The organism is Limosilactobacillus albertensis, assembly GCF_014145555.1.
GTDB lineage: Bacteria > Bacillota > Bacilli > Lactobacillales > Lactobacillaceae > Limosilactobacillus > Limosilactobacillus albertensis.
In genome coordinates this window covers 115,343-169,662 of the sequence record NZ_JACIVD010000066.1, presented here as the reverse complement: position 1 = coordinate 169,662, position 54,320 = coordinate 115,343, and the positions used below count along the sequence as shown (strand labels likewise).

Here is a 54,320-nt window from a genome sequence, read left to right as displayed (position 1 = left end):
CCCGAAATGTCAATTTAAATTAGAAAAATGTTGAAAGCTGTTCATCTGTGACGTGACTTAGGAATACTTCAAGTGGTGTGCGGTAGTGAAGTGACTTCCGTGGAATAGTATTTCGTTTGTGCATCAGCTGGGTGATTAGTTCATCTGGTAAATTACGGAAGTCTAATCGTTTACTGAGACCGTCACGACGTAAGATACCATTATTGTTTTCATTCAGGCCGCGTTGATTGGGCGCTCCAACCTCCGCAAAATAAGTATGAAGATCATGTTTATTGGCAATCTCACGCCAGCCCGCGAATTCCTTACCATTATCAAAGGTAATCGACTTAACGAAATGACGAGGTATTTTAGAAAGCCATTTATCCAAGTGATAGTTAACTGCTTCATCAGTTTTACGATGAACGTTAAGCACAATCATCACCTTAGATTGACGTTCCACCAAGGTCATGACCGCACCACGATGAGCTTTTCCTTGAACAGTATCAGCTTCAAAGTGACCAAACTCGTGTTGGTAGTGAGGAAAATCATGGTATCGCTGGTAAATACTCCGACCGAGATGCCCCGCCTTACCACGTCGTTCGACATAGCCATTGGGGTGTCGCTTGCCTTTCATCGGTAATTGCTGGACGGCAAAATTGTACTGTCCACGAGCAAACATCCGATAAAGTGTCCGCATACTACAGCTAATTGTCCGTTCTGCTCGACCAATGATCGTATCAGGTGTCCAGCCCGCTTTAACCTGCTCATTGATGTAGCTGATCTCATCCTTGGCTAGCTGAGCCTGCTTACGACCACAACGCTGCTTATTCCGTTGGTAAGCCTTAAGATACTGTGCAATGGTCTTACCGCTATCAAGAAATCGATAGACTCGGTAAATAGTTTCTTGGCTTCGTTTAAGCAGTTTAGCAGCTTGATAAGCCTTCGTACCTTGGTGCCAAAAATTAGCTATGAGGGTTAGTTCACGTGTGGTAAGATGTTTATAAGTCATTTGTGATGTTCCTTTACTTTTGTTTGTGGTTATTCAAAAGTCTATCACAAATGGCTTTTTTATTTTTCTAACTTAATTTTACAAACGGCGAAGAAAGTTTATGGAATAACGCCATTAAGGTTTATTGATAAGGAAAAGTATCGAAAAGCACAAAGACTCCTTGAATATTCAGGAAACTCAATTGAGGAGATTGCATATATGACTGGAGCTGCAAATATTTCGATTTTTAGTAAACAGTTTAAAAAATGGTCGGGATATTCACCAAGTGAGTATAGAAAACAAGTTTTGCACAAACGTACAGTTTATTCAAAAAATCAGACAGGGTATTTTGAATAGAATTTAATAAATGTTCATTATAGATGAGATCATAAATTGACAAATAATTGTCAGTTTATGATCTTTTTGCTTTTTGTGAAAACGGATACAATAAAAATGCGGATGAAGATTGACTAAGCTTTATCAGTTTAAACAACTAACTTTAAAGATTATTACTTAATAACTATAAAAGGGGTGGACTAATTGGATAGTGCATGGCTTAACAATAATAGAATACGTGAGCAATTAAAAAACGATGTATTTACACTATTGCCTAACCGAATAGCAGGAAATGATGTAGTAAAAAAGCAACTTTATACCGAAATTGTTGAGTGGCTAAAGTTACCTGTAACATTTGATAAAGAAAATGCAAGTATTGTTCTGATAGAGGAGAATAATAAATATGATAATGATGAATCGTTTGATGTGCAGGAAAAGAATGGACAAATAATTATTATTGGAAATAACAGTAAAGCTCTTTTGTATGGCTTTTACTCTTTGATTCGAATGAAGTTAACTGGGAAATTAAAAACTGGAATTCATACACCTTCTCAAAGCTTAAGAATGATCAATCATTGGGACCAGACAGACGGTAGTATTGAACGTGGATATTCAGGAGCTTCAATTTTCTTTGGAAATTTTAACAAGCTAGATAATCCAGACAAAGGCAATTTTAATGTAAAACTTATAAATGGTGATATCTTCAGACATGATACTAAGAGATTAGTATATTACGCACGTATGTTAGCTTCAGTTGGGATTAATTCAATTTCAATAAATAATGTAAATGTTAGAGGACAGGGGATTGAATTAATAACAAATAAATATCTAAATGGTGTTCAAGAAATCGCTGATATTTTTCGGAAATTTGGTATTAAGCTTTTCTTATCAATAAATTGGGCAGCCCCTAAGTTAATTGGCGGATTAGAGACTTCAAATCCGCTTGATGATAAAGTCAAAAAATTTTGGCGGGATATTTGTAAGAATATCTATTCGTATATTCCTGATTTTGGGGGCTTTGTTGTTAAAGCAGATAGTGAAGGAGAACCAGGACCGTATCAATATGGCTGTGATCATGCACAAGGAGCTAATATGTTGGCGGATGCTATAAAGCCTTTTGACGGATTAATTATTTGGCGGGCATTCGTTTATAATTCGCACCAAGATTGGCGTAATAGGAAAAACGATCGGGCAAAAGCAGCATTTGAAAATTTCGCGTCATTGGATGGAAAATTTTCAAGTAATGTTATTTTGCAGATGAAATTTGGGCCTATTGATTTTCAAACTGCTGAACCTTTACAACCATTATTTGGAAAACTGAGAAATACAAATCAAATGATGGAATTTGAAATAACAGCAGAATATTTAGGGCATCAAATTGATATTAATTATGTTCTTCCACAATGGTGCAAGATGATTAATTTTAATACTGAGTATGAAGATCTGCCTGATCCAAAAGCGGGAGCAATACTAAGAGAAACAGCAGTAGATTCAAATAATGTTGGAATTGCAGCTGTAGGGAATGTTGGAATGAGTGAACATTGGACTGGAAATCCATTAGCCCAATCTAATTTATATGGATATGGCCGGCTTTGCTGGGATAATCAACTATCTGCTGAAGAAATTCTTAAAGAATGGATAATACAAATGTTTCCGTCGATAAAGAAGGAGTCAAAAGATAAGATTTATTCAATAATGATTACATCTAATAAAACATATGCAGATTATTGTGCTCCATTAGGTGTGGGATTTATGGTAGTTCCTCATTACCACTATGGACCATCTGTTAATGGCTATGAGTATGATCGATGGGGAACCTATCATTTTGCAGATCGTAATGGTGTTGGTGTAGATCGGACGATAAAAACTGGTTCAGGTTTTGTAAGTATGTATTCTAAGAAGTTAGCAAATAAATTTGAAAATCCAGATACAACGCCGATGGATGTAATGCTATTTTTCCATCATTTAAACTACGATTTTATTCTCCCTAATAATAAGACTTTAATTCAAACGATTTATGACCTGCACTTTAGAGGCTATGAGAATGTGAAAAAGTATGTAAAACAATGGAATTGCTTAAAGCATGATATTGAAGAATCTATTTATGATACCGTACAAGTCTGTTTAAATGAACAGCTTAAAAACGCATTGGAGTGGCGCGATCAAGTTAATACTTATTTCTATCGAATGTCGGGAGTAAAAGATAGTTTGGGAAGAAAGATATATTCTTAAAAGTATTTAGTTAGAAAGAAGAAACAAAAAATGGAGGAGAGTCCAAGGTTAAAACTTTCATCATTACTTAGTGATGGGGCTATATTACAAAGAAACAAAATCAATACATTGTGGGGAAACTTTAAGAGGAACGCATTAGTGACTATAAAATTTGAAGATAAAGTATTATCTACAATATGTGATGCTAACGGAAAATTTAAATTAGACTTACCGGCTCATGAAGCAGGAGGCCCTTTTGAACTAATTATTACATCGTTAAATGAAAAGGTCGTTATTAAAAAAGTATATTTTGGAGATGTATGGCTACTGGCAGGACAGTCTAACATGCAATTAATGTTTAATCGTTTGTTGGAAAAGTATCCAAAAGAACTCAGTAAAGCTAAAGACAAGTTAATTCATTACTTCAAAGTTCCAGAACATTATCAATTTAATGAACCAATGACTGACATTTATGAAGGAAAGTGGTTTGACGCAATAAAAAATAATTTATTAAATGTATCAGGTATTGGATATTTTTTTGCAAAATATTTGCGAAAGTATTCCAATGTACCAATTGGAATTGTTCAAACAGCAGTAGGAGGAACATCAATTAGATCTTGGGTAAGTGAGGAAGTACTCAAGACTATAGGTGAAATGCCACATGATTATGATACGCTAAAAAATCAAGATTTAGTTAATCATTTTGTTAAGGAAAGTAATACTTACCAAGATCAATATGAAGATGATAGAAATATGTTTGATTATGGACTGAAAGGTAGTTGGGCTAAAAATTCGATAGATTCTACTTGGCAAAGTATTGATATTAATAAGGATTTTCCTGAGAAATTTAAAACTTCAGGTGTTGTATGGCTAAAAACAACTATTGAGGTTCCTGAAAATATGGTTAATCAAGATGCTATCTTACATTTAGGAACTTTGATTGATGCTGATGAAACTTTTGTTAATGGAAAAAAGATAGGAGAAGTTAGTTATCAGTATCCACCTCGCCATTATAAAATTGGAAAAATTAAACGAAAAGTTGAAATAACCATTCGTTTAAAAATAGATCAAAAAATAGGTGGATTTAGAAAAGGAAAGAATCGTTATATTCAAATTAATAATAATATTCTAGATTTGAATAAATGTAATTGGTTTGCAAAGAGAGGATGTTCAATGCCTAGTCGCAAACAATGTTTTTTTCCGCAATACCTACCTTCAGGACTTTTTAATGGCATGATTTATCCGCTAAGAAATTTTTCATTTAATGGAATTATATGGTACCAAGGAGAAAGTGATACTCATGAGCCTGTAAATTATGGGAAAGTATTTATCAAGCTGATTCAAGAATGGAGAAAAATATTTAGCAATGTCAACCTACCCTTTTTATTTGTTCAGTTACCAAACTGTGGCATTGAACCAAACCATAATTGGGGAAGATTAAGAAGCGAACAGGAAAAGGCATTGATTTTGGATAATACAGGAATGGCAGTAACTATTGGTGATGGTGAAGATAACGACTTACATCCCTTAAATAAGAAAGTAGTTGCAAAAAAACTTTTTGAATTAAGTGAGAGAATCAAAAAGTGGACGCATGGATGTGCATCAGGACCAATAGCTGATCAAGCATATTTAAATAACGATGGAGTAGTTATTAAATTCAATACATTTGGTAGGAAATTAGTAATAGATGAAAGATTAATATTTAAATTATCACAATGTGGAACTCTGTATACTTTAAACAAGTTTCAAGTTAATGATGAAAATATAGTAGTAAAAATTCCTGAAGATATAAAGATTAAAGATGATGCAGTTATTAGTTATGCACAAGAAAATACTGCTCATCCCAACTTATTTGATACTGATAGGAATTGTGCCGCACCGTTTAAACTAAAAATTAATAATTACTATCATATTCCAAGTGTTCTGACACACGTTTTAGAAGAAATGTAAGCGCTTTTATAAGGACGGAGTGAAAAAATAATGAATGAGATAAAAAACGGACAGTCTAGTGGACGAAAAGTTGGTATGGGAACGTCAATTGCTTTTGGGTGTACTGATATGATGGGTGGCGGATATGGTGCTCTAGTTGGTGCATATTTAATGTTCTTCTTTACGACATTTTGTAATTTATCAGCATTAGAAGCTGGATCGATTATAGGACTAGCTAAGGCCGTAGATTCAATTACATCTATTATTATGGGAAGATTATCAGATACATTTTGGAGAACGAAGCTCGGTGCTAAATTTGGTCGGCGTCACTTTTTTATCTTAATAGGTTCTCCACTAATTTTAATTACCTATACCCTACTTTGGATACCTGGTGGTGGATATTGGTATTATTTAATTGTTTATTGTTTAGTAGAGGTAGTAGTTACCATGGTCTTGATTCCTTATGAAACATTACCCTCTGAAATGACTACAGACTTCAATTCGCGTTCAAAAATGTCAACAACTCGAATGTTTTTCTCTGGTGCAATCACATCAGTTGTTACTTTAGTTGGTGGATTCTATATTCAATTATTAGGGCAGCATAATCCATATGCTTATACAGCGACAGGTGTTACATTTGCTGTGCTTTTCTCAATTGCTTGTTTAATTACTTGGAAATTTACATGGGAGCGGCCTTTAAATGAGATTAAGGCAACTGCAGATCCGAGTGAGGCTCATCAAAATTTAGCGCAATTTTTCTGGACTGCTTTGAAGTCATATTTATCAACTCTCAAGGTAAAGGCATTTCGGCAACATATGTATTTATACTTATTGGGAGTTACTGCGCAAGATTTATTCTCAGGAGCTTTTATTTACTTTATTGTGTTTGGTTATGGGTTATCAACTTCAACAGCATCTTATCTACTTTCCTTAGGTATTATTGGACTACCTTTAACGCCAGTAAACTATTGGTTATTTACACGATTAGGTGCTAAAAAATGCTATGTACTTTATTTTGGATTAGTAATTGCTGGCTTAGCAGCATACTACATTATGTATCTTATGAACTTAACTCATAATACATTAATCATTGCGTTAATTATTGTTTCTACAATTTACTTATTCTTTAAGGGTGGTGCCTATTCAATTCCTTGGAATGTCTTTCCATTTATTCCTGATGTTGATGAAATTATGACTGGAAAACGTCGGGAAGGTGAATTTGCAGCAATGATGTCATTTATCCGTAAATTAACTTCAGGATTAGCAGCAGTATTTTTAGGCTGGGTACTTTCTGCAAATGGATTTAAGAGTGGTGCGGCAGTGCAATCGCTACAGGCAACTCATGCAGTTGTATATACTTTGATTTTTGGTACAGGAATTTTAACACTTCTTGCAATGGCTATTGCGGTAACATTTAATCTTGACGCTAAGACTCATAAAGTGTTGATTGATGAAATAGAGCGATTAAAAGCTGGTGGAAAGAAAGCAAATGTTTCACCGAAAGCCAAGGCAGTATGTGAGAACCTTACTGGTGAAAAGTATTCCGATTTATGGCCAGTTTCAAACAATAAGGTAGAAAAGAAGGAAACAAGCAATGAAAATTAAAAACCCTGTTTTACGAGGCTTCAATCCCGATCCTAGTATACTTCGTGTAGGTGACATGTATTATATTGCGAACTCAACATTTGAATGGTTTCCAGGAGTTAGATTACATTCATCTAAAGATCTGGTTCACTGGAAGATGTTACCTCCGATTTTAAATAGTAAAAAATTAATCGATATGACTGGTGATCCTTCATCTGGAGGAGTATGGGCGCCTGATTTATCATATGCTGATGGGAAATTTTGGCTAGTATTTTCTGACGTAAAAACTGTGAATGGTCCTTTTAAAGACTGTATTAACTATTTAACAACAGCAAATAATATTGAAGGGCCATGGTCAAAGCCAATAAAATTAGATGCAACAGGATTTGACGCCTCTTTATTTCATGATACTGATGGGAAAAAGTACTTGGTTCAACAGACATGGGATCAACGTGAATATAAGAATACATTCAATGGAATAACATTGACGGAGTTCGACCCCTTATCTCAACGATTGTTGCCACAAACAAGAAAAGTTATATATAGGGGAACTGATGTAAAAGTTCTTGAAGGCCCGCATGTGTATAAAATAAATGGCTATTATTACTTATTTGCAGCGCAGGGAGGAACTAGCTGGTCTCATCAAGAAATTGTAGCTCGATCCAAAAGTTTAGTATTAGGTACGTTTATAACGGAACCAGATGGGCCTTTTATTACGAACTTCGATACGCCCGACTTTGAGCTTCAAAAGCAGGGGCATGGTTCACTAGTAAATACACTTGATGGTGAATGGTATTATGCGTCACTCTGTAGTCGTCCATGGCACCATAAAAATGAGTCTGCTTGGGACCCTCGGGGATGGTGTACTTTAGGAAGAGAAACTTCTATTCAGAAAGTAGAGTGGGATTCAGATGGATGGCCTAGAGTTGTTGGGGGACATGGGGGACTTATTAGTGTTCCAGGTCCACAAGCTGACAAAAAATCTTTAACTAGTAAGCCAAATAATTCAAGACACGATGAATTTTTATCGTCAAAATTAGACAGTGATTGGCAAACTTTACGTCAGCCATTTACTAAAAAATTAGGATATATAAAAAATAAAAAACTAGTGCTAAAAGGAAATCAATCACTTTCGTCGCTGTTCGATGTTTCATTGTTAGCATCTAGATGGCAAGCATTTAATTTTGATGCAACCACAAAGATTAAATATGAGCCATACAGTTATCAGCAGATGGCAGGATTAGTCAATTTCTATAATGATAAACATTATTCATGGGTATTTATTACCTATAATGAAGTAACTAAACATAAGGTTATTGAAGTGGCGCAAAATAACAATAATATATACACTTCATTCTTAAAGGATAATGCTGTTGAAATTCCTAATGAGATTAAAGAAGTATGGTTAAAGACATGTATTAGAAAGGATTATTACTACTACATGTATTCGTTTGATGGAAAAGATTGGAATAGGATATCTATTGATTTAGATGCAGCCATTTTGTCGGATGACTATGTTATGCAAACGTCGGGCGGATTTTTTACAGGAGCAATGGTAGGGTTAGCATCTGTTGATTGCACTGGCTTTGAACTTCCAGCAGAATTTGATTATTTTGATTATAAAGAATTAGATGAAAATTTGCTGTAGAGTGTGATTAAAAATACACCTTATCCAGTATGGGTAGGGTGTATTTTATACAAGGGGATGAATTTTATGAGCGAGTTTATAAATAATGCGTTTCGATGCATTGGTACAGGCAGACTAAGCCTTGCTTTAAGAAGAGAATATATTAATGAATTAAGGTATATTCAACGAACCATTGGCTTTGAGTATATAAGAGGACATGGCTTGTTTTCAGACGATATCGGAATTTATCAAGAAAGAGAAGAAAATGGTAAGTATATTATTGAATATAATTTTAATTACTTAGATCAAATAATGGATTCTTTTAAAACATTAAACATAAAACCCTTTCTTGAACTAGATTTCATGCCAAAAAAGTTAGCTTCAGGTAAAGAAACCGTATTTTATTGGAAGGGAAACATAACACCACCAAAGAATAACAACGAATGGGTTAAATTGGTTCAAAATACATTGAAGCATTTGTTGAAAAGGTATGGTAATGATGTATTAGAATGGCCGATAGAAATATGGAATGAACCCAATTTGACTAACTTCTGGAAAAATGCAGACAAACAAGCGTACTTTAATTTTTTTGAAGAAACCTTTAATGCGATAAAAAAGGTAAATAAGTACCTTAAGGTCGGAGGACCTGCAATATGTGGGGTTAAAGATGAAGAATGGCTACAAGATTTCATTAGCTTTTGTGAGAGTGAAAAACTTGACATCGACTTTGTAACTCGTCACTTTTATACAGTAAATGTAGTACCAACAGAAGGACACTATCGATATCCTAATCTAAGGAAATTGAAAGATTCACTAAAAGAGTTAGAAAAATCACGTAAGATAATTGATAGATCTAAGTATAAAAATTTACCAATGTATATTACTGAATTTAATACATCTTATAGTCCTGATGCACCACTTCATGATACAGTTCATAATGCCGCTTATACTGCTGATATGCTATCTAAATTAGGTGATACTTCTGAATTATATTCATATTGGACTTTTGGCGATGTTTTTGAAGAAAAAGGAATACCATTTACTAATTTTTATGGTGGCTTTGGTTTACTGGCTGAGCATAGTATTTGCAAACCCACATATTGGACATTCTATTTCTATAATCAACTATATCAATATCTTGTTGAAAAAACTGATAATTGGATTATTACTAAAAACGGAGACGGTGAGTATACCGGAATCATTTGGAATTATAAAAATGAAGAAGGCTATGGTCAAGATATTAATGTTTCCATTCCACAAGTTAATGGTAAATACAGTTTAGTACTGGAAAAAGTTGATGAAAAGCATGGTAATCCACTATTAATATGGCATGGGTTAGGAGAGCCTGCGTCATTGACAAAAGAAGAAGTAAAAGTATTAAAGGATTCTGCAGTTCCTGAAATAACAGCGAAAATGGTATCTAATTTGAAAAATGCAAAAATCAAAGTATGTCCAGATTCGGTTGAATACTTTAAGATGAAAAAGATATGTGGAAGCCAGGACACTGGTTATAGTTATTCAAAATTAATTTAACAGGGAATAAAAATTGTATCTATAGTAGTGACAAAATACCATGTAGCACTTGAATTTAAGTGCCACATGGTATTTTTATATTATGCTTAATCTTTTAAATACTTTTTAATCTCAGTGTCGGTTAACCTATATTGTGTTTGTATTTCTTTAGCAATAGTTACTGAATCAATGTTTAAATGTTGAAGAGAATTAATTAAATTTTTAATTCCCTTTTCACGTTCAGTATTAATAGACTCTTTGATTTGCTGTTCTGTCTTTTCAACTTCTTCAGCTATTTTCGTAATGTTTTCAGCTTTTTTCTTAAGCTTAATACTTTGCCTCTTAATCTCGGCATCTCGTTTCTTAATCTCAGTAGTCTGTTTCTTAATTTCAGCAGTTTGTTTCTTAAGCTCCGACTCTTGTTTCCTAAGTTCTTCAGCCTTTTTCTTTATCTCTTCTTCGTGCCGTTTTTGATCCATTTCGTACAATGAGAGTCGCATATACTCCGCCCTCCATTTCCGATTGTGCTTAACGTACTTCATTCTTTTCTTTAATTTTACGACAAGCTCATCAGTGGATTCAACATTACGTTGGGCAATCATGTCCAAGAAATTTTGCATCTTTGGACTCACATCGTGCCGCTTAGATCGAATGTCAAATAAAATATCGGTCTCACCATCATCAATAACTTTGTCAGTCATTCCGGTAATCTGTTTTTTTAATATATACTGCTGGCGATTAAACCCAAACGGATCAAAATTGCAGAAGAAAATGACATAGGAATCATCAACATTATCATAAGGTTCACCTTTATTGTAGGATTCCATCGTGCTAGCGGTCTGATAGTAGCGAATCCGCTTCGCCAAGTTGTCCGCCCTGGCGACCTGCATTTCAATATCATAGTGATTGTTATTTTCGTCTGTTGTGTAAATATCAAAACGAATTGAATGAGCATCCGGGGCAAAAGAAATCTCCTGCTGGGCATTTGGAAATTCAATCCCCTTAATCTCCAGCTGTGGTAAGATTCGTCGCAGCACTTCTAAACAAATATCATGATCAATCATCACCTTGCTAAAGATATAATCGTCTGTTAAATCGGCATCTTCCCACTTTTTACGCAATATAATTTTGTCCATTATTTCACGGCTCCTCATTAATTTTTAGAAGACTCTTTTCCAGCCCCACTAACTTATATATACGTAAAAAATCATCTTTTACACTTTTTGATTTAATTGTTTACTTAGTATACTAACTACAAAAAACTTAATAGTAATTCTAAACAATGTGTCCTATATAAATTGATCTTTTTATATAAAATTTAAGAAAGGGTTTACAAAACAATTCAAAGGGTATATATTAAGAATTGTAAGTTAGTTGTTTATACAAACTAAATGAATGGGAGGCCGTAAACATGGCTGATTTATGGAAAGATATTAATAAGATTGAATACGAGGGACCACATAAGGATATTAAGTCTGGATTGTTCTACCAGTACTATAATCCAGAAGAAGTTATTTTAGGAAAGAAAATGCAAGATTGGCTCCGTTTTGCTGTTGCATATTGGCACACGTTTGATCAGCGCTTAGTTGACCCGTTTGGTGATGGAACCGCCCAACGGCCATATGACAAGTACAGTGACCCAATGGATTGCGCTTTAGCTAAGGTTGACTATGCTTTTGAATTCTACAACAAGTTAGGTGTTAACTTCCTTTGTTTCCATGACCGGGATCTTGCTCCAGAAGGTGATACGCTTCGTGAAACTAACAAGAATCTGGATAAGGTTGTTGATAAGATTGTTGAATATCAAAAAGCAACTGGTATGAAGGTTCTATGGAACACATCAAACCTCTTTACAAATCCACGTTTCTTAGAAGGTGCGGGTACTGCTCCATCAGCTGAAATTTATGCTTATGCGGCTGCTCAATTAAAGCACAGTCTTGAAATCGGTAAGCGGGTAGGTTCTGAAAATTATGTATTCTGGGGCGGTCGTGAAGGTTACGAATCACTTTGGAACACTGATATGAAGCGTGAGCAATCACACATTGCTAAGTTCTTCCACATGGCTAAGGACTACGCTAATGAAATCGGCTTTGATGCTCAGATGCTTCTTGAACCAAAGCCAAAGGAACCAACTACTCACCAATATGACTTTGATGCTGCAACAACAATCAACTTTATGCGTGAGTACGGCCTTGATAAAGACTTCAAACTTAACCTTGAAGGAAACCATGCTAACTTAGCTGGTCACACTTACCAACACGAAATTCGGGTTGCTCGTGAAGCTGGATTATTAGGTTCACTTGATGCTAACCAGGGTGATAAGTTAATTGGTTGGGATATTGATGAATACCCATCAAACTTATATGAAACTACAGCAGCTATGTGGGAAGTTGTTGAAAATGGCAGTATCGGACCTCGTGGTGGGTTGAACTTCGATGCCAAACCACGGCGGACTTCATTTACACCAAAGGATCTCTTCTATGGTCATATTGTTGGGATGGATAGCTTTGCTGCGGGTCTCCGCGTTGCTGCTGCAATGAAGGAAGACGGTTTCTTAGATGATATTATTAAGGAACGTTACGCTACATGGGATGAAGGCCTAGGTAAGAGCATTGAAGATGGCAACGAAAACTTTGCTAGTCTTGAAGAAAAGGTTATTGATACGCCACAAAGCGAATTAATTGCTGCTACTCACTCTGACCACCTTGAAGAAATCAAAGATACAATTAACCATTACATTATTGAAACGCTTGCTAAATAATTAACATTACCTATCAATCCACACATGACAAGCGCTCACTCAATACGGTAAAAAGTTATAATAAAAGGGCCGAGGCAATCAACTTTGCCCCGACCCTTTTACTAACGGAAGGGAATGAAAGAAATGAATGAGTATGTAATCGGCGTCGATCTGGGAACAAGCGCTGTAAAAGTTTCGGCAATGGACCATGATGGAAAAATTATTGCCCAGCAAAGTTATGGCTATGATCTTCATCAGCCACACCCCGGTTATAGTGAACAAGATCCTCGTGATTGGTTATACGGGACAACAATTGCGATTGACCGTCTAATTTTAAGAGATGGGATTAAGGCTGAAGAAATCAAGGGAATATCTTTCTCTGGACAAATGCACGGGTTAGTTTTATTGGATGCGGACGGACAAGTATTACGCCCAGCAATGTTATGGAACGATACTCGTACCACTAAGCAGTGTGAAGAAATAAAGGAAAAAATGGGCGATAGATTCATCGAGATTACTGGTAATCGCGCTTTGGAAGGATTTACATTGCCTAAGCTATTATGGGTAAAAGAAAATGAACCTGAAATCTGGGCGAAGGCAAAGAACTTTCTTTTGCCTAAAGACTATGTTCGCTATGTAATGACTGGTAAACAAGCAATTGATTACTCGGATGCAACGGGGACGGTTTTATTTGATATTAAACAGAATGCGTGGAGTAAGGAAATTTGTGATACGTTTGATATTCCAGAATCAATGTGCCCGCCTTTAATTCGGTCAATCGACGAGGCAGGGACGATTACGGATTCGTATGCAATGTTTTCAGGACTTAAGACAACTACTAAGGCCTTTGGCGGTGGTGGTGACAATGCTTGCGGAGCCGTGGGAGCAGGGATCCTGAAACCTAATATGGTGATGAGCAGTATTGGAACATCAGGGGTAATTTTGAAGTACGAACCGGATGCTAATGTTGACTATCATGGTGCATTACAGTATGAATGTCATGCTATTCCTAATACTTATTATTCTATGGGAGTCACACTTGCTGCAGGCCATTCTCTGAATTGGTTTAAACATACTTTTGCTAAGAATGAAGACTTTACGGAAATGGTAAATAGGGCCGCTAAACGACCGCTTGGGACAAATGGATTAATCTTTACACCGTATATAGTTGGCGAACGGACGCCATATGCCGATGCGGATATTCGTGGGAGCTTTATTGGCGTTGACAGTATGCAGAATAAGTATGATTTTGTTCGTGCTGTAATTGAAGGAATAACCTTTAGCTTCTGTGATATTTTGAATATCTATGATCAGCATGGTCAGGACTTTGATACGGTTGTTGCTATCGGGGGAGGAGCTAAGAGTGACTTCTGGCTGCAACTACAAGCAGACATCTTTAATAAAAAAGTAGTATCCCTGACTAATGAACAAGGTCCTGGCTTAGGTGCTGCTATGCTTGCTGCTGTTGGTCTTGGCTGGTTTAATTCATTACAGGATTGTGCAAAGAAGTTTGTCCATTTTGGCAAGGAATATGAACCGCAACCTGAAACAGTAAAGAAGTATGATGAATTGTACAAAATTTATCATCAAATTTATGACCAAACAAAAGACCTTAGTCATCAGATAATGAAACTGCGAAATAGTTGGGATTAGGGAAAATTTGACTATTATATAAGTTGACCTCTAAAGTCCGGTAAAGCCGAACTCTAGAGGTCTATTTTTGTTTCCTAATATTGATATAAAATGGGTCCATCCGTAGTCTGAATCTTTTTACAGTTAACCTTAAAGTGCTCCTCAATACGTTTGGGGGTTAATACTTCTTCGGGCTTGCCCTCTGCAATGATTTTTCCATGATTAAAGAATAGGCAGTAGTCGCTGTATTGAAGCGCTTGGTTAAGATCATGAATAATCATAATAATTGTTAAATGTTCATCGGCGTTTAGTTGGTGAAGGAGTTTGAGAAATTCGATCTGATAATGTAAATCAAGATAAGTAGTAGGCTCATCAAGAAAAAGGTAAGCTGGCTGCTGATTGAGGGCAAGAGCAAGCCAAACTCGTTGTTGCTGTCCTCCTGAAAGGCTACGAACATAACTATCCTTTAAGCTCGTAAGACCAAACCGATTAAGCAATAGTTCAGTATTATGATTTTCTTCCGGTAAGTCGCTTAGAAGAGATTGGTAAGGCAAATGCCCAAACTGGACTAGGTCTGCGACAGTTAAATCATCGTATAAATCATGGTGTTGGTGCACAACTGCAATTTGTTTGGCAACTTCTTTTCCTGTTAGCTGCCAAATGTCATGATTATTTAGTAAAACTTTCCCTGTCATAGGTTGAATAGCACGTGTAAGGAGTTTAAACAGTGTTGACTTACCGGAACCGTTAGGACCAACGATCGATGTAATTTGGTGGTCGGGAATGGTTAAAGAAAGTTTCGTGATTAAAGGTGCAGAGGCTGAATACTGGTAGCTTAAATCTTTAGCTTGTAGCATGAGTTGAATCTCCTTGTGGCTGTTTGGATAAGATGAAAATTAAGAATGGGCCGCCAATAATTATTAAAATGGTAGCCGCTGGGATTTCGCTTGGCTGAACAATTAGTCGACCAAGGGTGTCTGCAAAGAGGAGCATCCACCCGCCAGCCAGAATTGAGAAGGGGATTAAGTGCCGGTAATCATGGCCGAGTAGCCAGCGACCGATGTGCGGGATAATAATCCCAATAAAAAGGATTACGCCCGCGCTAACCGTAACGGTGGTCGCAAGAAAAACAGCAACGGCTAGGAGACCGCCTCGTAAGTGAGAAGCAGATATTCCAAGTGAACCTAATTGTGCATCGTTGACTTTAAGGTAATTACACCATGGCGTAATAATAATGGCAGCCATTAAACCGATAATTCCCAGAATAACGAGCCAAAATGTGCTTGTCCACGTTATAGTGCTTAATGAAATATTGCTTCTTCCCTGACTAACGGGAAATACTTCTTGGATTCCCGTAAAAGTGGCATTAAGGGCAACCCCAATCAAGATAAGGCGGTAAGGATTCATTCGCGGCTGAAAATGGACCAGAATAAAAAGCGATAAAAAACCGCCAATAAAGGCCATGAGAAATTGACCAGTTAGAAAGCTTGGCAATATTAAAGCACCAATGAATTGAAATAGGGAGGCACCGGCAGAAATACCCATAAATCCCGGATCAGCAATCGGATTACGGAGTGCCCCTTGAAAAAAAGCCCCGCTAACGGATAGCGCGGCTCCAGCGATAAAGGCTGCTATTATTCTCGGTAACCGGATATTAAAGATAGTATTTAATTGTGTTGCGTTCATTTTGAAAATACTAAAGTGGCTTGCACCATTTGTTAATGCCACCCAGAAAGTAATAAAGATAAGAGTTACTAAGGTCACGTAGGTAATAATATTTCGTTTTTTCATGGTTATTTAGTTGGGTAAAGCCATTTGCTTACTTGGCGAATAGCTTGTGGTTCGTTCATGTTAGCAGAGGCGTTGAAGGTCGGCTGTTGTAAGTCATATACCCGCTTGTCCTTAACGGCCGGCATAGTTTTCCATACTGGATTTTGAGTGAATTCTTTTTCAAATTGTGGTTTAGTAACATTCGGCAAGGCATGTTCTAAACGGAGAATGACATCTGGATGTTTAGTAGCAAGCGAGTCGTTACTAGGGTGGATATATGCTTGTCCCTTGGCAGGATATACATTTTTTCCACCGGCAATTTTTACAAGGTCACCGACATATGAGTGGTCAGTCGCAATCATATAACCAGCGCCCGGCATCCCCATCAATATTAAAACCCGTGGCTTTCGCCCATGAATTCGTTCTTTAACATCGGCAGTTGCCTGGTCGATTTTTTTAATTTCAGCATTTGCCTGGCGTGTCCGATAGTATTGTTTACCTAGTGATTGGAGAGTACCTTTAAGCTGACTAACAGTATCTAATTTAAGATATACAACGTGGATGCTTTGCTCTTTAAATGATTGGTTGTACTGATCTTTCAGCGTTGATACCGCATAGACAGTAGTAGGGTTAAGAGAGGCAATTTTTTCAACGCTTGGTGACATTGGGCTGCCGATTTTTGGAACGTTTTTATATCTGGCGGGCAGTTTTGCCTGGGTTGTTGGAACACCAACTAGCGGAAGGTCTAGCTTGGCAAATATTTCAGTGGTTGCGGCACTGGTAGTAACAATTCGCTGACTTTTAACTGCTTGTCGGTCAAGAAAATATTTTGTTCCTACTCCAATCCCGACAGCAAGAATTAAAAATAAGCCTAAAGTAATTAAAATTAATTTTTTTGAACGGTTCATATAATCCTCCCTAATGACGTGGAATATGTTTTGATGCACTGCGAACAAAGTAAATTGCAGCAGCAAGAATAATTATGATCCCAATAATTCCACCGACAATAACAAAGTAGAATAAACGCTGGTTACGAGCATTGGTTGCTTGGACTTCCGCATTTTGCCTAAGCGTTTGTCGAGCAAGCTGACTTTCTTTCTTTTTTGCTTGGGAAGATTGAGCAGCTGCTTGAGCATTGAGTTTATTTAATTTGCTTTTAAGGTTTGGATCGTTCACGCCGCTTGCAATGTTATTAGTATTGCTTGGCGAGGTGGCAGTATTAGTACCGCTTGCTTTTGTTTCGTTACCGGCTGCGTCCTGTTTTCCATTAAGCGCTGGCAACCCGCTAGTATCAAATTTGAAGCTAATATTGTGATTAGCTTTATATACTCCAGGCACATCAATTGCAATTGAGCTGCTAATTGTTCGGTTAAGGTTCTTAGTCGTAAAGGAGTAGGTGTAGTCATAACCGTTCCCGTGCGATTTTGATACGTTTTGCGGTGATTGTCCATCGATGGTTAGGACCGTTACTGGCCATGCACCAAGATCTTCACCAGTATGGATAGTCATGGTTACAACGTATTGATTTCCGCTGACATTTACTTGTGCAGGGCGGGCGTAGTAACCATCTGCCATTGAGGTTTGGCTAGTGCCGTATTTAAATGTCTGATAGTTAATATTTTGTGCTTTTGCGGTCGCTCCTCCGCTAAATAGGCCGATTAGCGTAATTACCGTGATTAATAATAATTGCTTACTTATCTTCATGATAGTTTCCCCTTACTTTTTTAATGAGCTGGTGGTGCCAAATACTTGCTCCGCCGATAATAATAAATGCTGTTCCTATAAAACCAAGAAGTGCTACTAAAATTGGGTAATCGACTTGGCTATTGTGGACTAGGTGTTTAAGGGTGGGGTTAACTTGGTATTTGGCAAGTTGCTTTTTGGCTGCTTTTAGGTCGAAGGGATGATTAGTGGGCGGAACAGTATTTAATGCTGTTTGTACTAAACTGCCATTTCCCGGGTTACCGCCTATTGGTGAATTGGCAGAACTGCTACTAGCAGGATCGCTATTTGCAAGGATATTATCGCCAGTGCCGCCATTCATTGCTGCCAAGGCATTAGGACCGCCAGTTGACGTCTTACCAAAGATAAACCAAACATTAAACGTCTGGTTATTGATATTTGCAATGGGGACGCTTATCCGAATTGACCCAGCAACAGGGTTATCAAGTGCGGTGTAATCGTTGATATGAAAAGTATAATGCCATTCGTCAAGTCCATTGCTTTGAAGTGCACTCACTCCTGTAATCGGTCCTGCCGCCATCCTTAGTGGGGTAAAACTTACTAACCCGTGCTTAACGCTAACCGTTAATGTTACATCGTAGCCATTATTACCGGTTTTTACAACGTGAGCAGTGTGAGTATAGTAGTTATTTGCTTCTGAATTTCCAGAGCGCTGGCTATTGAGCACGGTATATTTGACGTCTTGAATAACCTTATTTGGATCAATTGCATGTTGGCCGGTAACTGCTGGTGTGCTAGCAACGGATGGTGTCGTTGGAATAGCTGGTGGGGTTGTGATTGTTGTTGGATGCTGGGGAGTTGTGAATAAAGCAATTGCTTCTTCATTCATGTTGCCCATTGGGGTACTAAGAGCAAAGTACAGCTTTCCTTGTCCAGCTTTGATAACATTTGAACTAACGCGATAACTATAATTGACCTGGTCGCCGTTTCGACTGATCTTGTCAGGCAACTGGTTATTAAATTTCATTTCTTTGATAAAACTACTGCCGTTTGTTAAATGGAAAGTAAGCAGGTAATCGTTCCCCAACGGATTAATTGAAACGTGGGAAGAGAAGAATTTCTGAGCAGCCGATTCTTCTTGGGGATTTGATGCCTTAACAATTTTTAGTGAATACTCATCATTATCTGTTGCGGCTTCTACTGGCTGCTGGGGCTGTTTTGCAGGAGTACTATCCTGATGCTCGTTATTAGTACGACTATTTGAATCGTTATTTTTTGGGTTATCCGTTGGCGTTTGATTATTATTGGGTGTTGGTTGAGCGGGCTTATCGTTGGTTGAATGCTTTTTTAGCTTTGATAGGTCAAGCAGAAGATTAGCTTTTTGATTCATCTCTCCCATTGGCGTATCTAATTGCATATCAACAATGTATTTTCCGCTATTATTCGGCAAAGATACGGTAATATCAGCTTGTTGATCATTTTTTTGAATATTAGCGGGTTTGTCGTTTCCCTCTACCTGAATTTGCTTGAGATAATCAGCTCCGTTATCCATGTGCAGGATTAGCTGTAAGTGGTTATCTTTAACCTGAACTTTTACTTGTTGGGCGAAAAAGTTTTGTGCGACTGAGTCTTGCGTCGGATCGTCAACTTTCTTAAATGCGCCCGTAACTTCGTATTCTCCATCTTGGTACTGTTCATCTGCATGGACAGTTATTGCAGGGATGAGTGGAGTGAGAGCGATGCAGGTTGGACTAGTCAGTAAAGTGATACTGGCGAGCAGCGAAAACCAGGTTGAGCGTGTAAATGAGTGCTTCAAAGTTATTACTCCTCCTTGATTAAGCAAATGATAAAAAATTGAAGGATTAAATTTTGTTTAAAAATAATTTCTCCACCGCCTATTTTAGCAGACTTACCAAACAATTTGGGAATTAAGTTTTATTAAGTGCTTGCGTTTACATTAGAATACTGTAATAATTAAAATGATTTTTGGTTATATTTTTTGGAGGTATTTTTATAATGGTTAATAATTTGAAAAAGAAAATCCTGATGGCAGCGACCGTTTCAGGAGCATTAGCATCTGTTACAATTGCTGGAAATGTTACTGCTTATGCTGATTCAAGTGATCAATCATCTGATAACGTATCGGTTAAAACAAACACTGCTAACGCTGTAACAAATGCTCAGGCTGCAGTTGAAACAGCTAAGACAAACGTAGAAGATGCCCAAACTTCATTAACTCAAGCTAAAGGACTTCAAAGTGATGCCCAGCAGAAAGTTCAGCAGGCAACTGATGGGGTAAACAATGCTCAAAATCAAGTAGCTACTGCACAAAAGGCACTTGAAAATGCTAAATCTGCTCAACCGATAGCGCCAACAAATAAGCCGGTAACAGTTGATATGGAATTCGCAAAACCTGATGGCAGCCGTTCTTTAGCACAAAATTTCTTTGCAAATAAGGCTACTGCAGAATTAAAAGATAACCAAAATGCTAATATTACAATCCATATGACAAATGGGACCCAATATGTTAAAGGCCTTTCATACAACGGAGAAGCACTTACGCAAACATCAACGGGTGATTGGACCTTTACAGCACCGCTTGAGAGTGAGTATCAAATTGATATGAACTTAAATACGCCAATTGGAGCGATGAAACAATCAGCTATCCTTAAGGCAGATGTCAAAGGAGCATTACAAGATCAGCTTGCGGCACAAACACAAGTGGCAAATGCTGCTAAGGATGTTGCAGATAAGGAGGCTGCCCTTCAAACAGCACAACAGAATTTGAAGGATCAGGAAACCGCTTTGGTTAATGCAAATGCAGAATTAAAAGACGCAGATGCAAAGGTAGCTAATGCACAGGCACAGTTAGACCAAGCTCAACAAGCATTAGTTGCTGCTAACGAAAAATTAAAAGAAGCCCAAAGCAAGGTTGAAATTCCAGCTAACCATTCTAAAGATACACCTACTGACCAAGGGAAAACTGCAGTAAAGAATAATGGCGATGGTCAAGCTGCCAGTGACACAAACAATGTTAACGATACTAAAGCATCGACAACTGACAACGATGCAAAATCAGAATCAGTTGTTACCAAGCAAGAGAATGCAGCTACTAGTGATAACCAACAACAAAAGGCCCAGACAAAGCCGGTTATGGTTGTTGCAAAAGATGTAGCTACTAATGAAACAGCAGCACAAAAGAATGTTGCTAAGGTAACACCTGGTAACGGCGAGAAAGTTGTTGTTCGTCAGGCTAACACAAATAATAATGTTAAGCTGCCTCAAACTGGTAACCAACATCAAGTTATTGCATTAGCTCTTGGTAGTGCAATGCTTGCATTTGCTGGTGTTATCCTTCGCAAAAAGTTTAATTAATAAAAAAGAAGAATAGCCCTATTTATTGATATAAAAAGCGAATAGCATGGTACAAATATGGCCTCTAAAGCTCGGAATAGCCGAACCTTAGAGGCCTATTTATGATTTCTTTTTACTTTACCTCTTGGATTAAACCATTGAAGAAGTGTTTGAGGGATACCTGCCCGCCTGTCTTGCGTTCTTCTTTGAGAAATTGCATTTCATTATGGATATTCTTATATTCATACAGATTATTGGCATATTCGAGGATAATATCATTTTCTGGATAGTCCATGCACATATGGGCAAGATTACTGAGACCAGTTTTTATATCACGACGAATTCGTTGAAAAATAATTTTCTTTTTACGATCATCACATTGAAATAATTCTTCAAAGTTAACTTCATCAAAGTTAATATCACGTTCAATCATTGTATTAATGAGCCTGTTAATTGCAGTTGCTCCATTTCCGGACGTAATACCGAGGAAACGCAAAATAGATTGCGCGTTTTCTTTTTTCTTATTTTTACCACTAATTGTTACTGTATTATTATTTGTCGCTGCTCCGCTAACAAGGTCTAAAACTTGAAGAAGACGATTGGACATATTAATGTTTTGCGCCGCTAGTTTAATGACCGATTTAACTTCTGCAATGTTTAAAGGCTTTTCAATAAAGAAATCAATGCCATGTTGGTATGCACTTGTTTTTACAGAAGGGAGAATTGCCTGAGCAGTCATAATGAAATGCGGATAATGATGACTATCCTGGATCTTTTGAATAAGCCGCACTCCATCCATTTCCGGCATTGCATAATCAATAAACATAATATCAATTCCCAACCGCATTGCGTCATCATAGGCCTGCTGCGGATTGGAAGTTGTCCCGACTACGGTATTATTAAAGTCGTTTTCAATAATATTGGATAATAAATGAATAATTTTACTGTCATTATCTAAAATATAAAAATTCATGTATTTTCACCGATTTCTTGATGTTATTTGAAGTATTTTGAAACTTAGCTTTATTTTACACTTTGTGAAGATTGGGGACAATAGCAACGTTATTTTACAAATGTGAAGCTGTTTCCGCTTACATCACTGTGAACAAAGGACTTGATGTTAGAAAATATCTAAATTTTTTGGAGATATTTTTTGAAGCTGTTTGAAGTATTTTGAAACTTTTTCCTATTATAGTAATTGTATTAAGACCTTAGGAGGAAATAAAAATGGCTTTTAATTTACGTAATCGTAGTTTCTTAACTCTTGCAGATTTTAACACTCGGGAAATGGAATACATGCTTGACCTTGCAGAAGACCTAAAGAAGGCTAAGTATGCCGGCACAGAAGGAAAGAACCTTGAAGGCAAAAACATTGCTTTGATCTTTGAAAAGAGTTCTACTCGTACCCGTTGTTCTTTTGAAGTTGGCGCAAAAGACGAAGGCGCTCATGTAACTTACCTTGGTCCTTCAGGTTCACATATTGGTCACAAGGAATCAGTTAAAGATACTGCTCGTGTTCTTGGTGGAATGTTTGATGGTATTGAATATCGTGGATTCTCCCAACGTAATGTTGAAATTTTAGCTAAGTACTCTGGTGTTCCCGTATGGAATGGTTTAACTGATGAAGATCACCCAACACAAGTACTTGCTGACTTCTTAACAGCTCATGAAGTTTTGAAGAAGCCATACAAGGATATTAAGTTTGCTTTTGTTGGCGATGGTCAAGATAATGTTTCAAATGCATTGATGCTTGGTGCTGCAGTAATGGGCATGGAATACCATGTTGTTACTCCTAAGGAATTGGAACCAACTAAGGAAACATTGGACAAGGCTAACGCAATTGCTGCCAAGACTGGTGCAAAGATTGTTGTTACTAATGACATCAAGGAAGGTGTCAAAGGAATGGACGTAATCTATGCGGACGTTTGGGTATCAATGGGTGAATCTGACGATATGTGGGAAAAGCGGATTAACCTCCTTAAGCCATACCAAGTAACGATGGATGTTATGAAGGCAACTGAAAATCCTAATGTTCTCTTTGAACACTGTCTTCCTGCATTCCACAACCTTGATACTGAAGTCGGTAAGGAAATCGAGAAGAAGTTTGGTTTAAAGGAAATGGAAGTTACTGATGAAGTCTTTGAAAGTGAACATTCAGTTGTCTTCCGTGAAGCTGAAAACCGGATGCACACTATTAAGGCAGTCATGGTTGCAACTTTAGGTGAAAAGAACTAATTAGGAGGCATTTGCCATGGCTAAAGTAGTCGTTGCTTTAGGGGGAAACGCATTAGGCAAATCACCCGAAGAACAGTTAAAACTTGTAAAAAATACAGCTTCTTCCTTAATTGGTTTAATTGCCGCGGGGAATCAGGTGGTTATTAGTCACGGTAATGGTCCCCAAGTTGGTGCCATCAATTTAGGAATGAATTTTGCTGCCGAAAATGGCAAAACTGCAGCTTTTCCATTTCCAGAATGCGGTGCAATGAGCCAGGGATACATTGGCTACCACTTACAACAAAGCTTGGAAAATGAATTGCACCGTCGTTGGATGAATAAGAGTGTTGCAACAATCGTGACTCAAATTGCTGTTGATCCTAATGATCCAGCTTTTGAGAATCCATCAAAGCCGGTTGGTGATTTTTACACTAAAGAACAAGCTGATGAGATTGCAAAAGAAAAGGGTTATACCTTTAAAGAAGACGCTGGACGTGGGTATCGTCAAGTCGTTCCATCTCCATTGCCGATGAAGATTATGGAGCTTGATAGTATTAAGACCTTGATTGATGCAGATAAGCTTGTTATTGCCGGTGGTGGCGGTGGTGTGCCTGTTATCATTAGTGATAAGGGACTGGAAGGAGTTCCAGCGGTTATCGATAAGGACCGTTCAAGTGCACTTTTAGCTGACAATATTGATGCTGATAAATTAATCATCTTAACTGCGGTTGACCATGTTTATATTAACTATGGAAAGCCGGATGAAAAAGCACTCAAGACATTGAATATTTCGGAAGCTCAGCAATACATGAAAGAAGACCAATTTGCTGCTGGTAGTATGTTGCCTAAGATTGAAGCGTGTCTTTCATTTGTTGAAGGTCATCCAGAACGTGAAGCATTAATTACCTCATTAGATGGTCTTGATGATGCTCTTGCAGGCAAGGTTGGCACAGTTATCCGCGATAATTAACAAAAAGAAAGTGGTTGGGTAAAAATCCTGAATCACTTTCTTTTTTATTCTTTAATTTTCTGTGGAATACGAATATTAATTGCCAGAACTGCAACAATAACTAAAATTGAGCCAAGAATATCTGCTCCAGTCATTTGTAAATGAAAAATCAGAACAGAGCCAATAGTAGCCGATAAAGGCTCAAATGCGTCCATCAAACTAAATGTTGTTGCATCAATATATTTCAATGAATTATTAGCCAGTTGGAAGGGGATAATCGTCCCAATAATCAGAATTCCTAACGTGTATAGCCAAACCGATGGAATGTTGGGAACTTGTGGCTGGTTGGGATGGATAAGTAATAAAATTAGCCCAGCAAATAGTAGTCCCCAGCCAGTAATAATCAGTGAAGGAACCCGCCCTTCTCGAAGCATGTTTTGCGGAATAAGGGTATTGGTTGCGACACCAATTGCAGAAATTATTCCCCATATAAGAACACTAAGCGTCATGGCTAAATGGTTGAATTGCCCATGAGTTGCGATAATAAAAACACCTAAAAAAGCAATAATTGCACTAATTATTTCAATCCGTCGTGGTGGAAGGTGACGAAAGACAGCTTGATAGGCAATGATAAAAAATGGGCCAATAAACTGGAGAATTGTTGCGATTGATGCATTCCCATATTGAACAGCCATAAAATAGGCATATTGAACGGGAACAAGTCCAAAAACGCCATATGCAAAGATAGTCCATGCAGAGTGAAGATCCTTAAAAATTCGGAAGGGATGTTCACCACGAATTTGGCTTAATAAGACTAAAATAATTCCTGCCGATATCATCCGTACCTGTGTTAGCCACATGGATGTAATTGAACTGCTGACATTAAAAAGGGCCTTTGCGAAAAGCCCTGAAATACCCCAAAAAGTACAGGCAGTGATAATCATTGCTGTACCTAAAACTTTTTTATTTGACATACAAATACTCTTTCCAATTAGATTTTCTATTTCATTTTACCATACCAATTCTTTAAGGAGGGAGTCAGACTTTTTTTATTTTGTTGCTCATTTGTTCGTATTTCCCTCTACAATGACAGGGTGTGGAGTGCTGGAATATAAGGCTTTAACAGCTTGAATGTCCCGTGGCTGAATAGGGTAATATGAACCAGCTGGTTGCATTACAGAAGTTTTGTCAGTATGTTGTAGACCAATTGCATGTCCTAGTTCGTGTTCTGCAGTATTGACGATTCGTTCCTGGGAGTACCCAAAAGCAGGATTCAATAGATAATAGGAATTTAGTTCGACCGTAGCATGAAGGTAATATCCGGTTGCAGAGTTCATACTTGTATTAGTAAGCCCAGCTGCTCCATTATTTGGATCATTTACGGCTGAAACAGTAATATTAGCGTTTTTATCGTTAACTACTTTGAAGGTAAAAGCCGCGGTGTTGTTCCATTGGGTAATTGCGGTTTCAGTAGCATTCTTTAATACTGGATTTTTGATGTCGATATAAATAGTCGCAGAGTTCTGCTGCCACCGTGCATCGGTAGGCGTATCTTGTGTGTCTGCTTGCTGATCGGTGCTTTGCATAGTTGGTGTGGCGACTTCTTTGCCGGTTATTCGGTGTAACCATGATTGAGTGAAGACTTGTGCATTATGGATACCAATATTAAATTGTTCTTGAAAAGTAGAATTATTTTGATAAAACCAAATAATACCACCGAAAAATAATAGATAAAATAAAATTAATGAGAAATTAAATCGTTTGATTAGTTACACCTCCTGACAATCAAATTTTAATTAAAAACTACTAAAACGTCCATTATTTAATGTTTTTCTTTATGTGTTGACATTTGTAAACTTAAATGGTAAGCTATAACCATAATATGATTACAAGTGTAAACGAAAGAAGGCGGGAATGTTGAGAATTGCAGTTATTATTGTTGCGCTGCTATTAATTACCTTTATTATTTGGTGGTTCTTTGGAAAACATACAGAAGTTGCCGCAAATTCGTCAATTGTTAATGATGAACAAACGGCGACAATTGTAGTTAACGGTGGGTATTCGCCATCAACGGTGATTTTGAAAAAGGGGATACCAGCACAGGTTAACTTTGATATGCGTGACTCTACTGCTTGTTTATCACATGTAGTTTTTGAACAATTAGGAGTTAATAAGGACTTAACAAAGCAAAAGATTACGACAATTAGTATTCCTACAGATAAGGCACAAACGTTTAATTTTGCTTGTGGGATGGATATGTTTCATGGAAAGGTGATTGTTAAATAATGAGTATTTTTTCAAAAGATCAAACTAAAAAAGTAGTAGTTAATGCTGAAAACCATGGTTATAAGCCGGCAACAGTTACTTTTAAACAAGGTAAGCCAGCGCAATTAAAGTTTATTTCATCGAATAATATGGGCTGTATGAATGAAGTTGTATTTAAGGAGCTTGGCATTGATGAAAAACTAGATGGCAAAAAGGAAGTAACCATTGATATTCCAACAGATAAACCGGCAACTTATTATTATGCTTGTGGAATGGATATGTTTCATGGAAAGGTTGTTGTGAAGTAATGAAGCTTTCAAACATTCAGCGGTTTTGGATTTCATTTATCTTAGCGATTCCAATGCTGATCCAAATGCTTGCAATGCCCTTTCACTGGATGATGCCGGGCTATAATTGGATAGCATTGATTACTACCACCATTATTATGGCGATTTCAGCATTGCCGTATTGGAAGAGTGCAATTGCTGCTTTTAAGAAGCATAGTGCAAATATGAACACCCTAGTAGCAACGGGAACTGCAGTAGCATATTTCTATAGTATCTTTGCAATGATGACTGGAAGGGCAGTTTATTTTGAAAGTGCCGCCTTTGTTACTGTTTTCGTTTTGCTAGGGGATGCAATGGAAGAAAAGATGCATAATAATGCGTCTAGTGCTCTTGGTAAGCTAATGGGACTTCAAGCAAAGGATGCGGAAGTCTTAAGAGACGGGAAATTTGTAAAAGTACCATTAGACCAAGTACAGGTTGGTGACCTTATTCATGTAAAACCAGGCGAAAAAGTACCGGTAGACGGGAAAATATTGGAAGGGATAACTTCATTAGATGAATCGATGGTTACCGGTGAAAGCATACCTGTGATGAAAAAAGCAGGTGATACAGTTATTGGGTCTACGATTAATGGCAACGGAACGATTACTTTTAAGGCGACGAAGGTAGGTGCCGATACTATGTTGGCACAAATTGTCGATTTAGTAAAAAAGGCGCAGACTAGTCATGCACCAATTCAGAATTTGACAGATAAAATTTCAAATATCTTTGTTCCAGTAGTAATGATTATTGCAATTATAACATTTGTGGTCTGGTATTCATTTATCGGTGCCACGTTTGTACAAGCATTGTTATTTGCTGTTTCGGTAATTGTGATTGCTTGTCCCTGTGCCCTTGGTTTAGCAACGCCGACTGCTTTAATGGTTGGAACTGCGAGAAGTGCCAAAATGGGTGTTCTCATCAAAAATGGTGAAGTTTTACAAGCGGTTAGTGATATTGACACTGTTGTATTCGATAAAACCGGAACTATTACGGTTGGAAAGCCAGTGGTGACTGATATTGTTGGTGACCCGACAAGAGTACTGACAATTGCTGCTAGTCTTGAAGAATCATCGGAACACCCCTTAGCTGCTGCAATTCTCCACGAAGCACAAGCTAAAGAAATCTCGCTCGTGAAAGTTGATCAATTTGAAGCAATCGAAGGAAAGGGAGTTCGTGCTAACTATAATAATCAAATTGCGTTCGTCGGTAGCAACCGTTTATTAGTTGATGTAAATATTTCCCAGGAAATGATTACCCGTGCAAAGCAATTGCAAAAAGAAGCCAAGACGGTTGTGTACGTTGGACTAGATAAAAAAATTATTGGCCTAGTTGCAATCCAAGATGTACCTAAGCCAAGCTCAAAAGAAGCGATTGCTGAATTGAAAAGACGCGGGCTTATGACAGTAATGTTAACAGGGGACAACGAACGAGTAGCTCACGCGATTGCTGCTGAGGTAGGAATTGATAAAGTGATCGCAGAGGTGATGCCAAATGATAAGGCACAGCAAATTAAGAAGCTTCAGGATAAAGGTCGGAAAGTTGCCTTTGTTGGTGATGGCATTAATGATGCCCCTGCACTATCGACGGCGGATGTTGGGATAGCAATGGGATCAGGAACAGATATTGCAATTGATTCTGGCGGAATTGTCTTGGTTCAAAATGATTTACGCGGTGTTGTCCGCGCACTAGATATTTCCCAAAAGATCTTTAACCGAATTAAATTAAATCTTTTCTGGGCGTTAATCTATAATGTTGTTGGAATACCGATTGCTGCTGGGTTATTCGCTTTTGTTGGCTTTACCCTTAGTCCTGAACTTGCGGGACTTGCAATGGCATTTAGTTCTGTTTCCGTTGTCAGTTCATCTTTATTACTGAATAAAGCAAGGATTGCAGGAGGAGACACTGTTCAAGAGCCAATCAAGTAATATGGAATTAGGAAGAATTAATTTTTAAACACTTTTTGTTATAAAATGCACAAAGTAACGAGCTTTTGCGGTAAAATGTTATCGAAGTGATATTGAGGAGTGTTTAAAATGTCAACAGCATTTTTAGTTCGCGTTCAATTAAGCTCGGGAGTAGAACATCATTATTTATTAGCAAATGATGTTGAGCCGGGATTGATGCATCGTTACCAGACTCGTGAAGATTGGCAAGAAGTAATTATTGATGCATTAATTAATGTTCCGCTTGCTCCTTATTTACCAAGTAAGAAAATAACTCCGCCGATTGGGACAGCAAAAGTTATGGGTGTAGAAGCAGTCGACTTAGCAAATGTTGATAATAAAGTTCAAAGGACGCGAAGCCAATTTATAATGGCGGCAATATGGAAAAAGCAATCTGCCTTAGCAAATTATAATTTTTTGCATCATGACTATGATAAGTGGACTCAGCGCCAGATTCAGGCGGATGTCGATTATTGGTGTAATTCAAAGCATCATTTGTTTGTTAATTTAGTTACAAAATGGCGATGCTACCGTCAACGGCAACGTTTACAAGCAGAACTCAGAAAATAATAAAAAATGGTTGACTATTAGGTGACTTACATGTATAGTATATATCGTTGTAAGTTTATCTTATTGGGCATTCGCCAAACTGGTAAGGCAGTGGACTCTGAATCCATAATTTACTGGTTCGAGACCAGTATGCCCAATTATAACAATAGGTCTGTTAGGTTTATCTAGCAGGCTTTTTATTTATGTCTTTTTATTAGTTATTTGTTATAATTACAGTCAAGTGAGGGGAAGAATATGGCTAGTAATTCTGATTCTATTTACTATGTTTTAACAAAACTAAAAAATCATCCAGAATTAATTAGGAATATTAAAGCACGGTATACTAATACGATTATGATTTTATTTGATGATTCGCTAAAGATAGCTGATGCATCATTTTACTTTCCAGTTAATCGTTTTATGGTTAACCGTTTATCTAATGATTTTGTGGCTAAGAATGGCGAATTACTTGATAAATATTTTGCAATGACTAACGGAACAAAGACAAATTATCATGATGTATGGGTAACGACCTGTCATATACCAGAGAAAAAAGTATATTTGTTAGAACTATCATTTGAATAACATAAGTTTGAGCTGCGACATAAGAAGTCACAGCTTTATTTATATTAAGGGAGATTTGCAATGCTTGTTTCCACGATTGTTTTATTACTTGCATCAGTATTTAGCAGCATTATTGCTGGCTTTATTCCGCGTTTCTCAATTAATTATATAAGCATTCTTGTTGGGATTATCTTGGGCTTAATTATTCCGCTGAACGAGCTTGTTGCACCATTCAAGTCTGAGGCTTTTATGTATATTGTCGCCCCATTAATTTATTTTGAAGGTCAAACAACGAGAATGAATTTAGTCGGTAAAAAGTTTTGGCAAATTATTCAAACAGCAATTGTTTTGGTGCTTGTTGCCACTATCTTCACGGGCTTTGCAGTATCATTGTTAGGGGTACAATTGGCTCTTGCCTTTTTAATGGGGGCATTAAGTACACCGACAGATGCAACGGCGACCGAATCTGTTTCAGTAGGATTAATTGTTCCAGAAGAACAAGAGAGTATCTTAAAAGTTGAGTCGCTATTTAATGATGCTTCAGGAATTATCCTAGTCAGTGCGATGGCATTATGGGTAAAAAACGGTCACTTTAATTATCAGCAAACTCTTTTAGACTTCTTGCGTTCTGCTGGTGGCGGCATGTTGATCGGAACAATGGCAGCACTTTTAATGATTAGCTTTCGACAATTATTGACACGTTCTAATCGTTTTGCTTATAATGCGCAAAATATGTTATTTTTAATTACTCCATTTATAGTGTATTTTATTGCGGAAGAAGCTAAAGTTTCAGGAATTATTGCAGTTGTTTGTGCAGGCTTAATGCAAAATAGCGAGGGAATGCGGAGTAGATTTGTGTTGCCACGCCAGTATCACAATGGAATCACCTTAATGAACTTATTTCGTGAGATTTTGAATAACATGGTCTTTATTATTTTAGGATTATTAGTCGTTCGAATTATTAGGGCTGATTTAGTTGTCGGCAACACTAATATTGAATGGATAAGTATCGGGATAGTATTGTATGTGGTAAATCTTATTATTCGCTATTGCTATGGCTTGATCGTAAGAATGACTAACCGAGGAAGCATTATTTTTGCTCTAGGTGGTGTTCATGGGGCAGTAACGCTTGCACTAGTCTATATGATTATTGACAGTGTTTCTTCTTCGCAGTTTGGTATTATAATTCTTGCTGAAATGCTGATGATTGTGTTAAGTATGGTCGTACCGTCAATTGCTTTTCGTTTTTTGCTGCCACATAATTTATCAGTTAAAGAAAGTATTCGGCAAACAAATCGGTTACGGGACGAAATGGTTGAAGAGGGAATAAATGCTGTTAAAAAAATCTATCTTCCTGAGAATGTTCGCCAAAGTGTTTTATACGATTTACAAGATCAAAAGAATGCTAATTCATTTAGTGATTTTTGGCGTCAGTGGATTCAGGCTAGTTGGCGGACAGAATTTAGCGACCAGGAGCGCGAATTAGAGCAACGGGCACTTCTGTGGGCTTTCCGTGCAGAGCGCCAGTATCTTGATATGGTTTCACAACGGGAAAATATGCAGGAGTATGTTTACGAGCTGTTTAATGATGTGTTGCTAGCAGAATCGATTCTGCTTGATCAGGATAAGTTTTATTGAAATAATGATTGACGAATATGGGGGGATAACGTATAATCATACTTGTACGTTATTGCCCGCTGGTCAAATTGGTTAAGACGTCGCCCTCTCAAGGCGGAGTTACGGGTTCGATCCCCGTGCGGGTGATTTTTTTATTTTAAACTAATTTAATATAGCGTCGAAATCATTGATAAATCAGCATTCTTGATTTTAGGTTTACACTATAAAACGTTATTTTTAATCAATTCTGCGGAAAAATTGCGGAAAAATAATTCAACTTGTCAGCATGGTGGACTACTAATCTAGTAGTCTTTTTATTTTTGCTGTCAGAATTTTTTAAGATTAAACATCCCCAACAATATTTTTTGTCTAAAACGGGGATGATTTAATTATTCTAGTTAATGTAATTGCTTATATATCAACAACCAATTAAAATAGCCCCCCTACCTAAAAAGTTTCAAAACAGCCCTCGCAAATAAAAATACGGTAATGTGTGCCGCTCTCTTCTCAACAATGCAGGGCGGGGGATGTTATAATAAATTTGCTATTTTTTATATTGAAGGGGCGCTCTCACAGTAGAGCGTCTTTTTAGTGCAATTTAAGCAGTTTTTACAGCGTAAATAAAAAGACAACTAACATATTTCGTTAGCTGTCCTTAGTCGCTCAATTCTTCTTGCCGTTGTTTAATACAGCCTAGTAGCATATCAATGTCTTCTTGCGTTGCACTCTTTAAGATAAAGTTCTTAGCAACTGAACGGCGGTTAATATACTGTACTTGTGCTTTATTCTTACTACGGTATCTGTTGATTGCTTTGTGCTGTGACTCTGTAAGTGCCATATTATTTCCTCTCAATCTTAAATTCAAATAGCTTCTTGCGTTTATCTTTTGGTGTGTGAAGCCACGTCTTGAACTTCCTAACGTCTTGTTTCCACATTGCTAGCGTTTCACGTGGAGAATAGACATCTAGGGAAATAGTAACGTGTTTATTCTTTGATTGGTATTTAAGGCGCTTCATATTTCATCCCTCGCTTTTAAATGCTATAATATACATATGAAAAGCCCCTAAGAGTTGAGCTACCAACTTGCAACTCTTAGGGCGGTGATTAATCACCATTTGATTTCAAGTGTAAAGTCCAGTGATATAAAGATTTTGAGCTTTAATCTAATCTTTATTTTGCTGGGCTTTTTCTTTACTTTCAAAAGCAATGTAACCACCCCCTTTCCTTAGGGGCTAACTATATTATATACATATGTAATAGAGGAAGCAAGAAGAATTTAGACATTTTTATGCAAGCATTAGCAAGCGATGCCATGCCATCATTTGCCATCAAAAAATGTTAGCATTTGCTATCATTTTGCCTTGTTAAAATACTACCATTTACAACCATCAAGAGTTGATAACAGAGGACTTTTAATCCTGCTATATTACCTAAAAACAGGGTGCAACCTTTTAGTAGTTTTGTGTGCACACTTTTTTATTTTGTACGCATACTTTTTAATGAGGGTGCGCACCAAATTATACTCAAGATAATATGCTAAAATACCTATGGGGCGTGAAAAGTAAAGTTGTTAATTTTTCGACAATATCAAGGGTAGCTTATGATGGCTACTCTTTTTTTATGCTACCATTTGCAACCATCCATTAAATGCAATCTCAAATGATTTAGCTATTTTGATATTGATGTTTTATCCTACCATTTCCTACCATCGTGCCATCATTTGCCATCATTTTTAATCTGAGCATTAAAAAAAAGCGCCTTTTTAGTATGGCATTTTATATACATACCTTTCTTGCTTTACGTGCATTCGATAAGGTACGATATTAAATAATTGAGTGGTGCAAAATAAAAGGGCGGTCTAGTTATCTAGGTCGTCCTTTAGTTAGTTAACTTGGCTTTTTGCTCTTGTGCTAATTGAATTAAATTATCTAAGTCTTTTAAGCTGGCGTAATGTTTAATAAAGGTTCTAGCATTTGACCGATATTGATAAAGTCTATTCTTTTCTGGGTGTCGTTTGGCGTATCGTCTTGTAGCTCGCATTTGTGCTTGTGTAACCATGAAAAACATCCCCTTAAATTGCATATAGTGTAATATAGTGTCTTATAGCGTAAAGTTATATCTTGTATAGTTATATGCACATGTTATAATTGTTTATGTAAAAAGGCGCTAGGTTGTGCTAGAACCTAACGCCCGACGTTTTCTTGCTAGACAGGTTTACTTCAAAGCATTAGTAGTTAGTAGCTATTAATGCTTTTTTAGTAGGCTGATTGCAATAACAACTACAAATACAAGCATTTTATAGCTTGTAAATGTTAATGTTATGCTCACCGCCAGAACCTCCCTAGCAGTCAAGAAACAAACACATAACCAACACTTCCGTTTCTTGCTGTGCTTGTAAAAGGCTGGTTGGTGTCTAGCTTCTTTTCCGCCTTGATAAGTGCTAGGTTAATTACTCCTATTACTTATCATGCTCATATTATATAACTATCATATGTATTTATACAATTCGGTGTTGAGTTGCATATAGTGTAATATAGTGTGCTATAGCGTAAACTTATACCTTGTATAGTTATATGCACATGTTATAATTGTTTATGTAAAAAGGCGCTAGGTTGTGCTAGAACCTAACGCCCGACAGTCTACTTGTATGTTTGGAGCGCCTTATTTAAGGCGTTTTTTTATTGCCATTATTGCAGTAATAATAACGGCAACAACACCACCAAAGACCTTAGCGCTAGTAATTGTTAGCGTGATAGTCAAAAGGCGTCCTCCTAAACAAGTAGAGACAAACCAAAGACACGATAACCGCCTCCTTGTCTACTTTGAATTAGGTGTAGAAAGCTGGGTATCTGCCTTGCTTGTAGACTGTCTAGGTAAATTTAAGGGTAGCTACTCCCTCTCATTTACCATGCTTATATTATATATAACTATCATAAGCATATTCAATAACAGGTGAGCTTCTAATATTGAATGCTAACTGATAGAATAAATCCATGCCCTTTTTAGGGTAAATAAAATCATGTGATATAATGAATATGTTTTAAATAGATATCTGAGGAGACGTTCTCGTAGTGAGGGCGTCTTTTTTTATGCTTTTTTAACGCAATTGCACGCAATTTAACGCTTTTCATTATATTTACCTGCTGAGGCGAGGTTTAACTTAGCATAATGGATTCTAGCATTAAGGTAACTCGTCTTATTTTCTCTATACGCTTCAACTGATAAGCATTTTGAGAAGATTAAACCTTGAAAGGATAAATATACTAGGCAAGACTTTCATTTTATTTTTTGTACATCATGACCGTTGATACTGAGAAATAAACGAGTGTTTAAGATAAGCCAGTATAAAAATATATTTCGTGGCTGAATTTTCGGCTGGCAATTATTCCATATCCTCTATTTTTCGTTTTAAAGCCATCTGAGCTATTTTAAACTCAAAAGGATAAATTATACTTATTGCTACTTATTCGTTTTAAAATAGCCCTAATTTTTGAAATAAACGTGTGTTCCGTCTTAGCTTGATAGATAGCAATTAAAAACAAGTGCCTTTTCCGACGAAAATTACTTTTAAAATTAATCAAAATACATAAATAGCAACTAAAATCAGCTTTATATTTCTGTCGCTTGCTTTTCCGTGCAATTGATAATGAAAAATTACAGTTGAGCTATTGATATATCAGTATTTGGGCTAGTAAAGCATTGCACGCTTTTTGCTTCCTTTTCCTCCGAGCAAATGACAACATCCCCTCTATATCGCTGTATTAACGGCAAAGAGGGGATGTTATTTTTCGTAGGTCATATTTTTTAAGGAGGCCGATAAGGCTAAAAATGCTTATTAATTAATGCCATTCGTTATGGTCTAGGCTCTTTACTTTATCCAATAGACTTTGAGCGTTTTCTTTCTGCTCCTGTGTTGCAGTAGGGTCATTTAGTATTGTAGTAGCTGTCACTCTTACAGCGTAACAGTCCATGAGTACTTGGTTACCTTGTACCTTGAAATGTTTATCTGGAATGTGAGCCACAAGAGGATTTTCAGCCTTAAAGCGTTCAATTGGATTGTTCCCAGCTACTTCTATTAACCCCTTGTCAATTGCTTGTTGAGTAGGATTGCCCAGCTCATCAATCATCCCCTCATCAACTAGCATTTTATAGAGTTTGTCCTTGTTAGGATGCAAGCCAATAGAAAGAAAATGACTGTAGGCTTGCTCAACTAACGGTGGGTATTTGATGTTAAAATTCATTGTTTATTTGTCCTCTCTTTTTAAGGGTGTCTAATCTGTCCAAACTGCTTCAAATATTTATTGGCTAATTTATCTTTTGCTTCGCTTTCCTCACCATTGCTACTTAGGTAATCGTTTCTGATAGCTTCTAATTGCTTATGAAGCGAACTAGAAAGTTTCTTCGCTTTTATTAGCTTTCGATTGTATTTAATTATTAATTGCCTGTTTTGTTTGAGTAGGGTAGGCGTTTGATGTTTGAAGATACCTAGACCATCAACAAAATACAAGTGGGTAAATGGTATTTTGATTAAGCTATCGTTTAATTGCTTCTCGTTGGCTTGTATTAGGTTGTCTAATCGTTTAATATCACTCATCAATTTAATATAGGTCTCATATCCAGTACTAAAATCAGAAAGGCTTCTCTCAAATTCTGTTAGGTTCATGAATGTATCACCTCTGTGTCTTAGTCATCACTGGAGGATTGTTCCAATGTTTGCTTGGTGTACTCGGGTAGGTGCTGTATTAATAGCTTGGCTAATGATTGTTCATTTTGATATTGTGGCATTTGATTAGCAACGTTCATAATGTTATCAATTCCTAATTGGATGTCCTCAATTTCATAGCCGTTATGGATTAACATATCAAAAACATCAGCAAGCCTTTTATTGTCTTTGGGGATGTCAGTAGGTGATATACCGTTTAAGTAGTTGAATAGACTGTTAATACTGTCTTGATTGTCGTTAATGTCTGGTTGACTATTAACCACACCATTATCTCCGCTATCTCGTCCACTTTCCTTAGTAGCATTATTCTCTATAGAGGAAGTAGCAACGTGGGCGGTTAAAGAAGCATCTTCCCCCATACCCCCATTAGAAGAACTATTTATATACTTGTAGTTATTTTCTTTGTTGATCTTTTCTTTGCTGTTCTGAGCTGTACTGTACTGTTCTAGTCTACTCTTATCTATACTATTCTTATCTATACTAGGTGACCCTTTAGTAATCTTTTTGTTTACGTTAGGTTTACCGTTCGTTACCTTTTGGGTTACCACACCTTTCAAACGCTGTTGTTGCAAGGCTTTAAGATTTATCTGTCTGTTGCGATTTTTTCTCTCTACCCAATCATCTAATGGCAAGGCAATATTTCTATCTTCTGCGTTTATTGTGTATTTAAAATCAATTCTGATAAATACCTTACTGGATAAATCGAGAAAAGAAGTTCTAGAATAGTGATTTAATAATTGAGTATTTAACCAGTCAACAATCAAGTAAACTCCCTCAACATTAACAATAAGCCCCGCCTGTTCCAATTCGCTATAGTTTTCAGCGGTTGCTTTATCCATCAAATTAATTAAAGAAACATCAGAACAAAAGCCATCATCATCAGCATATAGCACTAAATCATCGTAAAGAATTTTACTTACAGGCGATAAAGTCAAAAAGCGTCCGTCTTGGTGTATTGACTTACTAATCATTCTTCTTTGTGCCATTACTTTAATCCTCCTCTTGGTAAACATTAGTTACACGGATAGCCTTAAAAGGAATTAGCAAGTCATCATCTTTACTTAGATAATAAGGGGTACTATCACGCCAATATATCCGCTTGCTAATTTCATTCCCTGTCGCAAAGTCATTTAATATCAAATTTCCATCTTGATTAGTTGCTTGAAGCAATTTCATTACTCATCCCTCCATATTCTTATAGCTTAATTGACCATCAACAAATAGCTTTGTTAAGGCAATAAGGCGTTTAAGCATTTCGACATCGTTATTTGTTACCTGTTCAATGCGTTCAACAATTTTTTGGCGTTCTCGCTCTTCTCGCTTGTTGTGCGCTAAGTAATTTGGATTGTTAAGCGACTTCATAATGAAATAAAGGCGAGTGGTGTTTTTATCATCGTTGTTCGTTAGCAAGGACAACTTAGAATATAGGTCACCATTGAAGCCGTCTAAGTAAACTAAGAAGGTGTGAACTTGCTTAATATCATTCCCAACGAACTTACTAATACGGGTGGCGAGTTCCGTTGGTTCTTTGCTGTTCTCGGTGTCTTTAAGATATGAATACCACGAGAGCAGGGCGAGGTAAGTAGTTTTCATGTCCCAACGTTCACGGTGTCCGTCTGGGGCGGTAAGGGTCACTAATTGCATGACTGTTCACCGTCCTTTTCAATAACGCTTGCTGAATCAATAATCTTTTTAAGTTGGTCAGCAACTACATTAAAACGGGTATCGGTAATTGCCTTAGCATGACTTACTAATTCAGTAGACAGCTTGCCCTTAATAACGGCTAGTACCTTATTGCCCTTGTGATCGTCTGCTAAAATAAACTTGTAATTATCATTCTTCATGATTGATTATTCCTCCATTTGTTGGGGATGTTCCCCGTCTTAAATACTGAAATATGTTAGAATAAGCAAGCAACGGGAAGCCGTTGTTCTTATTCTTTTGTTGCTGTTAAATGCTAACGGTTTTGGTCGATTGATAGCATTTGACGGCTTTTTTATTTTGCTGAAACATTATTCTTCACTTTCTAATTCTGCGTTACTGATTGCCTGCGCTCGCTTACTCATCATTGTTATTTGTGAGGTGAGGGGAGCTAAGGCTTGTTGGCGCTCATCATTATTGGTAATGATGTAATAGCCGTTTGGGCGGTTATACTGCGCTCCAATTGGTACATGGTGAAGCACGATTAAGCGATAGATAATTCCACGCACTTCACGCTCTTTTAACCCCGACAGCTTAACTAATTCTTTAAGCGGTTTAGGTTGCGCAATCCCTTTAGGTAATAGCTGTAAAATCTTCTTTTCCTCTTTGTCTAGTTGTTTCATCGGCTTCATTCCTTTACTTGATTAACTGAGCGATTAAATTCATTGCTACGAGTACAACGGGCAAGGTAGCAAGGTAAGCCCATAGCCGTTCACTTGGCGCTGTGTCCCAGTAGCTTAATATGTGTTTATCAATCGTTGCTAATAACTTCATGATGTTTAATTCCTCCAATATCCACGCTGGCAAGCTGATATTATTTATTTTTCGTGTTGTTGCATAAACTCATCTAGGGCTTTACGTCTGAATCGACTAACGCCCTCAATCTTAATTGTGGGGATGTCATACTTTTTAAGCCAAGCATTGAAGACACCCCGTGACACGCCACAATAGGCGCTGGCTTCTCCCTTATTCAGATAAGGCGGGAAGCTGTTTTTGTTTTGCACATCTTTAATAGCTTCATTGAGTGCATCCCCAATCATTGCTTTAGTCGCTTCCTGTAAATCATTTGGCAACTGCACTTGTAAACTTTCCATCTTCTCAACTCCAATCATTAAGCCAATAGCAAAACGCCTTTTACCTCGTCCCACGTCTTGTTGAGACCCACAAGGCCGATTGCGATATTTTCTAATTGCTTATATCGTTCTTGTTCTTTGAGTGTTAGACCATCTAACGCAACTTTGACGTGTCTTTGTTTCTTGATTTGCTGTGCTGTTAGACCAGTAGCACGCTTCAATAAAAGCTGTGTCATATTGCGATAACTCCATTGAGTAACGTGTGGCCAATCCTTTACGGCGTCCATTAATGATTTTCGCTGTGGCTTTTCAATAGCTCGGTTAATCTGTCGTTGATTAAGCTCTTTTCTCATACGGTAGAACTCACGGACTAGATTTTTCTTAAACTGATTGACCTCTGGTGTGTTATCCAAGTAGGTAATTAGTAAAGTAGCTTGTTGCTCGTTAAGGTGGTAGGTCTTTTTAGGTCGTCCACCTTTCGAGCCTTTAAGAGGTTTAGTCATTTCAAATGACAAAACCCCAAACTCTTCTAAGTCCTCTTTGTGGTTATAGATAATCACTTTTACAGAATGAAGATTATTATTACTACATTCAGCAATGATTTTATCTGTGGTATATGGTTCTTCATTTAGACCGTGCATGAAAACTAAATTATTCATGTAATTCATCCCCTTACTTGTCTTGTGTTGCTACTACACGATGGTCAGCCATGAACTTATCAATATCAGACTTAGCAATACGCTTTGATTTGCCTACTTGAATAGTGGGTAAGCCTTGCTTGATATACTTTTGCAACGATACAGGGGAATTAAATCCCATGTACTTCATAGCTTCCTGATAGCTAAAATATTCAGTCATTTAATCACTTCCCAAAAATACATTTTGTCTTTTTTGACACATTTATCTTAAATAATACATTTTGTATTGTCAATACATAATGTATTATTATTTTTTGTTTTGTGTTATTCTGTAATTGATGTGAGGTATAAAAACATGAACAGAATTAGAAAATGCAGACAAAATAAAAAGCTAACTCTCAAACAATTAAGCGAAGAGTTAGCAAAGCAAGATTTTAAAATATCTGCTGACGCTTTAGGCAAGTACGAAAGAGGTGAGCGTGAACCAAAGCTTGAAACTTGGATAAAATTAGCTGATTTCTTTGGTGTGTCTGTTAGTTATTTGCAAGGGATGGAGCAAAAAGACCTTGAAGGACTACTTAAAAGGTTTTCAAATGATGTGATTATACTTGCTGAATTTATTGGTGAAAATAAAAGTAAATCATTAAGTGCAAAAAAAATAGTTGATATTAGTTTGAACTCGAAAATGTTTTTTTATTCATATGACGAAACTGATATAAAAAAAATAGTAAATATTATATCAACTATTCAGAATGATAATTACCTTATTAAAAAAAATAGTGAAAGTAATTTAAATAATAAAGAATTTGCAAAAGAAAATTTGAAAAGTGGTCTAGATTACTGCGAGAAGAAAACGCTTAATTATTATGAGCACGCTCTTTCATATCTAAGTAGGGATAGTTCTTTACCTAAAAGTTTTATTTCAACTTATCAAGATATGGCTAAAATGCACTCTATTCATCAAAAAGGCGAAGAAGACTTGTATTTACTTAATGTAGCAATGGATCAACTTCATACAAATATAAATGAAATGCGACAAATTTTGTTAATGAACAAAAAAACAGATTCAAAAGTCGCAAATACTATCTTAGAAACATATTCAGAAGCTATTCGTGAATTTATAAAACTTTCACACAAAATCAAAAATAACTCACATTAAAAGCTACTAGGAGAGACACTATGAAAAACTTTATTATTACCGCATTCGATACTATCTCAAACATCGTTATAGAATTTTTATGTAACGTACTTCCTTAGTTAGATAGCTGATTACGTCCGTCCAAAATTGGATTCACCTTCTTACCAGTTTTTTAGGTACCAGAGTTAAAAATTAACGAGCTTAAAATTGCGCCCGTTAAAAAATGCTACATCTCCCTAAAGTTGGGTATATCTCAACTAGTCCAAAACTGGATTTGTTAATAAAGAGCTTATTTATCTGAGTTTTTCTGAGGTAGTTTCATTGTTCTATGTAGTATTTTGTAGTAATTAATCTGCTGGTTTTCTGCACATTTTACGTTGAAACTCTTGCTGTGCTTGGCTTCTTTCTGCTGATAGATAGCTGGATATAGCTAATATATAGCCGTTTAATGTTAGGCTTTGTTAGGTTCTATCCTGCGAAACCAATATATACACTAATAGCGCCACTGCTATATTTCCCCAGTTTTGGGGACATCTGCTAAGAATTAAGCCAATGTTCAATCTGCTGAAAATTCAGCTGATTACATCCGTCCAAAATCGGACACATCTTACTCACCTCAATTTTGGGGTAAGTACATCTGCGCATAATTGCGCGCATCTTTACTCGGCTCAAAATTGAGCCCAGCAAAATTGCGGAGTGAATATCACTCAGCCGAAAAATCGGCTGATTACATCTGCACAAAATTGTGCATATCTTACTCACCTAAATTTTGGGGCGAGTACCTCAATCCAATTTTGGATTCTCCTTCATATCGTTGATGTAACAGCGATATGAGCCTCGACGCAAAATTGCGTTCACCCTATCCATCCCTTTTTGGTGGCCGAAAATACGGCTACGAAACTCAAATACATACCTCCAATATTCCATGCTGGCAAGCTGTGCGAAATGAGGTAATTTTATGAGTTATGCAAAGAAAGCAAAAAAGGGATATTACGGAATAGCAGAGTTTAAAGACAAGGACGGAAAACGTCATCAAAAATCAGCAGGCTTTTTCAAGCTGAAACGTGAAGCATTACAAGCAGGGGATGAGTTAGAACGTGAATTAAACAAGGTTAACTTAGATTTAAGAGATGTAACCTTATTTGATTACTTTAAGCGGTGGTTTGACCTATATAAGAGTAGCAAAGCTCAAAGCGCAAGCGCTCAAAACCAATACCGCATAATGAAAAAGTTTATTAACGAGTATTTCGCTGATACGAAACTACGAGAAATTAAGCGCTCAGACTATCAAGAGTTTATTAATTGGTACGGTAGCAATCACGCTTATAAATCAGTTAGTAAGTTAAATGGTGCTATTAGGTCATGCGTTGGCTATGCAATTGATGATGATATTATCAATAAGGACTTTACGCATAATGTTAATATCACGTATAATAAAGCTTTGGAGAGAAAAGTTGATTACCTAACAACTAGTGAGCTTCAAACGCTAAAAAAGAATGTAGTATCTAAGCTAGAAAGGTATAATACAAGCCGTTATATGATTCTTACGGCAATTTATACTGGAATGCGTAAGAGTGAAATACAGGCGCTTACGTGGAATGATATTGACTTTCTACATTCGACAATTAGCATTTCTAAGTCGTGGGATGAAAAAGAAAAAGCTTTTAAATCCACTAAAACAGAATCAAGCAAGCGAGTTGTGAAGGTAAATCGACAATTGCTCAAAAGATTAGAAGACTTAAAAGCTAATAATAGTATTATGGTCTTTCAAAACGTGTTAGGGACAATCCCTACAAGTAACGCATTGAATAAGTGTTTACACTCTATTATGAATGATAGTAACATCAATAAGCAAGGTTTTCACTTTCATTCGTTACGCCACGTTCATGTAGCCTTTTTGCTGAGTAAAGGCGTTGATATATACGCTATTAGTAAACGGCTAGGACATTCAAATATTACCGTAACCTTAAATACTTATTCTTATTTGATTGATGAGTACAAGGCTAAAAATGACACCTTAATCATTGATAAATTGGCAGAATTATAAGAGTTGCGGAAAAATGGCGGAAAAACAGAGTGCAGACGCTGATACATCAAGGGGTTAGTATCCTCGTGCGGGTGATTACACTTGTGTCTGTTACTCAGGAATATTGGGTAGCAGATTTTTTTATTTGTATTACAAATTTAGGAAAAGCGTTAAGAAAAGATTTAATTAATGCTATGATGGATTTGAGTAAAATAGAAAAGAATAGGACGGATTTGGTGAATTAATTATGCGAGTAATGAATTTAATGATAGTATTAGCAATTATTGCGATTGTTATTTTAGCTGCTCAATATATTTCACAGCTACGAAAGAACCGTAGCGGCAATAACTTTGTTAGTGGGGGACGGGTCTTTTTAAATTGGACATTAGTGGCCGTTTTAGTGATTTGTGTTGGTGGGATTGCTTTTGGAAGCATCCATCATTCACATCGTCAGGAAGCAAAGCCGGCTCAGACTGACAAGACTGAAAACGTTGAATATGCCGCCTCAAATAATGATAGCTTAGGAGAGGTTTCGGTTCAGTTTGATCGTAAGGTATCTTTGAATGATAATGGTGAAGCAAAGGTTAAGTTTAAGGTCTCTCCACAAACAACTTTAACGATTCGTGGTCATAAGAGCAAAGAAATTGTTAAAACCTTTAAGGCAAGTAAAGGACAATCGCTTGTTAATCATAGTTACACATTTGATGTAGCAGGAACCTACGATATTATTGCAGAGCGTGGTAACCAAAAAGTAACCAAAAAGCTAAAAGTTAAAGGGAACGATAATTTAGGAAGTTCATCTTCTGCTAGTGCTAGTTCAACTAGCGACAGCTCTTCCTCAGTTGTTTCCTCTTCAAGTAGTTCTGCATCATCATCACACGCTAGTTCTTCGACTGCTTCTACTCAGAATAGTAATAATAACACTTCTAATAATTCTACGACTGCTACATCGAACAACAGTGGCGCATCACGGGGCAGCTATAGTAGGAGTCGTACTCCACAATATAGTGGAAATACTAATGCTACAAGTCATGAAGCTGCCCCTGCTGCTTCGCAAAGTCGAGAAGAAACAAATACTAATACTTATAAGCAAGAAAATACTGATGCACCTCAATATTAATAGTGAACATTTAAATATCTTGTGATAAAAAACTATCACCTTAAAAGAACAAAAGATAATTTTTTCATATGAAAAATTATTCTTTTGTTCTTTTTTATTATATTTAAAATGTCCTTAGATGCCTATATATCAATGAAAATGATATGAAATAAAAAATGAATACAGCAGGAAAATATTTATCAGTGTTGAAATAAGAAATGATTATATTATACTCAATGATGAAATAATGTTTATCGAACTATAAAAGCATCTAAGGGGGATAAGAAAATGCTTGAGACAGAGGATATGAAAAAAGATAAGGTAATTGGCGTCAAACTTACTTCAACTGAAACTATCGGGAGACAAATTAAGTTGAGAGATGCATCTGCTTCAAGTGTTGCTTTACTTAGCGATTCACAATTACTAGAAAACGAATTAAAATCGGTCCCTAACTTTGCAGCACAACAGCAGGAGTTAAGTGGCAAGGAACCGGTAATAAAAAATAATCCTGAATTAGGGGAATACCAATTAAATGATGATTTAGATGGGTTACAACATGGAACGTATCTACAAGCAACAAATAGCGAAAGTCATACGAAAGACCGTTCACTAGTCAGCCGAAATGAATTAAAAAAGACTGCTGCTTTGGTTAATTATCGTTCAGCGAGTGATTTTAGCGGTTATGGTCATTTGAAAAACGCCACGGAAACTGCTAAATCAGTTGAAGTAGTATATACTTTACCGTCTTTTGAAAGCAATGCAGGGGCAACTCAAATTGTTATTGATGGTTCACGAGTTAATGAATTCGATGGCTTAGAATATAAAGATGAAAAAGGTAATGTAATTCCCGGATTTGATATTACATATAGTTATCAGGGGCATGAAGGTGAGTATTCTACAATTGATACCTTAAAGCAACGTGATGATTTTAGTTGGGAAAAGGTTACTGCGGTGATGGTGTTCGGTTCGCTATTACCAAATAGTTCATACCGAGTTGAATTTCCATTTAAGATTATCAATATTGAAAATCTTAATAGTCAAGAAACCTTTAACCTAAATGAGTACGCTTTTTATGATTTAACGGTTAATAAGCACACAACCTCTAAACTGAATTTCCGTCTGAGTACGCCAATTTTTGCATATGATGACTATAAAAATGTTCATTTTATGGCCCTTGATCGAACTGAAGATAATGGGTATCAAGTGTTTGACCAAGATATTCAAGAAATAATGCCAACACTTGGCGAAGTTCCTTACGCGATTAGTAATTTTAATGATGAGGTCACAATTGATGATGATTCTGAGGATGTTTTGTGGCAGGGGGGCCAATACTTCTTTACTTTAGATTCTATTCAAAGTGCTATTCAAGAAAAGGGATATTCCGTTGATGTTGATGAAACAGGTCGAAAATTGATGGGTGCCTATGCGTTTACGACATCAAACTCCTTACTTGATTTGGAAAAATTAGACTTTATTCCATATGTGGTCATCCACCAATTGCTTATTACCCAGAGCTTTACTTTAAGAGCAGAGACGAAGGACGAGTGGAATTCATATGCGGGAGTTGTAAAAGTTAGCGGACTTTCTGCCAATAATAAAGAATTACCGGTTAGTCCTGAGCAAACATTTATCGTTGATGATTCTGAATTGGAAGATGCCAATCCTGGTACCTATCCAGTCACAATCGGGTATTTCCTTAATGGAAGTGAAGACGATAATATGTTGATTACTTCATCAACTAATGTTTCAATTGTTGAAAATAAACAAACTATTAACGTTTACTATGTTGACTTGGTTACTGCTACTAATAAGTCAAAAGAAGAATTACAACCTGATGATGGGAAGATACTTGAGGAACAAACCCAGACTTTTACTGGTAAAGGTGATGAATCATACCATAATAAGTTATGGGGAGCAGAAAACGGCTTCGAGATTTTTAAGTACGACAAAGGTGCCGAAACAGGAACTTATGCTGGTGGACAGCCTGCTAAGGATTACTATGTATACCTTACCCATAAAATTGAAAAAATTGATGAAGATCATCAAGTAACAAGAACAATTACTTTTAATATGCCGGATGGTGCTAAACAGGTTATTAAGCAAGATGGCCGGATTCAACGGTATGGTGTTGTCGATAAAACTACTAATGAAAAAACATGGAGTGATTGGAGCAAGGCAAGTCTTCCAGCTGTAATCGCCCCAACTATTCCTGGATATTCAAGTAAGAATGTTGATGCCCAACCGATTTCGCTAACTTCTAAGGACAGCAGTATCGATGTTACCTATCGTCCTAAGAAAGTCGATGTCAAGATCAAGTTTGTTGATGAAGAGGGCAACCAAATTGAAGAACAAACTGTTACCGGCTTGACTGGTGAACCAATTGATCATCTTTCGGCAATCAAGATTGATCATTTGGCAGAAGAAGGCTATGTGGTTGTCGATAATGAATTAGCTAATGATGCGCGGTTCACTGCTGAAGATGGGAACCAAGTAAAAGAGTATCGAATCGTTATCAGTAAAGAAGATCGTCAAGTACAACCCGTTACAATTTTTTACGTTGATGTTCCTGATGACCGGCTACCGATCGTTAGACCAACTTCTGGGCAAATTATTAATAGCCGTACACAAAAGTTAGAAGTAGCTGAAGGTAAAAGTTATACAAATAAACTTTGGAATTTTGAAGAAGCTGGTTACAAATTATTTAAGGCGGATAAGGGCGCGTCAAAAGGAAAGTACCTTGCAGGAAGTCCCGAACAGCAATATTATGTTTACTTGACTCACCAGACAACGCCGCTTAAAGATGAGCACCGTGTAACAAGAACAATTAAAATCACAATGCCGGATCAAACACAGCAAATAGTAACCCAGGAAGCTATTGCAACTCATCTAGGCGTACACGATGAAGTAACAGGCGAAGACGTTTGGCAAGACTGGACTGCTGGCGTATTACCAGAATATATTCCAACACCAATTGATGGTTATGAAGCATCGACTCTTCCAGCAGAAAAAGTTGATGAGAATGCTGAAAATCGCGAAGAAAGTGTTCTTTACACCGCTAAGCCAGCAGAAGTTTTAGTTAAGTTTATTGACCAAAACGAAAAAGAATTAAAGACCGAGTCGGTTAAAGGCACGACTGGTGATGAATTTAGTTATGATCCAGCTGACCAGATTAAGTCTTTTGAGGAACAAGGATATATTCTTGATGAAAATAACTTCCCGACAGACCATCATTTTATTGCTGGTAAGCAAACCTATGTTATTAAATTAAAGAAATTAGTGGCTGTAACACCACATGGAACTAATGATTCTGAAGCTGTAGTAAAGGAAGAACAACCTGTTAGCAGCGAAAATACTGCAAATAAAAAGGGAATCTTTGCTGCATTTAAGGGATTATTCTAACGTAACAATGTCATAGCTGTTGTTGTCTAAGTAAATATAAACAAGCAAAATGGGCTTCAGGGTTCGGTAAAATCGAACTCTGAAGCCCATTAGTAATAAAAGTAAAAATCATTATTTATCATAATTGCCAGTAATTGGGTTCATTTCTTGAATTTGATTTGTGGCAGGATCATATTGATAAGTACCGGTTAGGTGAGCGATATTCGGGTCGCCACCCTGATTATTACGTACTTCGATTTGGTAGTTATTATTTTGCTTATTTGGTGTTACATAGTAATAATTACCGTCTTTTTGTACCCCGCTTGACTTAACAAAACTAGTTAAAACTTGTTGATCGCTTTGCGCAGGGGTGCTACTTGAAGTTGCCTGATTTTGGGATGAGTGATTAGCAACAGCCGAGTAACTAGCAGAACTTACACTTTGTATGCTAGTTGAATTTGAAGTTTGCGATGATGTACTTGCTTTTTGGTCATTACTAGATGTTACGCTTGAAACATCAGAATGAGCTTTACTTGCTTTTTGACTGTTTGTTGAAGAATTTGCTTGCTTACTTACCTTTGTAGCAGCAGTTGATGTTTTTGTCGTTGGGGCCGCTGCACTATTTGCACATCCTGCTAGTCCGAAGGCGGTTAAAATTACTAGCGAACTTGTTAAAACTTTATTTGTCATCTTCATCATTTTCATGACCCCCTCATTCTCTCTTATATAATTTCTGAAAATTATCACACTTATATTATACCGCCTTTTGAAATCTTTTTGTAACATTTTTAACTTTTTTGTTACAATTGATTGCAATTATCTTTTAATTGTTTAGAAATTTTCCCTCGTCAAAAATTTACGTTAAAATTATTAACACTTAAAGGATTAAGGAGCTTTTGATGATGAATAAGTATGACTTAACGATTACCAAGCTGCATCAGATGGTTAAAGAAGGAATTGTTCCAGGGGTTAGTTATTTGATTTTTGACCACAATGACACGATAAAAGAAGTAACGGGGATGGCTCAGGTTTACCCAGACGTGGCCAAATTAAAATCTAACATGCTATATGATGTTGCTTCACTTACAAAGGTAGTTGGAACTGTTCCGGTTATTGCAATGCTGGTTCAAGAAGGGAAAATAGGACTAGATGATCCGGTTACTAAGTATCTTCCAGAGTTTAGTGATGGGCGACCAACAATCCGTAATTTATTAACGCATACATCTGGAATTGCCGGGTATATACCACATCGAAATGAACTTAATGCCGCTGAACTAAAGAAGGCTTTCTTAACGAGGATGCATGTCGAGGATAGCTTAAACCGCCAAATAAAATACGCTGATGTAAATTATCTATATTTAGGGTGGATTATTGAGCGAATTTGTAATGATCCGGTTCAAAAAGTAATTACTGATCGAGTCCTGAAGCCATTAAATATGCCGACAGCAACGTTTACTCCTGATCCCGCCAAATGTGTACCAACGGAGATTCAGGCTAAACGAGGAATAATCAAAGGAGAGACTCATGATCCCAAGGGGCATATTCTCGGTGAGCACTGTGGCTGTGCTGGCTTATTTGCATCATTAGAGGACTTGACAATTTTTGGTCGAGCATTAATTGAAACAAACCTAAATAATCTTTTATCCTCCGCGATGATTGATGCCTTCTTTAAGGATCAAACCTGTATTCCAGGGCCGCACACGCGCTCGCTTGGTTGGAAACTTTTTCATGCTCAAAGTCCTGACCGCCATCTTTTAATTAGTCATACTGGTTTTACGGGTACTTGGATGGTTTTAGACCGTCAAGCTGACCAAGGATTTATTGTCTTAACAAATCGTGTTCATCCAAGTGCCAAAAATCAAGAATATTTGGATGCCCGTGATAAGCTCTTTGCCATTTATTTAAATGAAAAAGAAAAAACTTTGTGAAATTAATATACAATTATGTGAATAAGCGTTTTCATGAAATATACGTTTTGAATGAACAAAATGTATAAAAACTGTTAATAATTTATATTAATAACTTCTTTTTATTTAATTCACTAAATGTTGATATATCGGCATTTGACAACGGTTACACAAACTAATAACATGTAATTGTAGTCAAGTGATACTTCAAAAAGGAGTGATATTGTATGCAAAGTCCAATTCATGTTACATCAGAAATTGGGAAGCTTAAGACAGTTATGTTGCATCGACCAGGTAAGGAAATTGAAAATGTTTATCCTGACATTCTTCACCGGATGCTTGTAGATGATATTCCATACTTACCGATCGCTCAAGAAGAACATGACCTTTTTGCACAAACATTACGGGACAATGGTGCTGAGGTATTGTATCTTGAAGATTTATTAACGGATGCATTGGCAGATAATGATATTAAGGAAGAATTCCTTGAAAAGATCATTGCTGAATCAGGCTATGCTGCTGGAGCAATTCATGATGGGTTAAAGGAGTACTTGCTTAGTTTTAACACCAAGGACATGGTTGATAAGATCATTGCAGGTGTTCGGAAAGATGAAATTAAGACTAAGTATGCTTCTCTTGCTGAATTAGCAGAAGACAGGGATTACCCATTCTACATGGATCCAATGCCAAATGCATACTTTACTCGTGACCAACAGGCATGTATCGGGGACGGAATTACTATTAATCGCATGACCTTCAAGGCACGTCAACGTGAATCTCTCTTTACTGAATACATTATTAATCATAATAAGCGATTTGCTGATAAGGGTGTTGAGGTATGGCGGAACCGGTACCCAGAAGGCCGTATTGAAGGTGGGGACGAATTAGTTCTCAGCGACCATGTATTGGCAATTGGTATTTCTCAACGGACATCAGCTAAGGCCATTACTGAATTAGCTGAAAGCCTCTTTGAAAAGTCTAATTATGATACAGTAATTGCTATTCATATTCCTCACAACCATGCAATGATGCACCTTGATACTGTATTTACAATGATTAATTACGATCAATTTACAGTTCATCCAGCAATTTTACGTGATGGTGGTCATGTTGATGCATACATTATGCACCCAAGTAGTAATGGTGAAATTTCAATTACTCATGAAACGAACCTTAAAGAAATTTTGAAGAAGGCACTTGATAAGCCGGAAATTGATTTAATTCCTACTGGTGGCGGCGATCCGATTATTGCTCCACGTGAACAGTGGAATGATGGTTCTAACACGCTGGCAATTGCCCCTGGTGTAGTTGTAACTTATGACCGGAACTATGTCTCAAACGATTTGCTGCGTAAGCATGGTATTCTCGTTCATGAGGTTCGTTCAAGCGAATTATCACGTGGTCGTGGTGGCCCGCGGTGCATGTCATGTCCAATTGTTCGTGAAGATCTTAAGTAGTAAATAAGATATTAAAAGCAGCAAATTTATCTGAGTTATTTTAGAAAGGGTATAATTTTGCTGCTTTTTCTTGTATCATTTTAGTGTAATTAACTTGATAAGAAGGGGACACGAATGGATCGAAAGGCAAGACGAAAATATATTGAGCAAGTGGTTAATGACCGCAAGATTGAAACACAAGAAGAGTTGCTCAAATTGTTGGCGGATGCGGGTTTTGAAACAACCCAGGCAACTATTTCACGCGATATTCACGCACTAAATATCGTTAAAGCAAATGATGGTAACGGTCATACGCACTATGTTCAATTACATGTGACACCAGAGCACAACTTTGAACGGCTATATCAGGGTATTCATGATAATGTCCGGACAATTGAAACAGTTCAATTTATGAATGTGGTTAAGACGGCGCTTAATTCTAGTTACGCAACAATCTTAGCAGGGATGTTTGATGAACTTGATATTCCGGAAGTTGTAGGCACGCTTGCTGGTAACGATACCTTGATTATCATTAGTAAAAATAGTGATGATGCTAAAATGGTCTATGATTTAATTATTCAACATATGCATTCATAAATTGAATAGGAGGGATTTCTATGGATGGACAAAAGAAAGGTATCGGTAAAGGCGAACTAATTGCCCTAATTGTAAGTTCATGTATCGGTACCGGGATATTTGGTATTACTAGTGATGTTGCTGCAGCTGCGGCACCAGGGCCTGCTTTGTTGGCTTGGATTTTTGTTGGTCTTGGTTTCTTAATGTTGGTTCTTTCACTAAATAATTTGTCAGAAAAACGACCAGACCTTACTTCCGGGATTTTCTCATATGCTGGAGCCGGATTTGGGCCACTAGGTGAGTTTATTTCTGGATGGTCTTACTGGCTGTCTGCATGGTTGGGAAACATTGCCTTTGCTACGATGTTAATGAGTTCAATCGGAACCTTTTTCCCAACGTTTAAGGGTGGTCAGAATTTACCATCAATTATTGTTGCCATCATCTTCTGTTGGTTATTAACGATTTTGGTTAACAATGGTGTTGAGAGTGCCTCTTTTGTTAATATGATCGGAACAATCTGCAAGGTTTTACCATTAGTTATCTTTATCATTATGATGGTTGTTTGCTTTAAGGCTGGAATGTTTACGACAGACTTCTGGGGACGTGTTGCTAACAATGCTTCTCAAGGAACGACAACGGGTTCTGTTTGGGAACAAATGAAGGGTACCTTAATGACGCTGATTTGGGTATTTATCGGTGTTGAAGGTGCTTCTGTTATGGCTAGTCGTGCTAAGTCGCTTACAGCCGCTCGTGAAGCTTCTTTAATCAGTTTTGGCCTCTTAGTAATCATCTATGTTTTGATTTCAATTTTGCCTTATGGTACATTAACCCGGGCAGAATTGGCTGGAATGGGTCAGCCTGCTATCGGACACGTTCTTCAAGCAACTGTTGGTAACTGGGGTTCAATCCTAATTAACGTTGGTTTGATCATTTCAACAATTGTTTCTTGGCTTTCTTGGACAATGCTTCCAGCTGAAACGACGATGCTGGTTGCCGATGATAAAGCAATGCCTAAAGTTTGGGGAAAGGTTAATGCTAAAAAGGCACCAACTGCTTCCTTAATGATTACTGCGGTGTTACAAACAATATTCTTGTTCTCATTGCTCTTCACTGATAAAGCCTATGAATTTGCATATTCACTATGTAGTGCAGCAATTTTATTCTCATACTTATTTGTTGGACTTTACCAAATGAAATACAGTTCTGCACATCAAGAATGGGGACAATTCACGATCGGTTTGCTTTCTGCAGCATTCATGTTTGCATGTATGTTCCTTGCTGGATGGCAAGAAGTATTATTAGTTTCAATTAGTTTTATTCCTGGATTCTACATTTATTACCTAGCATGTAAAGAAAATGATCGCAAAGTTACAACTGCTGAAAAGTGGACAATGGCATTAATCTTAATTCTTAGTGTTATCGCAATTTGGCTTGTTGCTAATGGAACTATTGCCATTAGCTAGGTAAATAATGTATAATTATTCCGCATTTGAAGAATATTTATAAGTGAGGTGATTAAGGTGAAGGAAAAGAAATTAAATCTCTTCCTCTTAATCACCTTAATTGTAGGAACGATTATTGGTGGTGGGATTTTTAATAGTCCGACCGATTTGATTTTGAAAGCAAACCCAATGGCAGCACTAGTCGCATGGTTGATTGGCGGCCTAGGAATTTTAACGCTGGTATTAGTCTTTTATAAACTCTCTGTTATTAAGCCGGAGATGAATGGTGGAATTTATACTTATGCAAAAGAAGGCTTTGGTAATTACGTAGGTTTCAATTCCTTTTGGGGATATTGGATGGGGGCAGTATTTGGTAACATTGCCTTTATTTCGCTCTTCTTTAAAACCTTAAATAGCATGTTAGGTTCGCACCAGCTTTCACCGTTGATGTGCTTTATCGGTGGCTCAATTATCTTATGGGGATATACAGCTATCACATGGTTTGGTGTTCATGAAGCAAGTATCTTAAATGCGGTTATTACGATTATAAAAATCTTACCGTTGCTCTTGGTAGTTGTTATAGGGATTTTTGCTTTTCAGCCGCATATTTTTAATGTTCCGGATTGGACGGCTGTTCTTGCGGTTAATCAGACGCATGTATCATTTGGCAACCAGATCAGTGGTGCAATGAGTACGATTGTCTGGTGCTTTGTTGGAATCGAAGCTGCTGTTTCAATGTCCCGCCGAGCAAGTCGGCCACGAGATGTTGGGAAGGCAACAATTATCAGTTTTGTGATTGTGTTAGTCCTTTATATCTCAATTTCAATCATTCCAATGGGGATTTTAACAGCTAAGGAACTAAGTCAGACCTCGGTTCCGCTTGCTGCTGCTCTTAGTCATACTGCATTAGGTGTTGCGGGAAGTTTAATTATCAAAATTGGCTTATTGGTTTCGCTTCTGGGCGCTCTTCTAAGCTGGTTTATGATTGGACCGGAGATTGCATATGTAACAGGTTACGACCGCGACATGCCACGCGCGTTTAAGATTGTTAATCGTCATAGTGTTCCAGGATTTGCGTTGATTGTATATACAATAATCATGCAGGGATGCTTGTTAGTGCTATTACTTCCCCAGCTTCAAACCGCGTATACAATCGCTTATACTTTAGCCGCGACAATGACATTAGTTGCTTACTTGTTATCCGCGTTATATGGCTTAAAATTAGCTATTAACGAAAACTTGGGGATTGGCTTTAAGCTTATTGCTATTCTCGCGTCACTGTATTCTGTTTATATGTTGGTTGCTTCGGGGCTTGAATATGTATTTGCTAGTGCAATTATTTTTGCACTTGGAATACCATTATTTGCAGGAGCTCCTAATAAAATGAGCAAAAAGGAAAAATGGTTGG

The 54,320-nt window shown here is 37.1% G+C and carries 52 protein-coding genes and 2 tRNA genes (1 of these 54 cut by a window edge); 29 read left to right on the top strand and 25 right to left on the bottom strand.

The window, feature by feature from the left end; genetic code table 11:
* Positions 1-19 precede the first annotated feature (19 nt).
* Positions 20-988 carry an IS30 family transposase gene (locus tag H5S41_RS08410; RefSeq protein ID WP_085720378.1) on the bottom strand — a complete coding sequence of 323 codons (969 nt, stop codon included), beginning with the start codon at positions 986-988 and terminating at the stop codon, positions 20-22.
* Positions 989-1,063: 75 nt separating this feature from the next.
* On the opposite strand from H5S41_RS08410, the gene H5S41_RS08405 reads away from it, so the two are divergent.
* From H5S41_RS08405 to H5S41_RS08380, 6 genes are all read left to right on the top strand, one after another.
* Positions 1,064-1,324: a helix-turn-helix domain-containing protein gene (locus tag H5S41_RS08405; protein ID WP_310740917.1), complete on the top strand. Its 261-nt coding sequence runs from the start codon at positions 1,064-1,066 to the stop codon at positions 1,322-1,324.
* A 183-nt stretch (positions 1,325-1,507) separates the two neighbouring features.
* Positions 1,508-3,535 carry an alpha-glucuronidase gene (locus H5S41_RS08400; RefSeq protein ID WP_182602957.1) on the top strand — a complete coding sequence of 676 codons (2,028 nt, stop codon included), beginning with the start codon at positions 1,508-1,510 and terminating at the stop codon, positions 3,533-3,535.
* Positions 3,536-3,565: 30 nt separating this feature from the next.
* On the top strand, positions 3,566-5,464 hold the full coding sequence (locus H5S41_RS08395; protein ID WP_182602956.1) for a sialate O-acetylesterase: 1,899 nt from the start codon (positions 3,566-3,568) through the stop codon (positions 5,462-5,464).
* 30 nt (positions 5,465-5,494) lie between these two features.
* A complete protein-coding gene (locus H5S41_RS08390; protein WP_182602955.1) occupies positions 5,495-7,048 on the top strand; it encodes an MFS transporter in 1,554 nt (517 codons plus the stop codon).
* The gene (locus H5S41_RS08385) at positions 7,038-8,675 is read left to right on the top strand and encodes a glycoside hydrolase family 43 protein (protein ID WP_182602954.1); all 1,638 of its coding nucleotides are present in this window, start codon (positions 7,038-7,040) and stop codon (positions 8,673-8,675) included. Before H5S41_RS08390 ends, H5S41_RS08385 begins: the two co-directional genes overlap by 11 nt.
* Before the next feature lie 66 nt (positions 8,676-8,741).
* Complete coding sequence (locus tag H5S41_RS08380) at positions 8,742-10,187, top strand: GH39 family glycosyl hydrolase (RefSeq protein WP_220483270.1); 1,446 nt, start codon at positions 8,742-8,744, stop codon at positions 10,185-10,187.
* 86 nt (positions 10,188-10,273) lie between these two features.
* Here H5S41_RS08380 and H5S41_RS08375 read toward each other — a convergent pair whose 3' ends face one another.
* Positions 10,274-11,302: an Rpn family recombination-promoting nuclease/putative transposase gene (locus tag H5S41_RS08375; RefSeq protein ID WP_182597774.1), complete on the bottom strand. Its 1,029-nt coding sequence runs from the start codon at positions 11,300-11,302 to the stop codon at positions 10,274-10,276.
* Between the two features lie 275 nt (positions 11,303-11,577).
* On the opposite strand from H5S41_RS08375, the gene xylA reads away from it, so the two are divergent.
* Positions 11,578-12,927 carry a xylose isomerase gene (gene xylA / locus H5S41_RS08370; RefSeq protein WP_182602953.1) on the top strand — a complete coding sequence of 450 codons (1,350 nt, stop codon included), beginning with the start codon at positions 11,578-11,580 and terminating at the stop codon, positions 12,925-12,927.
* 123 nt (positions 12,928-13,050) lie between these two features.
* Positions 13,051-14,559: a xylulokinase gene (gene xylB, locus H5S41_RS08365; protein ID WP_182602952.1), complete on the top strand. Its 1,509-nt coding sequence runs from the start codon at positions 13,051-13,053 to the stop codon at positions 14,557-14,559.
* Positions 14,560-14,633: 74 nt separating this feature from the next.
* On the opposite strand, the gene H5S41_RS08360 is transcribed toward xylB, so the two are convergent.
* Genes H5S41_RS08360 through H5S41_RS08340 form a run of 5 tightly spaced genes read right to left on the bottom strand, consistent with a single transcriptional unit; the run spans position 14,634 to position 19,807 of the window.
* The gene (locus tag H5S41_RS08360) at positions 14,634-15,395 is read right to left on the bottom strand and encodes an ABC transporter ATP-binding protein (RefSeq protein ID WP_182602951.1); all 762 of its coding nucleotides are present in this window, start codon (positions 15,393-15,395) and stop codon (positions 14,634-14,636) included.
* Positions 15,382-16,329 (bottom strand): FecCD family ABC transporter permease, encoded by a 948-nt coding sequence (locus tag H5S41_RS08355; protein ID WP_182602950.1) that lies wholly within the window; start codon positions 16,327-16,329, stop codon positions 15,382-15,384. Before H5S41_RS08355 ends, H5S41_RS08360 begins: the two co-directional genes overlap by 14 nt.
* Positions 16,330-16,331: 2 nt before the next feature.
* A complete protein-coding gene (isdE, locus tag H5S41_RS08350) occupies positions 16,332-17,216 on the bottom strand; it encodes a heme ABC transporter substrate-binding protein IsdE (RefSeq protein ID WP_182602949.1) in 885 nt (294 codons plus the stop codon).
* A 10-nt stretch (positions 17,217-17,226) separates the two neighbouring features.
* Positions 17,227-18,012, bottom strand: coding sequence for an NEAT domain-containing protein (locus tag H5S41_RS08345; RefSeq protein ID WP_182602948.1), 786 nt, complete (start codon positions 18,010-18,012; stop codon positions 17,227-17,229).
* Positions 17,999-19,807 carry an NEAT domain-containing protein gene (locus tag H5S41_RS08340; RefSeq protein WP_182602947.1) on the bottom strand — a complete coding sequence of 603 codons (1,809 nt, stop codon included), beginning with the start codon at positions 19,805-19,807 and terminating at the stop codon, positions 17,999-18,001. The genes H5S41_RS08345 and H5S41_RS08340 overlap by 14 nt, the downstream gene beginning before the upstream one ends.
* A gap of 200 nt (positions 19,808-20,007) precedes the next feature.
* On the opposite strand from H5S41_RS08340, the gene H5S41_RS08335 reads away from it, so the two are divergent.
* Positions 20,008-21,366: an LPXTG cell wall anchor domain-containing protein gene (locus H5S41_RS08335; protein ID WP_182602946.1), complete on the top strand. Its 1,359-nt coding sequence runs from the start codon at positions 20,008-20,010 to the stop codon at positions 21,364-21,366.
* 112 nt (positions 21,367-21,478) lie between these two features.
* Here H5S41_RS08335 and H5S41_RS08330 read toward each other — a convergent pair whose 3' ends face one another.
* Positions 21,479-22,318, bottom strand: a complete 840-nt coding sequence (locus H5S41_RS08330; protein WP_182602945.1) for a DNA-binding domain-containing protein — start codon at positions 22,316-22,318, stop codon at positions 21,479-21,481.
* A gap of 254 nt (positions 22,319-22,572) precedes the next feature.
* Between H5S41_RS08330 and argF the strand changes: the two genes are divergently transcribed.
* Both argF and arcC read left to right on the top strand, forming a co-directional pair.
* Positions 22,573-23,580, top strand: a complete 1,008-nt coding sequence (gene argF, locus H5S41_RS08325) for an ornithine carbamoyltransferase (protein ID WP_182597764.1) — start codon at positions 22,573-22,575, stop codon at positions 23,578-23,580.
* Between the two features lie 16 nt (positions 23,581-23,596).
* Positions 23,597-24,529 carry a carbamate kinase gene (gene arcC, locus H5S41_RS08320; protein WP_182602944.1) on the top strand — a complete coding sequence of 311 codons (933 nt, stop codon included), beginning with the start codon at positions 23,597-23,599 and terminating at the stop codon, positions 24,527-24,529.
* 44 nt (positions 24,530-24,573) lie between these two features.
* Here the strand turns inward: arcC and H5S41_RS08315 are convergent, their stop codons facing one another.
* Together H5S41_RS08315 and H5S41_RS08310 are read right to left on the bottom strand one after the other, a co-directional pair.
* Positions 24,574-25,482 (bottom strand): DMT family transporter, encoded by a 909-nt coding sequence (locus tag H5S41_RS08315; RefSeq protein WP_182602943.1) that lies wholly within the window; start codon positions 25,480-25,482, stop codon positions 24,574-24,576.
* Positions 25,483-25,569: 87 nt separating this feature from the next.
* The gene (locus H5S41_RS08310) at positions 25,570-26,094 is read right to left on the bottom strand and encodes a matrixin family metalloprotease (RefSeq protein ID WP_225431294.1); all 525 of its coding nucleotides are present in this window, start codon (positions 26,092-26,094) and stop codon (positions 25,570-25,572) included.
* 328 nt (positions 26,095-26,422) lie between these two features.
* Here H5S41_RS08310 and H5S41_RS08305 point away from each other — a divergent pair, with 328 nt between their 5' ends.
* The 8 genes from H5S41_RS08305 (at position 26,423) to H5S41_RS08270 (ending at position 31,922) form a co-directional block, all read left to right on the top strand.
* Positions 26,423-26,794: a cupredoxin domain-containing protein gene (locus H5S41_RS08305; protein ID WP_182602942.1), complete on the top strand. Its 372-nt coding sequence runs from the start codon at positions 26,423-26,425 to the stop codon at positions 26,792-26,794.
* Entirely contained in the window at positions 26,794-27,081 is a 288-nt protein-coding gene (locus H5S41_RS08300) for a cupredoxin domain-containing protein (protein WP_182602941.1), read from the top strand. The genes H5S41_RS08305 and H5S41_RS08300 overlap by 1 nt, the downstream gene beginning before the upstream one ends.
* On the top strand, positions 27,081-29,027 hold the full coding sequence (locus H5S41_RS08295; protein WP_182602940.1) for a copper-translocating P-type ATPase: 1,947 nt from the start codon (positions 27,081-27,083) through the stop codon (positions 29,025-29,027). The genes H5S41_RS08300 and H5S41_RS08295 overlap by 1 nt, the downstream gene beginning before the upstream one ends.
* 108 nt (positions 29,028-29,135) lie before the next feature.
* Positions 29,136-29,615, top strand: coding sequence for a DUF7679 family protein (locus tag H5S41_RS08290; RefSeq protein ID WP_182602939.1), 480 nt, complete (start codon positions 29,136-29,138; stop codon positions 29,613-29,615).
* A gap of 64 nt (positions 29,616-29,679) precedes the next feature.
* Positions 29,680-29,752 (top strand) — tRNA-Gln (locus H5S41_RS08285).
* A gap of 97 nt (positions 29,753-29,849) precedes the next feature.
* Positions 29,850-30,179: a hypothetical protein gene (locus tag H5S41_RS08280; RefSeq protein WP_182602938.1), complete on the top strand. Its 330-nt coding sequence runs from the start codon at positions 29,850-29,852 to the stop codon at positions 30,177-30,179.
* A 60-nt stretch (positions 30,180-30,239) separates the two neighbouring features.
* Entirely contained in the window at positions 30,240-31,796 is a 1,557-nt protein-coding gene (locus tag H5S41_RS08275) for a cation:proton antiporter (RefSeq protein WP_182602937.1), read from the top strand.
* 53 nt (positions 31,797-31,849) lie between these two features.
* Positions 31,850-31,922 (top strand) — tRNA-Glu (locus tag H5S41_RS08270).
* A 508-nt stretch (positions 31,923-32,430) separates the two neighbouring features.
* Here H5S41_RS08270 and H5S41_RS08265 read toward each other — a convergent pair.
* The 14 genes from H5S41_RS08265 to H5S41_RS08200 all read right to left on the bottom strand — a co-directional run bounded on the left by H5S41_RS08265 (position 32,431) and on the right by H5S41_RS08200 (position 40,130).
* On the bottom strand, positions 32,431-32,613 hold the full coding sequence (locus H5S41_RS08265; protein WP_182602936.1) for a hypothetical protein: 183 nt from the start codon (positions 32,611-32,613) through the stop codon (positions 32,431-32,433).
* A gap of 1 nt (position 32,614) precedes the next feature.
* The gene (locus H5S41_RS08260; protein WP_003667527.1) at positions 32,615-32,791 is read right to left on the bottom strand and encodes a hypothetical protein; all 177 of its coding nucleotides are present in this window, start codon (positions 32,789-32,791) and stop codon (positions 32,615-32,617) included.
* An 862-nt stretch (positions 32,792-33,653) separates the two neighbouring features.
* Positions 33,654-33,833: a hypothetical protein gene (locus tag H5S41_RS08255; RefSeq protein ID WP_182602935.1), complete on the bottom strand. Its 180-nt coding sequence runs from the start codon at positions 33,831-33,833 to the stop codon at positions 33,654-33,656.
* Positions 33,834-35,614: 1,781 nt separating this feature from the next.
* Positions 35,615-35,920 (bottom strand): hypothetical protein, encoded by a 306-nt coding sequence (locus H5S41_RS08250; RefSeq protein WP_231833061.1) that lies wholly within the window; start codon positions 35,918-35,920, stop codon positions 35,615-35,617.
* 116 nt (positions 35,921-36,036) lie between these two features.
* On the bottom strand, positions 36,037-36,438 hold the full coding sequence (locus H5S41_RS08245) for a hypothetical protein (RefSeq protein WP_182602933.1): 402 nt from the start codon (positions 36,436-36,438) through the stop codon (positions 36,037-36,039).
* 20 nt (positions 36,439-36,458) lie between these two features.
* Positions 36,459-37,484 (bottom strand): hypothetical protein, encoded by a 1,026-nt coding sequence (locus tag H5S41_RS08240; RefSeq protein ID WP_182602932.1) that lies wholly within the window; start codon positions 37,482-37,484, stop codon positions 36,459-36,461.
* Positions 37,485-37,488: 4 nt separating this feature from the next.
* Positions 37,489-37,674 (bottom strand): hypothetical protein, encoded by a 186-nt coding sequence (locus tag H5S41_RS08235; protein WP_182602931.1) that lies wholly within the window; start codon positions 37,672-37,674, stop codon positions 37,489-37,491.
* A gap of 3 nt (positions 37,675-37,677) precedes the next feature.
* Positions 37,678-38,142: a hypothetical protein gene (locus H5S41_RS08230; protein WP_182602930.1), complete on the bottom strand. Its 465-nt coding sequence runs from the start codon at positions 38,140-38,142 to the stop codon at positions 37,678-37,680.
* Positions 38,133-38,342 (bottom strand): hypothetical protein, encoded by a 210-nt coding sequence (locus H5S41_RS08225; RefSeq protein ID WP_182602929.1) that lies wholly within the window; start codon positions 38,340-38,342, stop codon positions 38,133-38,135. The genes H5S41_RS08230 and H5S41_RS08225 overlap by 10 nt, the downstream gene beginning before the upstream one ends.
* A 168-nt stretch (positions 38,343-38,510) precedes the next feature.
* A complete protein-coding gene (locus tag H5S41_RS08220; RefSeq protein WP_182602928.1) occupies positions 38,511-38,822 on the bottom strand; it encodes a hypothetical protein in 312 nt (103 codons plus the stop codon).
* Between the two features lie 13 nt (positions 38,823-38,835).
* Positions 38,836-38,973, bottom strand: coding sequence for a hypothetical protein (locus tag H5S41_RS08215; RefSeq protein WP_164960378.1), 138 nt, complete (start codon positions 38,971-38,973; stop codon positions 38,836-38,838).
* A 44-nt stretch (positions 38,974-39,017) separates the two neighbouring features.
* Entirely contained in the window at positions 39,018-39,293 is a 276-nt protein-coding gene (locus H5S41_RS08210) for a helix-turn-helix domain-containing protein (protein ID WP_182602927.1), read from the bottom strand.
* A gap of 17 nt (positions 39,294-39,310) precedes the next feature.
* Positions 39,311-39,931 (bottom strand): Rha family transcriptional regulator, encoded by a 621-nt coding sequence (locus H5S41_RS08205; protein WP_182602926.1) that lies wholly within the window; start codon positions 39,929-39,931, stop codon positions 39,311-39,313.
* 13 nt (positions 39,932-39,944) lie between these two features.
* Positions 39,945-40,130 carry a helix-turn-helix domain-containing protein gene (locus H5S41_RS08200; RefSeq protein WP_065532705.1) on the bottom strand — a complete coding sequence of 62 codons (186 nt, stop codon included), beginning with the start codon at positions 40,128-40,130 and terminating at the stop codon, positions 39,945-39,947.
* 135 nt (positions 40,131-40,265) lie between these two features.
* Here H5S41_RS08200 and H5S41_RS08195 point away from each other — a divergent pair, with 135 nt between their 5' ends.
* The 5 genes from H5S41_RS08195 (at position 40,266) to H5S41_RS08175 (ending at position 47,572) form a co-directional block, all read left to right on the top strand.
* On the top strand, positions 40,266-41,069 hold the full coding sequence (locus H5S41_RS08195) for a helix-turn-helix domain-containing protein (RefSeq protein ID WP_182602925.1): 804 nt from the start codon (positions 40,266-40,268) through the stop codon (positions 41,067-41,069).
* A 937-nt stretch (positions 41,070-42,006) separates the two neighbouring features.
* On the top strand, positions 42,007-43,095 hold the full coding sequence (locus H5S41_RS08190; protein ID WP_135950840.1) for a site-specific integrase: 1,089 nt from the start codon (positions 42,007-42,009) through the stop codon (positions 43,093-43,095).
* A gap of 65 nt (positions 43,096-43,160) precedes the next feature.
* On the top strand, positions 43,161-43,319 hold the full coding sequence (locus tag H5S41_RS08185) for a hypothetical protein (protein WP_182597484.1): 159 nt from the start codon (positions 43,161-43,163) through the stop codon (positions 43,317-43,319).
* 2 nt (positions 43,320-43,321) lie between these two features.
* Positions 43,322-44,194 (top strand): hypothetical protein, encoded by an 873-nt coding sequence (locus H5S41_RS08180; RefSeq protein WP_182602924.1) that lies wholly within the window; start codon positions 43,322-43,324, stop codon positions 44,192-44,194.
* 267 nt (positions 44,195-44,461) lie between these two features.
* The gene (locus H5S41_RS08175; RefSeq protein ID WP_182602923.1) at positions 44,462-47,572 is read left to right on the top strand and encodes a mucin-binding protein; all 3,111 of its coding nucleotides are present in this window, start codon (positions 44,462-44,464) and stop codon (positions 47,570-47,572) included.
* Between the two features lie 111 nt (positions 47,573-47,683).
* Here the strand turns inward: H5S41_RS08175 and H5S41_RS08170 are convergent, their stop codons facing one another.
* Entirely contained in the window at positions 47,684-48,250 is a 567-nt protein-coding gene (locus H5S41_RS08170) for a hypothetical protein (protein WP_182602922.1), read from the bottom strand.
* 203 nt (positions 48,251-48,453) lie between these two features.
* Here H5S41_RS08170 and H5S41_RS08165 point away from each other — a divergent pair, with 203 nt between their 5' ends.
* The 5 genes from H5S41_RS08165 to H5S41_RS08145 all read left to right on the top strand — a co-directional run.
* Positions 48,454-49,479 (top strand): serine hydrolase domain-containing protein, encoded by a 1,026-nt coding sequence (locus H5S41_RS08165; RefSeq protein WP_182602921.1) that lies wholly within the window; start codon positions 48,454-48,456, stop codon positions 49,477-49,479.
* 206 nt (positions 49,480-49,685) lie between these two features.
* The gene (gene arcA / locus H5S41_RS08160; RefSeq protein WP_182602920.1) at positions 49,686-50,915 is read left to right on the top strand and encodes an arginine deiminase; all 1,230 of its coding nucleotides are present in this window, start codon (positions 49,686-49,688) and stop codon (positions 50,913-50,915) included.
* 114 nt (positions 50,916-51,029) lie between these two features.
* Complete coding sequence (locus tag H5S41_RS08155) at positions 51,030-51,491, top strand: arginine repressor (RefSeq protein WP_153710156.1); 462 nt, start codon at positions 51,030-51,032, stop codon at positions 51,489-51,491.
* Positions 51,492-51,511: 20 nt separating this feature from the next.
* Positions 51,512-52,933 (top strand): basic amino acid/polyamine antiporter, encoded by a 1,422-nt coding sequence (locus tag H5S41_RS08150; RefSeq protein ID WP_182602919.1) that lies wholly within the window; start codon positions 51,512-51,514, stop codon positions 52,931-52,933.
* A 48-nt stretch (positions 52,934-52,981) separates the two neighbouring features.
* A protein-coding gene (locus H5S41_RS08145; protein WP_182602918.1) for an amino acid permease crosses the window boundary here: on the top strand, positions 52,982-54,320 show its 5' portion. 68 nt of this gene lie beyond the right edge of the window; 1,339 of the gene's 1,407 nt are visible here — the first part of the coding sequence; its start codon is at positions 52,982-52,984; the stop codon falls past the right edge of the window.

Excerpts from the sequence above, each read along its gene's own strand:
- H5S41_RS08410 (WP_085720378.1), bottom strand. The coding sequence starts at position 988 with ATGACTTATAAACATCTTACCACACGTGAACTAACCCTCATAGCTAAT.
- H5S41_RS08395 (WP_182602956.1), top strand. The coding sequence starts at position 3,566 with ATGGAGGAGAGTCCAAGGTTAAAACTTTCATCATTACTTAGTGATGGG.
- H5S41_RS08390 (WP_182602955.1), top strand. The coding sequence starts at position 5,495 with ATGAATGAGATAAAAAACGGACAGTCTAGTGGACGAAAAGTTGGTATG.
- H5S41_RS08385 (WP_182602954.1), top strand. The coding sequence starts at position 7,038 with ATGAAAATTAAAAACCCTGTTTTACGAGGCTTCAATCCCGATCCTAGT.
- H5S41_RS08380 (WP_220483270.1), top strand. The coding sequence starts at position 8,742 with ATGAGCGAGTTTATAAATAATGCGTTTCGATGCATTGGTACAGGCAGA.
- H5S41_RS08375 (WP_182597774.1), bottom strand. The coding sequence starts at position 11,302 with ATGGACAAAATTATATTGCGTAAAAAGTGGGAAGATGCCGATTTAACA.
- xylA (WP_182602953.1), top strand. The coding sequence starts at position 11,578 with ATGGCTGATTTATGGAAAGATATTAATAAGATTGAATACGAGGGACCA.
- xylB (WP_182602952.1), top strand. The coding sequence starts at position 13,051 with ATGAATGAGTATGTAATCGGCGTCGATCTGGGAACAAGCGCTGTAAAA.
- H5S41_RS08360 (WP_182602951.1), bottom strand. The coding sequence starts at position 15,395 with ATGCTACAAGCTAAAGATTTAAGCTACCAGTATTCAGCCTCTGCACCT.
- H5S41_RS08355 (WP_182602950.1), bottom strand. The coding sequence starts at position 16,329 with ATGAAAAAACGAAATATTATTACCTACGTGACCTTAGTAACTCTTATC.
- isdE (WP_182602949.1), bottom strand. The coding sequence starts at position 17,216 with ATGAACCGTTCAAAAAAATTAATTTTAATTACTTTAGGCTTATTTTTA.
- H5S41_RS08345 (WP_182602948.1), bottom strand. The coding sequence starts at position 18,012 with ATGAAGATAAGTAAGCAATTATTATTAATCACGGTAATTACGCTAATC.
- H5S41_RS08335 (WP_182602946.1), top strand. The coding sequence starts at position 20,008 with ATGGTTAATAATTTGAAAAAGAAAATCCTGATGGCAGCGACCGTTTCA.
- H5S41_RS08330 (WP_182602945.1), bottom strand. The coding sequence starts at position 22,318 with ATGAATTTTTATATTTTAGATAATGACAGTAAAATTATTCATTTATTA.
- argF (WP_182597764.1), top strand. The coding sequence starts at position 22,573 with ATGGCTTTTAATTTACGTAATCGTAGTTTCTTAACTCTTGCAGATTTT.
- arcC (WP_182602944.1), top strand. The coding sequence starts at position 23,597 with ATGGCTAAAGTAGTCGTTGCTTTAGGGGGAAACGCATTAGGCAAATCA.
- H5S41_RS08315 (WP_182602943.1), bottom strand. The coding sequence starts at position 25,482 with ATGTCAAATAAAAAAGTTTTAGGTACAGCAATGATTATCACTGCCTGT.
- H5S41_RS08310 (WP_225431294.1), bottom strand. The coding sequence starts at position 26,094 with ATGCAAAGCACCGATCAGCAAGCAGACACACAAGATACGCCTACCGAT.
- H5S41_RS08305 (WP_182602942.1), top strand. The coding sequence starts at position 26,423 with ATGTTGAGAATTGCAGTTATTATTGTTGCGCTGCTATTAATTACCTTT.
- H5S41_RS08300 (WP_182602941.1), top strand. The coding sequence starts at position 26,794 with ATGAGTATTTTTTCAAAAGATCAAACTAAAAAAGTAGTAGTTAATGCT.
- H5S41_RS08295 (WP_182602940.1), top strand. The coding sequence starts at position 27,081 with ATGAAGCTTTCAAACATTCAGCGGTTTTGGATTTCATTTATCTTAGCG.
- H5S41_RS08290 (WP_182602939.1), top strand. The coding sequence starts at position 29,136 with ATGTCAACAGCATTTTTAGTTCGCGTTCAATTAAGCTCGGGAGTAGAA.
- H5S41_RS08280 (WP_182602938.1), top strand. The coding sequence starts at position 29,850 with ATGGCTAGTAATTCTGATTCTATTTACTATGTTTTAACAAAACTAAAA.
- H5S41_RS08275 (WP_182602937.1), top strand. The coding sequence starts at position 30,240 with ATGCTTGTTTCCACGATTGTTTTATTACTTGCATCAGTATTTAGCAGC.
- H5S41_RS08265 (WP_182602936.1), bottom strand. The coding sequence starts at position 32,613 with ATGGCACTTACAGAGTCACAGCACAAAGCAATCAACAGATACCGTAGT.
- H5S41_RS08260 (WP_003667527.1), bottom strand. The coding sequence starts at position 32,791 with ATGAAGCGCCTTAAATACCAATCAAAGAATAAACACGTTACTATTTCC.
- H5S41_RS08255 (WP_182602935.1), bottom strand. The coding sequence starts at position 33,833 with ATGGTTACACAAGCACAAATGCGAGCTACAAGACGATACGCCAAACGA.
- H5S41_RS08250 (WP_231833061.1), bottom strand. The coding sequence starts at position 35,920 with ATGCTAGTTGATGAGGGGATGATTGATGAGCTGGGCAATCCTACTCAA.
- H5S41_RS08245 (WP_182602933.1), bottom strand. The coding sequence starts at position 36,438 with ATGAACCTAACAGAATTTGAGAGAAGCCTTTCTGATTTTAGTACTGGA.
- H5S41_RS08240 (WP_182602932.1), bottom strand. The coding sequence starts at position 37,484 with ATGGCACAAAGAAGAATGATTAGTAAGTCAATACACCAAGACGGACGC.
- H5S41_RS08235 (WP_182602931.1), bottom strand. The coding sequence starts at position 37,674 with ATGAAATTGCTTCAAGCAACTAATCAAGATGGAAATTTGATATTAAAT.
- H5S41_RS08230 (WP_182602930.1), bottom strand. The coding sequence starts at position 38,142 with ATGCAATTAGTGACCCTTACCGCCCCAGACGGACACCGTGAACGTTGG.
- H5S41_RS08225 (WP_182602929.1), bottom strand. The coding sequence starts at position 38,342 with ATGAAGAATGATAATTACAAGTTTATTTTAGCAGACGATCACAAGGGC.
- H5S41_RS08220 (WP_182602928.1), bottom strand. The coding sequence starts at position 38,822 with ATGAAACAACTAGACAAAGAGGAAAAGAAGATTTTACAGCTATTACCT.
- H5S41_RS08215 (WP_164960378.1), bottom strand. The coding sequence starts at position 38,973 with ATGAAGTTATTAGCAACGATTGATAAACACATATTAAGCTACTGGGAC.
- H5S41_RS08210 (WP_182602927.1), bottom strand. The coding sequence starts at position 39,293 with ATGGAAAGTTTACAAGTGCAGTTGCCAAATGATTTACAGGAAGCGACT.
- H5S41_RS08205 (WP_182602926.1), bottom strand. The coding sequence starts at position 39,931 with ATGAATAATTTAGTTTTCATGCACGGTCTAAATGAAGAACCATATACC.
- H5S41_RS08200 (WP_065532705.1), bottom strand. The coding sequence starts at position 40,130 with ATGACTGAATATTTTAGCTATCAGGAAGCTATGAAGTACATGGGATTT.
- H5S41_RS08195 (WP_182602925.1), top strand. The coding sequence starts at position 40,266 with ATGAACAGAATTAGAAAATGCAGACAAAATAAAAAGCTAACTCTCAAA.
- H5S41_RS08190 (WP_135950840.1), top strand. The coding sequence starts at position 42,007 with ATGAGTTATGCAAAGAAAGCAAAAAAGGGATATTACGGAATAGCAGAG.
- H5S41_RS08180 (WP_182602924.1), top strand. The coding sequence starts at position 43,322 with ATGCGAGTAATGAATTTAATGATAGTATTAGCAATTATTGCGATTGTT.
- H5S41_RS08175 (WP_182602923.1), top strand. The coding sequence starts at position 44,462 with ATGCTTGAGACAGAGGATATGAAAAAAGATAAGGTAATTGGCGTCAAA.
- H5S41_RS08170 (WP_182602922.1), bottom strand. The coding sequence starts at position 48,250 with ATGATGAAGATGACAAATAAAGTTTTAACAAGTTCGCTAGTAATTTTA.
- H5S41_RS08165 (WP_182602921.1), top strand. The coding sequence starts at position 48,454 with ATGAATAAGTATGACTTAACGATTACCAAGCTGCATCAGATGGTTAAA.
- arcA (WP_182602920.1), top strand. The coding sequence starts at position 49,686 with ATGCAAAGTCCAATTCATGTTACATCAGAAATTGGGAAGCTTAAGACA.
- H5S41_RS08155 (WP_153710156.1), top strand. The coding sequence starts at position 51,030 with ATGGATCGAAAGGCAAGACGAAAATATATTGAGCAAGTGGTTAATGAC.
- H5S41_RS08150 (WP_182602919.1), top strand. The coding sequence starts at position 51,512 with ATGGATGGACAAAAGAAAGGTATCGGTAAAGGCGAACTAATTGCCCTA.